Raw genomic sequence first — 55,222 nt, 5'->3', positions numbered from 1 at the left:
CAGTCGTTCGGGTTTCTATCCCGAGCCTGCGTTCGCCATTGCCTTCAAGGATGCCGCCTACGGCTTCGCCACGATGCAGGCGAAGAACAAGCAGTTGGCGTTCATGACCGGTATTCAGGACAAGTCGATCCAGATCAAGGGCAATCCGGCGCTGGTGATCTGGTTCCAGGGGCTGACCAAATATCTGAAACCGAAGAAGGCCAAGCCCAAGGCTTGATGGTGGGGCTTCGCCGGCGAGCCGGCTCCTACACGCGCCCGGTAGGAGCCGGCTCGCCGGCGAGAGGGGTCAGGCCTGGCTGAACTGCGAAGCCAGTTCCCGCAGCAGCACTTCCGCTTCCAGCACCTTGCTCACCACGTCTTCAGCCTTGTCGCGGCTCAGGCCCAGGCGCTCGAACAGTGCGTCGGGAATTTCCTCGTGGGGACCGGAACCGATGCCACGGCTGCGCAGCAGGCGCACGGCCAGGCACACCAGATTCGGGTACTCGGCGTAGGCGCCGTCGTAGCTCGGGTCGTGCTGGAAGCGCAGGGCGGTGGACAGCTCGTCCGGCATGTCCCAGTAACGCATCAGCCAGGAGCCGATCTGTTCGCGGCTGATCCCCAGCAGATGCTGCTCGACATAGCTGTGGCACAGGTGCGGGTTGACCTCCAGGTGCCGGCAGATCAGCGAGAAGTGCGGCGGGAACACGTGGGCCAGCAACAGGTAGCCGAAGTTGTGCAACAGACCGGCGAGGTAGGTCAGGCCGGCTTCCGGGCGCTGGGCGCGGGGCATGGCGCGGGTCAGGCCTTCGATCACCGCCGCGGTGTAGATCGATTGTTGCCAGTAGGGCGTGGCGTGCTGCGGCTGGTCCTTGGGCAGGCTCAGGGTCTTGCCCAGGGCCAGGCCCAGGGCGAGGTTGATCACCAGGTCGAAGCCCAGCACGCGGACGATGGCGTCCTCCACCGAGCGGATCTTGCCCGGCGACGCGTAGTAAGGCGACGCGGCCCAGCTGACCACTTGCGCGGCCAGGGCCGGGTCGGTCTCCACCACGCCGGTGATGTCGTCGATGGTGGCGTTGGGGTCGACCCGCAGCTTGATGATTTTCTGCGCGGTTTCCGCCAGTGGCGGGATCTCAATGGTGGCTTCCAGGCGTTGCTGGATGCGCCGCGCGGTGAAGGCCTGCATGGCCTGGGAGATTTCCTCGCGGTCATCGTCCGGGCGATCGAGGTTGGGGCGGATGCTGCTCAGGGGCTCGCCGAAATGACCGGCGCTGGCCTTGCTGAGCATGCTCTTGAAGGCTTCGCTGGTGATTTCCAGAAGCACGCCCGGCTCGCCCGAATAGATCAGCAGGCTGGGTTCGCGCAGCAGGCTTTCTTCGTACAGGCAGGGGGAACTGGTAAGCGCCGGCAGGCCGGGCAGCAGGCTCAGGCTGTGTTTGCCGAGCATGCGCTCCAGGCGTTCGGTGGACACCGCGGTGAGCCGGCGGCCGGTGAGTTCGGCGAGGCGATTGAGGTCCAGTAGCTGGCTCTGCGGAAACAGCACCATCAGCGCGCCGACGGCGTCGTCCAGGAGCACGGCCTGGACCTTGCGCGCAGCCGGCAGGCCCGGCTGGTCGAGCACTTCGTTGTAGCTGATGGCCAGCTTGCCGAGCAGCAACCGGATAACAGACGGAGCGTGTGGGGTTGCAGTGGCGAGGGCAACTTCTGTCATGGTCTGGTATCCGTTTTTCTACAATTTGACGAGTATAACCAGCTTGGTTATGCCGATGGTCCATTAACTGAGCGTTGGTTCACACTTGGCCGTATTGCTGGCCGTGGCGCAGCCAGCGTTCCAGCAGCGGGCTCACATGGTCCGGCCAACGCTCCAGCAAGGCCTGCGCGGCGTCACGCACGGCCGGTAGCAGGTCAGCGTCACGCATCAGGTCGGCGACCTTGAATTGCAGCAGGCCGGTCTGGCGGGTGCCGAGCATTTCTCCGGGGCCGCGCAGTTCCAGGTCCTTTTCGGCGATGACGAAACCGTCGTTGGTCTCGCGCATGATGCCCAGACGCTGACGACCGATTTGTGAAAGCGGCGGATGGTAGAGCAGCACGCAGTGGCTGGCGGCGCTGCCACGCCCGACCCGGCCGCGCAGCTGGTGCAGTTGCGCCAGGCCCAGGCGTTCCGGGTTCTCGATGATCATCAGGCTGGCATTGGGTACATCGACCCCGACCTCGATCACCGTGGTGGCCACCAGCAGTTGCAGCTGGCCGGCCTTGAACTCGGCCATGACTGCGGCTTTCTCCGCCGGTTTCATGCGGCCGTGGATCAACCCCACGCGCAGTTCGCCCAGGGCGCTGGAGAGGTCTTCGAAGGTGGTTTCGGCAGCCTGGCAGGTGAGCTCTTCGGACTCTTCGATCAGAGTGCAGACCCAATAGGCCTGGCGCCCTTCGGCGCAGGCCGCACGCACCCGCTCGATCACTTCGACGCGGCGGCTGTCGGTCACCAGCACGGTGTTCACCGGGGTGCGGCCGGGCGGCAGTTCATCGAGGATCGAGGTGTCCAGATCGGCGTAGGCGCTCATGGCCAGGGTTCGCGGAATGGGCGTGGCGGTCATGATCAACTGGTGCGGACAGAGGCGGCCGCCCACGCCTTTCTGGCGCAGGGCCAGACGCTGCTGGACGCCGAAGCGGTGCTGTTCGTCGATGATCACTAGAGCCAGGTTCTTGAACTGCACTTCGTCCTGGAACAGGGCGTGGGTGCCCACCACCATCGGCGCGCCGCCGGCAATCTGTTCCAGGGCCGCCGCGCGGTTCTTGCCCTTGAGCTTGCCCGCCAGCCAGGCGACTTCCAGGCCCAGGGGCTCGAGCCAGCGCTTGAAGGTGATGAAGTGCTGCTCGGCGAGGATCTCCGTGGGCGCCATCAGCGCCACCTGATAACCGGCTTCCAGGGCCTGCAGGGCGGCGAGGGCGGCGACCACGGTCTTGCCCGCCCCTACGTCGCCTTGAATCAGGCGCAGCATGGGCTCCGGCTGGCTCAGGTCGTAGGCGATTTCGTTGCCCACACGCTGTTGCGCGCCGGTGGGGGCAAAGCCGAGGTTCTTCAGGTACTTGGCCGGCAGTTTCTTGGCTAATGGCAGCACCGGGGCGCGCTGGGAGCGCAGGCTGTCCCGCAGGCGTTGTTGGGACAGCTGGTGGGTCAGCAGTTCCTCGAACGCCAGGCGATGCTGGGCCCAGTGGTGACCCAGGGCCAGTTCGTCGACATCGGCGTCCGCGGGAGGGTGATGCAGGTAGCGGATCGCATCGTCCAGGGGCGCCAGTTGATAGTCGCGGGCCAGTTCATGGGGCAGCCAGTCGGGCAGGCTGCGGGGGCCAAGCAGGGCCAGGCTCTGCTGGCAGAGCAGGCGCAGGCGCTGTTGGGTCAGGCCTTCAGTCAGGGGGTAGATCGGCGTCAGGGTCTGATCCACCGGCGGCGGCTCGTCACCACTGATGGCGCGGTATTCGGGATGGTAGATCTCCAGGCCCGAGGCGCCGGGTCGGGCTTCGCCGTAGCAGCGCACGCGGGTGCCGCGCTTGAGGCCGTCTTTCTGTGCATTGCTGAAATGGTAGAAGCGCAGGCTCAGGCCGCCGGTGCCGTCTTGCAGGCGTACCAGCAGGCTGCGGCGCTTGCCCATGACCACATCGGCGCCGCTGACGGTACCTTCGATCACCGCATCCTGGCCGGGGCGCAGAGCGCCGATCGGCACCACGCGGGTGCGATCCTGATAGCGCAGGGGCAGGTGGAACAGCACGTCCTGAAGGTTCTCCAGGCCGACCTTGGCCAGCTTCTCGGCCATGGCTTCGCCGACACCCTTGAGTGCCGTGACCGGCACTTTCGACAGCTCAGTCATTGCGATTGCTTAGCTTGCGGCGGGCGGCTTGGCCACCGAGCACAGGCGGATCGAGTCGGCGAGGATCTCGATGGCCTTGGGCCGCGGGAAGCTGGCACGCCAGGCGATGGCCACGGTGCGGAACGGCACCGGTGGAGTCAGTGGGCGGACTTCGATCACCCCGGGTGCGTAGTGATGGCTGTCCACTGCCGACAGCGGCAGGATCGAGATGCCCAGGCCGGAGGCGACCATGTGGCGGATGGTTTCCAGGGAACTGGATTCCACGGTGGTGTGCTTGGCGCCGTCGTTGCCCTTGGTCAGGGTCGGACAGGCTTCCAGTACCTGATCGCGGAAGCAGTGGCCTTCGCCCAGCAGCAACAGGCTCTTGTCGTTGAGCAGGCTGGCGTCGATGGTTTCCTTCTTGGTCCAGGAATGGCCGCTGGGCATCAGTACATAGAAGGGTTCGTCGTACAGCGGCAGGGTCAGGACATCGGCCTCGTTGAACGGCAGGGCGATGATGATGGCGTCCAGCTCGCCGTTGCGCAGTTTGTCGCGCAGGACGTGGGTGAAGTTTTCTTCGATATACAGCGGCATCTGCGGAGCGACCCGGTGCAGCTGTGGAATCAGGTGGGGAAACAGGTAAGGACCGACGGTGTAGATGGCGCCCACCTTCAGCGGTGCGGTCAGCTGGTTCTTGCCGGCCTGGGCCAGTTCGCGGATGCCTTGGGCCTGTTCCAGAACCTTCTGTGCCTGGGCAACGATGGTTTCGCCTACTGGCGTCAGGCGCACCGCGCTCTTGCTGCGCTCGAAAATCAGCACACCGAGTTCGTCTTCAAGCTTCTTCACGCCTACCGAAAGGGTCGGCTGGCTGACATGGCAACGCTCGGCGGCGTGGCCGAAGTGCTGCTCTTGGGCGAGGGTAACGATGTAGCGTAATTCTGTGAGAGTCATAGCGGGCGTCCATGAGGTTGCGGCCAAGCATAACGGCTGCAATCGATAGACGCACGTTATCAGACAGAGGGTGGAGTGCGACACCCGCCAATGTCTGCTGCAGGCTGCACAAACGACAAGGGCACCCTGAGGTGCCCTTGCGTTGTATCAGCGGCGGCCGCGGCTTCTGTCGATCTCGTAGTTGTACGAGGCGGTGATTTCCACGCTGCCGTTGGTGAGCATGTCGGCCGGTGGCTTGGGCAGTGGCTGGGCGCGCCGGATCATGTCCAGGGTGGCCCGGTCCAGATCAGCGTTGCCCGAGCGTCCCACCAGTTCGTAGGACAGCACCTTGCCTTCGGCATCCACCACGAAGCGCAAGGAGTTGGTGCCTTCCTTGCCGCGACGCTGGGCTTCGCCCGGGTAGCGCTTGTATTTCGCCAGGTGGGCTTGCAGTTCACCCTGCCAGTTGGCTTTGGCGGCTGCCTGGGCCGGTGACGGGCCTGGAGTCGCTGGAGCCGGCTGCTTGGACGGCGACGGGGTTACCGGAGCGTCGCTGGGCTTTTCCTCGGAAGGTTTTTCCTTGGGGGGCTCAGGCTTGACCACCGGTTTTGGCGGCTGCGGCTTGGGCTTCTGCTTGACCGGCTTGGGCACCGAAATAGTCGGCTTCGGTGCTTCGGCGAGCTTGGGCAATGGCAGTTCTTCCACGGGCGCCGGTGGTTGCGGCGGGGTCACCACTTTCGGTGGTGCCGGTGGAGGCGGCACAGGGGCAGGCGCCAGTTCGACCACCATGGCTTGTGGTGGAATGGGCATCGGCTGTGGCTTGGACCAGTTGAGGGCGAGCAGGATCGCCACCGCATGGACACCCAGCACCACCGCCAGGCTACCGCTGTAACGCGTCAGTCTTTGGCGCGTCGTGATCATTTCTTGGCTGCCGTCTCAAGTCCGACCAGGCCGACTTTCAGGTAGCCGGCGGCCCGCAGTGTGTCCATCACGCTCATCAGGTCGCCGTAGTCCACGCCCTTGTCAGCCTGGAAGAAGATCGTGGTGTCCTTCTTGCCCTGGGTGCGGGCGTCGAGAATGGCTCCGAGGGTTTCGGCCTTGACCTCGTCTTCACCGAGGAACAGGCGTTGATCGGCCTTGACGCTGAGGAACACCGGTTTCTCGGGGCGCGGCGCCGGCTTGGCGCTGGAGGCAGGAAGATCGACCTTGATGTCCACAGTGGCCAGAGGGGCGGCCACCATGAAGATGATCAGCAGCACCAGCATCACGTCGATGAACGGCGTGACGTTGATTTCGTGGTTTTCGGCCAGGTCGTCGCCTGCGCCTTCTTTCAAATGCAAGCCCATGGCTGATTACCCCACTTTCACCATGTGCGGTTGTGCGGAGCGCTCGGTCGGCTGGTGATCCAGGTCACGGCTGACCAGCAGCAGGACTTCTGCCGAGGCGTCTGCCACCTGGGCCCGATAGCCGGTGATGGAGCGAGCGAAGACGTTGTAGATGACGACCGCCGGGATTGCTGCAACCAGGCCCAGGGCGGTGGCCAGCAGGGCTTCGGCGATACCCGGGGCAACCACGGCAAGGTTGGTGGTCTGGGTTTTGGCGATGCCGATGAAGCTGTTCATGATGCCCCAAACGGTACCGAACAGACCGACGAACGGTGCGGTTGAGCCGATGGTGGCCAGTACGCCGGTGCCACTGCTCATGTTGCGGCCGCAGGCGGCTACCAGGCGTTCCAGGCGGAACGCGACGCGCTCCTTGATGCCTTCTTTTTCACGGCTGTTGACCGAAAGGCGCATTTCTTCCAGGGCGTCGTGCACCAGCAGGTGGGCGAGGGTGCCTTCCTTGGATGCGCTGGTGCTGGCTTCTTTGAGGGTGGTGGCCTTTTTCAGGGCGGCGATTTCACTGCGCAGACGGCGTTTGGCGCCCATCAGCTCAAGGCCTTTGGCGATCCAGATGGTCCAGGTGATGATCGAAGCGATGGCCAGCCCGATCATCACCAGTTTCACGATGATGTCGGCGTTCTGGTACATGCCCCATGGCGACAGGTCGTGTGCCATGCCCAGGCTGTTGTCAGCTTCGAGGACTTCGGGAGCGTCTTCACCAAGCACTGGCTGGCCTTCGGCCTGAGCCGGTTCGCCAGCGACTGGGGCGGAGACGGGAGCGGTTGGATCGGCGGCCGGATGCTCGGTGGCCGGTGCGGTCGCGGCAGGGGCTGCGGCGGTGGCCGGTGCATGCTGGTCGGCGAAGGCTGCGGTCGGTGCCAGCAGCAGGCTGCACAGCAGCGCTGCAACCGCGCTCACGGAGCGCAGCGGGCTTGGGCGTTTGGTTGGCGAGGCGGAGAGTTGATTGCTTGTCATGCTGGCCGGACCTGAGAGGTAAAAAGGGTTAAATGTCCTTCTAGGCCTCGCAGGGCCGAGAACAAAATGGGCGAGCATTATTGCAAGTAATTCTTGTTAACAGAAGTAATAGAGTATCTTTTTTTCCTTGATTGCTAGCCGTTCGTCCAGTGTCGAGGCTAGTCTTGACCTTTCTGAAAGGAGTTTTCTGATGTCCTCCCCCTCTGTTTTGATCGCCGGCTGCGGTGATGTCGGGAGTCGCCTGGCGACTCAATTGCTGGCCGAGCAATGGCAGGTTTATGGCCTGCGTCGCAACGTTTCGCGCTTGCCGCAGGGGGTGGTGGGCGTCGCCGGAGACCTGTTCAGCGAGCAATGTCCGGCGCACTGGCCGCAAGCGTCCCTGGATTACCTGGTGTACTGCGCGGCGGCCACGGAACATGACGAGGCCGGGTATCGCGCGGCCTATGTCGAGGGCTTGCAGCATGTCCTGAGCTGGCTCAAACAGCATGGTCAGCAGCCCAAGCGTTTGTTGTTCGTGTCCAGCAGCAGTGTCTACGAGCAAAAGGACGGCGAGTGGGTCGACGAGAGCTCCCCGGCCCTGGCGACTGGCTACTCGGGCCGTTTGATGCTGGAGGCAGAGCAGGTGGCCTTGGACAGCGGGATTCCTGCCAGTCGGGTGCGCCTGACCGGTATCTATGGGCCGGGCCGTGAATGGTTGCTGACCCAAGTGCGTCGTGGCTATCGCGTTGCCATCGATCCGCCGTTATATGGCAATCGCATTCATGCCGACGATGCGGCGGGGTTGCTGGCGTTTTTGCTCAAGGCTGACCAGGGCGGTGCTGTCCTGGACGACTGCTATATAGGCGTGGATGACGCGCCTGCGCCTCTGGCGGAGGTGGTTGGCTGGCTGCGTGATTACCTGGGCGTGACCGAATGGGCTGATGATGCCAGCGTCCGGCGCACAGGCAGCAAGCGCTGCAGCAATGCCCGGGTCCGGGCATTGGGTTGGGTGCCACGTTATTCGAGCTATCGCGAGGGGTATGCGGAGATTCTTCAGGGACAAGACTGAACCGGGCTGTAGCCGCTGCGGTTGGCAGCGGCTACAGGGGTGTCATTGTTTTTCCAGCAGCCATTGCTGACTGCCCGGCGTCAGCGAGGGCACTTCATCCGCCAGTGCGGTATTCACCGCCTGGAAGATTTCCATCTGCTGATCCTTGCGGACAAAGATCCAGGAGTTGCCCTGGCCATTGAGCTGCAGCCAGATGCTGTCATTGCCGCCGCTCATGGAGGCGCAGTCACCGGCCAGGCACAGGGCGTAGCGATCGGCGCCTGGCAGGCCTTGCACGGCGCCGTTGGCCTGGAACTGTACTTCGCTGCCCAGTCCGGGGCCGCTGACGATTTTCCATTTGCCACCCAGATAGGCCGAGTACAAAGCGCGCTCGAAGTTGGCGCCCAGTGGCGCGCCTTCAGGTGCCGGGTCTTTGGGCGCTGCGAACACTTGTTCGGGTTCGTTGTCGTTGGCCACTTGCAGCAATTGCTTGCCGTTGCGCTTGAGTTCGGTGGCGGCGCTGCCATAGAACTCGACCTTTGTGGTGTTTGAGCCGTCGCCGATGATCTTGCCTTCGATGGTCTCGAAGCCATTGGTGTAGCGGGCCTGGCCAGCTTTGGTGTTGAGTTCCCATTCCAGGTTCGGGCCGTAAGCCTGGAGGGCTTCACGCAAAGGGCCGCCCTTGGAGGCTGCGTCGATCGCTACCTGATTGATCCAGATGCCGCCAACATCGTTTTTGGCGGGGTCGCTGGCACAACCGCCGAGCAATACGGCGAGCAGCGAAACAGCTAGCGCTTGGCGCATGACGAAATCCTTTCAGAACGAAAACGGCGCAGCCTGAACAGCTGCGCCGCGGGTGTTACTCGATGACCAGAATGGCATCCATTTCAACCTGTGCGCCCTTTGGCAGGGCCGCCACGCCAATGGCGGCGCGGGCTGGGTAAGGCTGTTGGAAGTACTTGCCCATGATCTCGTTGACCTTGGCGAAGTGGCTCAGGTCGGTGAGGAAGATGTTCAGTTTGACGATGTCCTTGAACGAACCACCAGCAGCTTCGGCCACCGACTTGAGGTTCTCGAACACCTGGACGGTCTGGGCTTCGAAGCCCTCAACCAGTTCCATGGTTTTTGGATCGAGAGGGATCTGGCCCGACATGTAGACGGTGTTGCCCGCCTTGATGGCCTGGGAATAGGTGCCGATGGCGGCGGGGGCCTTGTCGCTGGTGATAACTGTCTTGGTCATGAATGACTCCTTGTAATGGAAGGGCTACGCACGCATGCGGGTGATGCGGATGACCCCGGTCAGGGCGCGCAGTTTCTTGATTACGCGGGCCAGGTGCACGCGGTCGTGCACGCTGACCACCAGTTGGACCACGCTGATGCGACCATCGCGTTCGTCCATGCTGATTTTCTCGATGTTGCCGTCGGCGGCGTTGACGCTGCTGGCCAGCAGCGCGATCAGGCCGCGCTGGTGCTCCAGCTCGACCCGCAGTTCGACGTTGAATTCGCCGGTGACATCCTTGGCCCAGGACAGCTGGATGCATTTTTCCGGGTTGTGGCGGATTTCACTGATATTGCGGCAGTTGTCCAGGTGCACCACCATCCCCTTGCCGGCGGACAGATGGCCGACGATCGGGTCGCCGGGGATCGGTGTGCAGCACTTGGCGTAGCTCAGGACCAGGCCTTCGGTGCCGCGGATCGCCAGCGGGCCTTCCGGGCTTGGCAATTGTTCGCCTTCGCCCAGCAGGCGGCGTGCGACTACATAGGCCATGCGGTTGCCCAGGCCGATGTCTTCCAGCAGGTCCTCGATCAGCTCCAGGCGGTATTCCTGAAGAATCGCCTGGATACGTTCCGCCGGGATTTTTTCCAGGGAGCTGTCGAAGCCGTTGAGCACCTTGTTCAGCAGGCGTTCGCCGAGGCTGATGGACTCGGAGCGACGTTGCAGCTTGAGGGCGTGACGAATGTGGGTGCGGGCCTTGCCGGTGACCACGAAGTTGAGCCAGGCCGGGTTCGGCCGCGCTCCCGGGGCGCTGACGATCTCCACGGTGGAACCGCTTTGCAGGGGTTCCGACAGCGGGGCCAGGCGGCGGTTGATCCGGCAGGCGATGCAGCTGTTGCCCACGTCGGTGTGCACCGCATAGGCAAAGTCCACCGCGGTGGAGCCTTTGGGCAGCTCCATGATCCGGCCTTTGGGCGTGAACACGTAGACCTCGTCCGGGAACAGGTCGATCTTCACGCTTTCGATGAATTCCAGGGAGTTGCCGGCCCGCTGCTGCATTTCCAGCACGCCTTTGACCCATTGGCGAGCCCGGGCGTGGGTGCCTTTGGGTTGCTCATCGCCGCTGGATTTGTACAGCCAATGGGCAGCGATGCCGTTGTTGGCCATCTCTTCCATTTCCCGGGTGCGGATCTGAATCTCGATCGGCACGCCGTGCATGCCAAACAGCGTGGTATGCAGGGATTGGTAGCCGTTGGCCTTGGGAATGGCGATGTAGTCCTTGAAGCGTCCGGGCAGCGGTTTGTACAAATTATGTACAGCGCCGAGCACGCGGTAGCAGGTGTCTACTTTGTCGACGATGATGCGGAATGCGTAGACATCCATGATCTCGTTGAAGGCGCGACGCTTGCCGCGCATCTTCTTGTAGATGCCGTACAGGTGTTTCTGGCGCCCACTGACCTCGCCCTGGATTTCATCAATCGCCAGGCAGTGGCTCAGGGACTCTTCGATTTTGTTGACGATTTCCTTGCGGTTGCCCCGGGCGCGTTTGACCGCCTGGTAGATCCGCGCGGAACGCATCGGGTGCATGGCCTTGAAGCCCAGGTCCTCGAACTCGATGCGAATGGCGTGCATGCCCAGGCGATTGGCGATGGGCGCGTAGATTTCCAGGGTTTCCTTGGCAATCCGCCGACGTTTTTCGCCGGACAGCACTTCCAGGGTGCGCATGTTGTGCAGGCGGTCGGCGAGTTTGACCAGGATCACGCGAATGTCGCGAGCCATGGCCATGGCCATCTTCTGGAAGTTTTCAGCTTGGGCTTCGGCCTTGGTTTCGAAGTTCATCTGGGTCAGTTTGCTGACCCCATCCACCAATTCGGCCACGGTTTCACCAAACTGCGCGCTGAGCGCTTCTTTGGCGATTCCGGTGTCTTCGATCACGTCATGCAGCATCGCAGCCATCAGGCTCTGATGGTCCATGTGCATGTCGGCAAGAATGTTCGCTACCGCGAGTGGGTGCGTGACGTACGCCTCGCCGCTGCGACGGCGTTGACCGTCATGGGCTTGTTCGGCGTAGAAATACGCTCGGCGGACCAGATTGACCTGGTCCGTGCCGAGATAGGTCGATAAGCGATCGGCGAGGGCGTCTATGCTCGGCATGATGTCTCCTGCCGTAAGCTGTGATCCCGCGCCGTGCTACGTCGACCAGGCATAGGCTTAGACGGCCTCGTTGGACTCGTCCTCGAAAGCAGCAAAAAGCGGTTCATCTTCAACGATTTCGGCTTCGGCGATAGCTGCGTAGTCGATCAGGCCTTCAGCGATTTCGCGCAGGGCGACAACGGTAGGCTTGTCGTTTTCCCATGCTACTTTCGGCTCTTTGCCGCCGGTTGCCAGTTGACGGGCACGCTTGGTAGAGAGCATGACCAGCTCAAAGCGGTTATCCACGTGTTCTAGACAGTCTTCAACGGTTACGCGGGCCATGGTCTTCCTCGTAGCAAATGCAATATGCGCGCTGCCCGGATGGGCGAGCGGACTCAACAGTTTAAAAAATCACCAGCGTTTAGGGAAGCGCTGATTTTTTGACCAAGCTCTTCAACGCGCTGCAAGTGCCAATGTAAAGCGCTTGCAGCGGTTTTGGGAAGTGCTGTTTAACCAAGCAATTCGGCAAGCAATTTGCCAAAGCGCTGCTGCTGACGTTTCTGTTGCAGCTGATTGGAGCGGAAAATCGCTTTCAGATCATCCAGCGCGTGGGCGAAATCGTCGTTGATGATCAGGTAGTCATAGTCGACGTAGTGGCTCATTTCGCTGACGGCTTCACGCATCCGCCCTTCGATGATTTCGTCGCTGTCCTGCCCGCGGTTGGTAAGGCGCTGGTGCAGGGCCTGCAGTGACGGCGGCAGAATGAAGATCGAGCGTGCCTGAGGCATCAGCTTGCGCACCTGCTCGGCACCCTGCCAGTCGATTTCCAGAATCAGGTCATGGCCTTCATCCAGGGTCTGCTGCAGGTGGCTTTGGGAGGTGCCATAAAGGTTGCCAAAGACTTCGGCACGCTCGAGAAAATCGCCGTGCTCGATCATCTTCACGAACTCGCTGCGTTCGACGAAGTGATAGTTCACGCCATTCACTTCACCTGGGCGCATGGCGCGGGTGGTGTGGGAGACCGAGACGCGGATCTCCTGATTGGCGTCGGTCAGGGCCTTGACCAGGCTGCTTTTGCCCGCGCCCGACGGGGCGGAAATGATGTACAGGGTGCCGGTGCTGTGGGTCATGTCAGTTGCCTTACTCAATGTTCTGCACTTGTTCGCGCATCTGCTCGATCAACACCTTGAGGTTGACCGCAGCCTGGGTGCTGCGCGGGTCGAAGGCCTTGGAGCCCAGTGTGTTGGCTTCGCGATTGAGCTCCTGCATCAGGAAGTCCAGGCGCCGACCGGCAGCGCCGCCGGACTTGAGTACGCGGCGTACTTCGATGATGTGGGTGCTCAGGCGGTCCAGTTCTTCGGCGACGTCGCTCTTTTGCGCCAGCAAGACCATCTCTTGCTCGAGGCGGGCGGGGTCCAGCTCGGCTTGCATGTCGGCGAAGCGGTCGAGGACTTTCTGGCGCTGGGTCGCGAGCATCTGCGGAACCAGTTCACGCAAGGTCGCCACGTCTTCTTCAATGGAGGACAGGCGTTCGTTGATCAGTCGGGCCAATTCGGCGCCTTCGCGCTCGCGGCCATTCTTCAGGTCTTTCAGGCCCTGGTTGAACAGGGCCAAGGCGTCGCTGTTCAAGGCTTGCGGGTCAGTGGCGTCGGCCACCAGCACGCCGGGCCAGGCCAGGACTTCCAGGGGATTCAGGGCTGCCGGCTGCTTGATCAGGCTGGCGACGGATTCGGCAGCGGCGACCAGTTGTGCCGCACGCTCACGGTCGACCTGCAGTGGCTTGCCGGTGGTTTCTTCAGTGAAGCGCAGGGTACATTCGACCTTGCCCCGGGACAGGCCCTGGCGCAAGGCTTCGCGGACTGCGCTTTCGAGGTCGCGAAAGGCTTCCGGCAAACGCAGGTGCGGCTCCAGGTAGCGGCTGTTGACCGAGCGCAATTCCCAGCTCAGGGTGCCCTGAGTGCCGGCCCGTTCGACTCGGGCGAAGGCGGTCATGCTGTGCACCATGGAGGTACCTCCGATTCAGCGCCGGCGCCAACCCCAAGAGGATTGAGCGGGCCTGATAGTGATGAATTGAAGCCGACAGGCTGCGAAGGCGCAGGATTGTAGCGCAGTGCGGCCGGAGGCCCCAATCCCTGGCGCTGACAATGGGCTGCAGGTCGTCGCTACAGGACCGATCTGACGCGTAAATGTGCCTTTGGCCGTTTTAGGCGTGCCCTGGTGCGGTTGCGGGCTTTATAATGCTCGGCAGTTTTCCGTCCTCGTACAGGTGTTCCCCTATGAAACGTCCAAGTGGTCGCGCTGCCGATCAGCTCCGCTCGATCCGCATCACCCGCAACTACACCAAACACGCCGAGGGATCTGTACTGGTCGAGTTCGGTGATACCAAGGTGATTTGCACTGTCAGTGTCGAGAATGGCGTACCGCGCTTCCTTAAGGGCCAGGGTCAGGGTTGGCTGACCGCCGAATACGGCATGCTGCCGCGCGCCACCGGCGAGCGTAACCAGCGTGAAGCCAGCCGTGGCAAGCAAGGCGGCCGGACTCTGGAAATCCAGCGTCTGATCGGTCGTTCCCTGCGTGCCGCACTGGACATGTCCAAGTTGGGCGACGTGACCCTGTATGTCGATTGCGATGTGATCCAGGCGGATGGTGGCACTCGTACCGCTTCGATCACAGGTGCCATGGTGGCCCTGGTAGACGCTTTGAAAGTGATCAAGAAGCGTGGCGGCCTCAAGGGTGGCGATCCACTCAAGCAGATGATTGCTGCCGTGTCTGTGGGCATGTATCAGGGCGAACCGGTTCTGGACCTGGACTATCTGGAAGATTCGGCAGCCGAGACCGACCTCAACGTAGTGATGACCAGCACTGGAGGCTTCATCGAGGTGCAGGGCACCGCCGAGGGTGCGCCATTCCAGCCTGCTGAACTGAATGCAATGCTGGCCCTGGCTCAGCAAGGTATGAACGAAATCTTCCAACTGCAGCAGGCGGCACTCGCCGATTGATGGGCGCCGGTCTTCAGCAAGGAGAGCACCATGAGTGATGAGCAGCTACCCCAGCCCACCCCGAGCCATGAAGTTCGGCAATGGGCAATGTTTTGTCACTTGTCCGCCTTGCTGGGGATCTGGGTTCCATTCGGCACACTGATTGGGCCGCTGATTCTTTGGCAGATGAAGCGCGAGACCGATCCCTTCATTGATGCACAAGGTAAGGAAGCGCTGAACTTTCAGCTGACGGTCGCTATCGCTTCGGCAGTCTGTTTCCTGCTGATGATCGTGATAATCGGGTTCTTTATGTTCGGCCTGTTGGCGATTGGTGGTCTGGTGCTGACCATCATCGGTGGGGTCAAGGCTGGAGAGGGAGTGCCATATCGCTACCCTTTCACGTTGCGCCTGATCAAATAGAGCAAGCGCGCACAAAAAAGCCGACAGTGATGTCGGCTTTTTTGTGGCTGTGAACGGACGCTTAGATGGTCAGTGTCCAGTCATAGTCCACGATCAGCGGTGCATGCTGCGAAAAACGCGGCTGGCGCGGCAGGCGTGCGCTGCGGACAAAGCGGCGCAGGCCGGGAGTCAGCAACTGATAGTCGAAACGCCAGCCCAGGTTGAGCATCTCGGCCTGTTCATTGTCCGGCCACCAGCTGTACTGGTCGCCTTCGCGACTGACTTCGCGCAGTGCGTCGACATAACCCATGTTGCCGATAATCTCGTCCATCCAGGCGCGTTCAGGTGCCAGGAAGCCCGGAGATTGCTGGCCGTCACGCCAGTTCTTGATATCCAGCTTCTGTTGCGCCACGTACAGCGAGCCACAATAAATGTACTCGCGACGTTTGCGCCGCTGCTTGTCCAGATAACGGGCGAAATCGTCCATTAACTTGAACTTCTGGTTCAAGTCTTCATCGCCGTTCTGCCCTGATGGAAGCAGCAAGGTCGCGATGCTGACCTTGTCGAAATCGGCTTGCAGGTAGCGCCCGTAACGATCGGCTGTCTCGAAGCCGAGGCCGCTGATGACCGCCTTCGGCTGCAACCGCGAATACAAAGCCACACCGCCTTGGGCAGGGACTTCAGCATCGCAGGCATAAAGGAAGTAGCCATCCAGTTGGAAGGCTGGGTCGTCCAGTTCAAAGGCAGAGGCGCGGGTGTCCTGCAGGCAGATGACGTCGGCATTCTGTGCCTGCAGCCAACTGAGCAAACCACGCTCCACTGCAGCCTGAATACCATTGACGTTCACACTGATGATCCGCATAAATGGCCCCAAAAATCACGTGCGTGTATGATACCCGAGCTCTACCTAATTAGCTAAATCCGTGGTATCTGGGGTTTTTTCATGCAGGCGTATCAGCGCGATTTCATTCGTTTTGCCATCGATCGCGGGGTTTTGCGCTTCGGTGAGTTCACCCTGAAGTCCGGGCGCACCAGCCCTTACTTCTTCAATGCCGGCCTGTTCAACAGCGGTTCGGCCCTTGCCCAGCTGGGGCGTTTCTATGCGGCGGCGATCGTCGAGAGCGGCATTCCCTTCGATGTGCTGTTTGGCCCGGCTTATAAAGGCATTCCCTTGGCAGCAGCCACTGCAGTGGCTCTGGCTGAACATCATCAGCGCGATCTGCCTTGGTGCTTCAACCGCAAGGAAGCCAAGGCGCACGGTGAAGGCGGGAGCCTGGTAGGCGCGCCATTGACCGGCGATGTGCTGATCATCGATGACGTGATCACTGCCGGCACTGCGATTCGTGAAGTGATGCAGATCATCGAGTCCCAGGACGGTGCCAAGGCTGCCGGTGTGTTGATCGCCCTGAACCGCGAGGAGCGTGGCAACGGTGAGTTGTCGGCGATCCAGGAAGTCGAGCGTGACTTCGGCATTCCAGTGGTGAGTATCGTTTCCCTGACCCAGGTCCTGCAGTTTCTGGCGGATGATCCGGCGCTCAAGCAGCACTTGCCGGCGGTAGAGGCCTACCGCGCGCAGTACGGAATCTGACACTGTAGGAGCCGGCTTGCCGGTGAAGAGACCTTGAGTCTTGAGTTGCCCGTGTGAGCCCTTCGCTGGCAAGCCAGCTCCTACACAAGCCAGCTCCTACACAAGCCAGCTCCTACAAAGATTGCGTCGATAAAAAAGCCCCCGCCCGGGATGCCGGGCGGGGGCTTTTTTGTGGCTGTCGCTTAAGGGCGCTTGCGGTTGCTGATCAGGGTGCCAACACCGGTATCGGTGAAGATCTCCAGCAAAATCGCATTGGGTACGCGACCGTCGATGATCAGGGAACTGCCGACGCCGCCTTGTACTGCTTCCAGGGCACAGCGGATTTTCGGCAGCATGCCGCCGTAGATAGTGCCATCGGCGATCAGCTCGTCTACCTGCTGGGTGCTCAGGCCGGTCAGGACCTTGCCGGACTTGTCCATCAGACCGGCGATGTTGGTCAGCAGCATCAGCTTTTCGGCTTTCAGTGCTTCAGCCACCTTTCCGGCGACCAGGTCGGCGTTGATGTTGTAGGACTCGCCGTTGGCGCCAACGCCGATCGGCGCGATCACCGGGATGAAGTCACCCTTGACCAGCAGGTTCAGCAGGTCGGTGTTGATCCCGACCACTTCGCCCACATGGCCGATATCGATGATTTCAGGCGTGGTCATTTCCGGTGTCTGGCGGGTCACTGTAAGTTTCTTCGCCCGGATCAGCTCGGCATCTTTACCGGTCAGGCCGATAGCGCTGCCGCCGTGACGGTTGATCAGGTTGACGATGTCCTTGTTGACCTGGCCGCCGAGGACCATCTCCACCACGTCCATGGTCTGTGCGTCAGTCACGCGCATGCCATCGACGAAGTGGCTTTCGATCGACAAGCGCTTGAGCAGGTCACCGATTTGCGGGCCGCCGCCGTGCACCACCACCGGGTTGATCCCGACAGCCTTCATGAGCACGATGTCGCGGGCGAAGCCGGTTTTCAGCTCCTCGCTCTCCATAGCGTTGCCGCCGTACTTGATCACCAGGGTCTTGCCGACATAGCGGCGAATGTAGGGCAGCGCTTCGGATAGGACCTTGGCGGTATTGGCGGCGGCATCGCGTTCGATGGTCATTCAGGGCTCCGGTGCTTCAAACAGTCAAAACGGTAGTTGGAGATCAGGTGCAACACGTTTCAGCTGGACGTGGAACACGTCCTTGATCCGCTGCAGCTCGGCTTCGTCATCAGCCTCGAAGCGCAGCACCAGCACAGGGGTGGTGTTGGAGGCGCGAACCAGGCCCCAGCCCTTGGCATAGTCGACTCGCACCCCGTCAATGGTGGTCAGGTCGGCGCCTGCGCCCCACTGCGCGTCGTGCAGGGCATCAATGATGCTGAATTTGCTCTCTTCGGTCACATGGATATTGATTTCCGGCGTAGAAATATCGTTCGGGAAGGTCGCGAACAACTCTTCTGCAGTGGATTTTTCCTTGCTGAGAATCTCCAGCAACCGTGCGGCGCTATAAATGCCGTCGTCGAAACCGAACCAGCGCTCCTTGAAGAACACGTGGCCGCTCATCTCGCCGGCCAGCAGGGCACCGGTCTGTTTCATTTTCTTTTTGATCAACGAGTGACCGGTTTTCCACATTAGTGGGCGACCGCCATATTCCTTGATCAGTGGAATCAGGCGCCGGGTGCATTTGACGTCGAAGATGATCTCCGCGTCCGGGTTGCGCGCCACCACATCCTTGGCGAACAGCATCAGCAGGCGATCGGGGTAAACGATACTGCCGGTGTTGGTCACCACGCCGACGCGATCGCCGTCACCGTCGAAGGCCAGGCCCAGGTCGGCGCCGGTTTCCTTGACCTTGGCGATCAGGTCTTCAAGGTTCTCGGGTTTGCCCGGGTCCGGGTGATGATTGGGGAAGTTGCCGTCCACCTCGCAGAACAGCGGAATGACTTCGCAGTTCAAGGCCTCGATCAGTTGCGGGGCAATGACCCCGGCGGCGCCGTTGCCGCAATCCACCACGACTTTCAGGCGGCGGGCCAGCTTCACGTCCCGGGTGATCTCGTCGGCGTAGCGCGGCAGGATGTCGACCTTGGTGATGCTGCCCTTGGCGCTGCTCAGGTTGTTGGTCTTGAGGCGCTGGTGCAGGGCCTGGATCTGTTCGTTGGCCAGGGTGTCGCCGGCAATGACGATCTTGAAACCGTTGTAGTTCGACGGGTTGTGGCTGCCGGTGAGCATCACGCCGGACTTGCCGGCCAGGACGTTGGCGGCGTAGTACAGGGCAGGGGTCGGTACCAGGCCGACATCGCTGACGTGGCAGCCGCTGTCGTGCAGGCCCTGGATCAGTTGCGCTACCAGCTCTGGCCCGGACAGGCGACCGTCGCGCCCCACGCAAACATCGGGTTCGCCTTGTTCAAGGCTCTGGGAGCCAATGGCGCGACCGATCCAGTAGGCGGTTTCGGCGGTCAGGGTTTGCGGTACAACGCCGCGGATGTCATAGGCGCGGAAGATGCTCTCGGGAAATGTCGGGGCGACTTTGGCTGCGTTGCTCATCACTGAGGGTGCTCCATTTGAAGAGGGGGCAGTACGGCCGGGGAAATGACAGGCCGGCGGGCTCAAACTGAAGGGTATGACGGCGTTTTCAGCATAGAGTTCGTACTGTGAAAGTGCCATCCGGAGGGCACTTGCCGGTCTGCTGATGCTCAAGAGCCCGATTTGACAGGCCCATGGGGCCATGCAGAAACCGGCGGTCATTTATCCTTGAATCCCCTGCAGCCACCCTCGGGCCGGGCCAGGTGCCCGGTCCGAGGGCGCGCAATCAGTGACTACCGGAGTGGCCGAAACCGCCTGCGCCACGCTGACTTTCATCAAAAGCCTCAACCACTTCGAAGTGCGCCTGCACCACCGGCACCAGCACCAGTTGGGCGATACGCTCGCCAACAGCGATATTGAAGGCGGTCTGGCCGCGGTTCCAGCAGGAAACCATCAGTTCGCCCTGGTAGTCCGAGTCGATCAGGCCTACCAGGTTACCCAGCACGATGCCGTGTTTATGGCCCAGGCCGGAGCGCGGCAGGATCAGCGCCGCGAGGCCCGGATCGCCAATGTAGACCGACAGCCCGGTAGGGATCAGCAGCGTCTGGCCTGGCTCCAGGATGGTGTCTTCCTTGAGCATGGCCCGCAGGTCGAGGCCGGCGGAGCCCGGCGTGGCGTACTGCGGCAGAGGGAATTCGTTGCCGATGCGTGGGTCGAGGATCTTGGCTTGTAAAGCGTGCATTGAAGTTAAACCTGGTTCAGCCGTTCGGCGATAAAAGAGATCAGTTGGCGGGCAATCTTGCCCTTGCTGGTCTGGGCGAAGAGAGTTGCGTGCAACTCCCGGTCAATCACGCTGCAGGCGTTTTCCTCGCTGTTGAAGCCAATGCTCGGGTTGGCTACGTCGTTGGCGACGATCAGGTCGAGGTTCTTGTCCTTCAATTTGCGTGCAGCGTAGTCGAGCAGATTTTCGGTTTCGGCGGCGAAACCGACACTGAATGGCCGGTCCGGCCGCGTAGCGATGGTGGCCAGGATATCTGGGTTGCGCACCATCTGTAGTAGCAGGCCGTCACCTTTCGTAGGGTCTTTCTTTAATTTCTGTGGGGCGACGACTTCCGGGCGGTAGTCCGCGACCGCCGCGGAGGCGATGAAAACGTCGCACGGGATGGCCGCCTCGCAGGCCGCGAGCATGTCGCGAGCGCTGACTACGTCGATCCGAGTGACTCTGTCGGGGGTCGGCAGGTACACCGGTCCGGTGATCAGAGTGACCCGGGCGCCGGCTTCGACGGCAGCCTCGGCCAGGGCGAAGCCCATTTTTCCTGAGCTATGGTTGGTGATGTAGCGCACCGGATCGATGTTTTCCTGCGTGGGCCCGGCCGTGATCAGCAGGTGTTTACCGGTCAGTGCCAGGTGCTGGAAGCAGTCGGCGGCGCACAGCGCCAGATCGTTGGCTTCCAGCATGCGGCCCAGACCGACGTCGCCACAGGCCTGGCTGCCGGAGGCCGGGCCGAAGACCCGCAGGCCACGGCTTTGCAGCAATTGGGTGTTGGCCTGGGTGGCAGGGTCGCGCCACATGGCCTGATTCATGGCCGGGGCGATGGCGACGGTGGCGTCTGTGGCCAGGACCAGAGTGGTCAGCAGGTCATCGGCGATGCCCTGGGCCAGGCGGGCGATCAGGTCGGCCGTGGCGGGGGCGATCAGGACCAGGTCGGCCCATTTGGCCAGCTCGATGTGGCCCATGGCAGCTTCTGCGGCCGGATCCAGCAGGTCGAGATGGACCGGGTGCCCGGAGAGAGCCTGCATGGTCAGCGGGGTGATGAATTCACTGCCGCCCCGAGTCATGACCACACGCACTTCGGCGCCCTGGTCGAGGAGTCGGCGAACCAGCTCCGCGCTCTTATAGGCGGCAATGCCGCCGCCGACGCCGAGCACGATGCGTTTCCGATACAGCCGCTGCATAGGCCTGTTTTTCCGTTCAGTGATTGCTGCGTGGCATGCCCCCTCCCCAGGTGAAATACCACGCAAAAAAGAGGGGGCTAAGATAGCACAGCGCCCGCTGCCGAACAGCGGCGCCATGCACAGGGAGGTGTGATGAGTATTCGTGATTGGCCTGCGGCGGAGCGCCCGCGGGAACGGCTTCTGGAGCAGGGCGCCATCAGTCTTTCCGACGCCGAATTACTGGCTATTTTCCTGCGCACCGGGGTAGCCGGAAAAAGTGCGGTCGACCTGGCGCGGCACCTGTTGCATCGCTTCGGCAGCTTGCGCAGTCTGCTGGAAGCCGATCAGCTGACCTTCACCCGTCAGTTGGGATTGGGGCCGGCCAAGTACGCCCTGTTGCAAGCGGTGTTGGAGATGGCGCGTCGGCATCTGGCAGAAAAACTCCACCGGCAGTCGGCCCTGGAAAGTCCGCTGGTGGTGCGTGATTACCTGAAGTCGATGCTGCGACACGAGCCCCACGAGGTGTTTGGCTGTCTGTTTCTCGACACCAAGCATCGGGTCCTGGCCTTTGAGGTGCTGTTTCAAGGTTCGATCGACAGCACCACGGTGTACCCGCGGCAAGTGCTCAAGCGCACCCTGGCGCATAACGCCGCAGCGGTGATTCTCTGTCACAACCATCCATCGGGTATCTCTGAGCCCAGCCCGGCCGATCGAGTGGTGACCCGGCGTTTGCAGGAAGCACTGGAGTTGATCGATGTAAGGGTGCTGGATCACTTCATCGTGGGAGAGGGCGATCCGTTGTCCATGGCCGAGTATGGCTGGATCTGAAGGCGGCCAGCTTCAAGGTCGGCACTGACCTTGAAGCTGGCCTGTGTGTCATTTGACGCTGACCTTTGAGTAGTCCTGGCGGCCGAAGGGGCTCACTTGATAACCCTCGACCTGTTTGCGGGTCAGGGCGAAAGCGGTCGGGTGAGCCAGGGGGAGCCACAGCGCCTGTTGCTGGATCTGGGTCTGGGCCTGTTGGTAGAGCTTGCTGCGCACCCCCTGTTCGCTGGTGGTCTTGCCGGCGGTAATCAGCTTGTCCAGGTTCTGGTCGCAGTAGCGGGCGAAGTTGGTGCCGGATTTGACCGCTGCACAGGTGAACTGTGGTGTGAGGAAGTTATCCGGGTCGCCGTTGTCGCCGGCCCAGCCCATGAACAGCAGGTCATGTTCGCCGGCCTTGGCCCGGCGGATCAGCTCGCCCCATTCGATCACGCGGATTTCCGCCTGGATTCCCACTTGGGCCAGGTCCGCCTGCAGCAGTTGGGCGCCCAGGCTCGGGTTGGGGTTGAGCAGGCTGCCGGAGGGGCGGGTCCAGATCGTGGTCTCGAAGCCGTTTTTCAAGCCTGCCTTGGCCAGCAACTGACGAGCTTTTTCCGGGTCATGGGCGTAACCCGGCAGCTCCTTGGCGTAGCTCCAGGTATTGGCCGGATAGGGGCCGTTGGCGGCCTCGGCGGTGCCTTCGAACACCGTCTTGAGGTAGTGGGCCTTGTCGAAGGCCAGGTTGATCGCCTGGCGTACTTCGGGTTTGTCCAGAGGCGGATGCTGGCTGTTGATCGCGACAAAGGCCGTCATGAAGGCAGCAGTTTTCTCGATCTTCAGGGTTGGATCGTCACTGGCGGCCTGGACATCCAGGGGCTTGGGCGACAGGGCGATCTGGCACTCATTGCGCCGCAGTTTCTGCAGGCGCACGTTGGCGTCTGGGGTGATGGCGAATATCAGCGAGTCTACCGCCGGTTTGCCGGCAAAGTAGTCGCGGTTGGCCTTGTAGCGGATCGAGGCGTCTTTCTGGAAGCGCCCGAAAATGAACGGGCCGCTGCCGATTGGCTGGCTGTTGAGCTTCTCCGGGGTACCGGCCTTGAGCAACTGGTCGGCGTACTCCGCGGAGTAGATCGAGGCGAAGCCCATGCTCAGCGTGGGAAGGAAGGTCGAGTCGGCGTGATCCAGGGTAAAGCGCACGGTCAGCGGGTCCAGGGCGTCGATCTTCTTGATCAGGCTGGGCAACTGCAGGGATTGGGCGTGTGGGAAACCGCTCTGGGCGACCTTGTGCCACGGTTGGGCTGGGTCGAGCATGCGCTCGAAGCTGAATTTGACGTCTTCGGCGGTCAGCTCACGGCTGGGGTTGAAGTAGTCGGTACGGTGAAACTTGACCTTGGGATGCAGCTTGAAGACATAGCTCAGGCCATCCGCGGAGACTTCCCAGCTATCGGCCAGGCTGGGGACCACCTTGCCGCTGACAGCGTCGAATTCCACCAGGCGGTTCATCAGTACGTCGGCGGACGCGTTGGTGGTGGTCAGCGAGTTGTACTGCACAACGTCGAAGCCTTCCGGGCTGGCTTCGGTGCAGACGCTCAACGCGGCGGCCTGGGCCAACGGGCTCAGAAGAGGGGCGAGCAGGAGCGGGAGGGCGGCGAGACGCATGGTCGGGTTCCTTGTGCAGATCGAAAGCCCATCTGCGAGTGCAGTCTGGAAATGCCTTACCCTAGTGGCCTCTTTGTAAAATGACTATCCCTTTTGTATCCGCCGCTGAAACCTGGGGCGCGGTCAGGGCCCGAGCCGTGATTTTGCACAGATAGGCCCGCGTTCAGCGGCAGATTTGTTCCCGGGGTTTCGAGAGAAATATATTCTGCGACGAGCGGTAGATTTCTGCGGTAGCCTTTGCCGCAGGCGTCCGGCGCAAGAAAATCAGGACTTTTCATCATCCTGCACACAGCGGCTGTTGTTGCTATGGGGTCTTTCTGGTATAAAGCAGCGCTCTTTTCTAGGGGCCCGGTTCCTTCGCTTGTAGGTGTAGCCGGTAAGACCCTAAAGAAACGCGGCGCCTGGCGCCAAATGACTGAGAGATTAAGCGGCCAACCCATGCCGGGTTGGGCATGTGGTTTTAGAGGGCTGAGGCATGTCTAGAGTCTGTCAAGTTACCGGTAAGGGTCCGGTGACTGGGAATAACATTTCCCACGCAAACAACAAAACCCGTCGTCGTTTCCTGCCGAACCTGCAGCATCACCGCTTCTGGGTTGAGTCCGAGAAACGTTTTGTGCGTCTGCGCGTATCTGCCAAAGGCATGCGTATCATCGACAAGCGCGGCATTGATGTCGTGCTGGCCGAAATCCGTCGCGATGGCGGCAAGGTTTAAGGGAGCTAATCATGCGTGAATTGATTCGTTTGATCTCGAGCGCCGGTACTGGTCACTTCTACACTACCGACAAGAACAAGCGTACTACTCCGGACAAAATCGAGATCAAGAAATATGATCCGGTTGTTCGTAAGCACGTGATCTACAAGGAAGGCAAAATCAAGTAATTGATTTTTCTTCTGACAAAAAAACCCGCCTTCAAGCGGGTTTTTTTGTGCCTGGGATTCAGGCTTTCTGTTCGAAGGCCACGTAGACCTTGCGGCAGGGCTCCAGCACTTCCCAGGTGCCCTTGAAGCCGGCCGGGATCACAAAGCGGTCGCCAGAGCGCAGGGTCTTGGCGTTGCCGTCGTTGTCTCGCAGCACCGACACGCCCTGGAGAATCTCGCAGTATTCGTGTTCGGTGAAGTTCACCGTCCATTGGCCCACCGCGCCTTCCCAGATCCCGGCATTGAGCTGCCCGCAGGGGCTGCCGTAGTGGTTGAACACCGCTTGCTCGGGATCGCCCTTGAGGATTTTTTCCGGAGCAGGGCGGTAGCGTTCACCCTCGGTGTTGGCCTGGCTGAAGTCGACGACGTTGTGGATGCTCATTCTTGTATTCCCCCGTGATTGCGGCGCGAGTGGCTATGAAGGCCAAAGTCTATGTTTATTAAAATGCACATAGCAATGGCGTTTGCCCGGACTTTGTCAAATATATTGAAAGTACAGGGGTCGCTGGTTTAGGGTGGCGGGTGCCTTTGGCCGAAAACAGGCTGGCCGGGCAGAATTCTTCATGAGTGCCGGCGTAGTTCGCATGGCGCTTGTATTCAAATAAGAGGAGGACACTCGTATGACCACCCTGACTCGTGCCGATTGGGAACAACGTGCCCGCGACCTGAAAATCGAAGGCCGCGCCTACATCAACGGTGAATACACCGCATCTGTTTCCAATGACACCTTCGAGTGCATCAGCCCGGTAGACGGCCGTGTGCTGGCAACCATTGCCAGCTGTGACGCCGCCGATGCCCAGCGCGCCGTGGACAATGCCCGCGCCACCTTCAACTCTGGCGTCTGGTCGCGCCTGGCGCCGGCCAAGCGCAAGTCCGTCATGATTCGTTTTGCCGGCCTGCTCAAGCAACACGCCCAAGAGCTCGCGCTCCTGGAAACCCTGGACATGGGCAAGCCCATCACCGACTCCCTGGAAATCGACGTTCCCGGCGCGGCGCAGGCCCTGAGCTGGAGCGGCGAGGCCATCGACAAGATCTACGACGAAGTCGCTGCCACCCCCCACGACCAACTGGGTCTGGTGACCCGTGAGCCCGTGGGCGTAGTCGCGGCCATCGTGCCGTGGAACTTCCCGCTGATGATGGCCTGCTGGAAACTGGGGCCGGCGCTGTCCACCGGTAACTCGGTGATCCTCAAGCCTTCGGAAAAATCCCCGCTGACCGCGATCCGCATCGCGGCCCTGGCGGTGGAAGCCGGGATTCCGGCTGGCGTGTTCAACGTACTGCCAGGTTACGGCCATACCGTGGGCAAGGCCCTGGCCCTGCACATGGACGTGGACACCCTGGTGTTCACCGGCTCCACCAAGATCGCCAAGCAACTGCTGGTGTACTCCGGTGAATCCAACATGAAGCGCGTCTGGCTGGAAGCCGGTGGCAAAAGCCCGAACATTGTGTTCGCCGATGCCCCGGACCTGCAGGCCGCCGCCGAATCCGCTGCCAGCGCCATCGCCTTCAACCAGGGCGAAGTCTGCACCGCCGGTTCCCGCCTGCTGGTGGAGCGTTCCATCAAGGACAAATTCCTGCCGCTGGTGATCGAGGCCCTGAAAGCCTGGAAACCGGGCAACCCACTGGATCCGGCTACCAACGTCGGCGCCCTGGTGGACACCCAGCAGATGAACACCGTGTTGTCCTACATCGAGGCCGGTCATGCCGATGGCGCCAAACTGGTGGCCGGTGGCAAGCGCACCCTGCAGGAAACGGGCGGTACCTACGTCGAGCCGACGATTTTCGACGGCGTCAGCAACGCGATGAAGATTGCTCAGGAAGAGATCTTCGGCCCCGTGCTGTCGGTGATTGCGTTCGACAGCGTGGAAGAGGCGATCCAGATTGCCAACGACACCCCGTACGGGTTGGCGGCAGCGGTCTGGACTGCGAACATCTCCAAGGCTCACCTGACGGCCAAGGCACTGCGTGCCGGCAGCGTGTGGGTCAACCAGTACGACGGTGGCGACATGACCGCGCCGTTCGGCGGCTTCAAGCAGTCGGGCAATGGTCGGGACAAGTCGCTGCACGCGTTCGACAAGTACACCGAGCTGAAAGCGACCTGGATCAAGCTCTGAGTCTTCGGGGTTGAGGCGATGGCGTCCGCCAGGGCGCTTTCGCCGGCAAGCGCCACGCCGTACAGGCGCTCCTGCCCGAAGCTGTTGATCCACAGCGCAGCCGGACTTCCCGCGAGGGGAGTCCGGCTGTGTTGTCTGTGGCTTGCAGAATAATGATCCACAGGAGTGTGGAAATGCCTTGGGCGACCTATTTCGCCGTTTTATCCGCTGTCTTGAGTGTCGGCCTGGCCCTGGGCATGACCATGCCGCTGGTGTCCTTTCGCCTGGAAAGCTGGGGCTACGGACCCTTTGCGATAGGTGTGGTAGCGGCGATGCCGGCCATTGGCGTGCTGCTGGGCGCGAAGATTTCCAGCCGCCTGGCGGCCCGCTTCGGTACCGCCAACCTGATGCGCCTGTGCCTGTGGGCGGGTGCGCTCTCTATTGGGCTGCTGGCGCTGTTGCCCAGCTATCCGGTGTGGCTGGCGTTGCGCCTGATCCTGGGTGTGGTACTGACCATCATCTTCATCCTGGGGGAAAGCTGGATCAACCAGCTGGTGGTGGAGCAGTGGCGGGGGCGGCTGGTGGCGTTGTATGGCAGCGGCTATGCCTTGAGCCAGCTGGCGGGTCCCCTGCTGCTGGGCGTCCTGAGTACCACGCAGGACTACGGTTTCTGGGTCTCGGTGGGGTTGTTGGTGGCGGCGCCCTTGCTGCTCTTGGGGCGTAGCGGAGCGCCGAGCACCGAGTCCTGCAATGTCACCCTGATCGACCTCTGGCGCTTCTGTCAGACGCTGCCGGCGATTGGTTGGGCGGTGGCCTTGTTCGCTACTTTCGAGGCTCTGATCCTGACCCTGCTTCCGGTTTATTGCTTGAGCCAGGGCTTCACCGAGGACGTGGCCCTGGCCATGGTCAGCACCGTGGTGGTGGGCGATGCATTGTTGCAGCTGCCGATCGGCGCCTTGGCCGATCGCGTCTCCCGGCGCGGCCTGTTCACCGGTTGCGCGGTAATCCTGCTGTGTTCCAGCCTGGCCATTCCCCTGCTGCTGGACAGCGTATTGATCTGGCCTTTGTGGGTGCTGTTCGGGGCCAGCGCTGGCGGGTTGTTCACTCTGTCGCTGATCCTGATCGGCGAGCGTTATCGCGACGATGCGCTGGTGCGAGCCAATGCCCATGTGGCGCAGTTGTGGGGTATCGGTTGTCTGATCGGTCCCTTGGTGGCAGGGGCGGGCAGTCAGTGGGTCACCGGCCACGCGATGTTGCTGCTGGTAGCGGCGGGGGCCTTTGGCCTGTTGCTTCTGCTGCTGCGTCAGGGCGCTTTTGGAAGCGTCCAGGCACAACCCCTGTAGCGCTTCAAAGCATGCGCTCCAGACCGATGCGGGTGCTCAGCCAGGCATTGATGCGTCGCCACCAACTGCCGGGCTCGTGGCTCAGGCTGTGCAACTGCCCTTGGTCCTCGGTGATCCAGACCAGCTTGCCGCCCTCCAGTTTGACCTGGTAGCTGAGGGGCGGCGCCATCCCTTGCAGGGCCAGGGCGCGTACATGCTCGGCCAGTTCGGGGCTGTCCACCAGCACCCCAACCTCGGTGTTCCACAGCACTGAGCGTGAATCGAAATTGAACGAGCCGATAAAGCTCTTCTGTCGGTCGAAGACCATCGCCTTGCTGTGCAGGCTGGAATCCGATCCCTTCAGGGAACCGCTGTGGAACAGCCGCGGACCGCTGCCGCCGCCCCGCTCTCCGGGTTGTCTGCGCAACTCGTAGAGCTTCACGCCGTGTTCCAGCAAGGCCTTGCGATAGGGCGCGTAGCCGCCATGCACCACCGGCACGTCGGTGGCTTCCAGGGAGTTGGTCAAGAGGCTGACCGCGACCCCGGCGTCAGCCCGGCCGGTCAGGTACACCAGCCCCGGCTGGCCCGGGACGAAGTAGGCCGAGACCATGATCAGTTCCTTGCTGACGCCCTTGAGTTCCGGTGCCAACTGGGTGGTCAGCAGCAAGTGCGGGTCGGGGTCGCCCTTGGCCAGGACCTTGGTCGGCGCATCCCACAGGGCTTGGTTCCAGGCCCAGATCAGTTCCTTGCGCCAGATATCCATGCGCGGCTGGGTTTGATAGGTCATCAGTTGGCGATACAGGACCTGGTTCTGCCGGCGGCTGTCCTGTAGCGACTCTTCCAGGCGCTGGCGGGTGTTGTTCAGGGCCTTGGCTGAAGGTGCGTAAGACAGGAATTCGCCTATGGGCCGGCTCAGGGCGCTGTTCCAGTATTGGTCGAAGCTATGGCCCAGCTGCTCGGCCACGGGGCCGGCGCTGAACATGTCGATGTCGGTGAAGTTGAGATTGGGTTCGGCATCGAAGTATTCGTCGCCGAGGTTGCGCCCGCCGACGATGGCCACGCTGTTGTCTGCCAGCCACAGCTTGTTGTGCATCCGTCGATGCTGCTGCGACAGGTTGAACAGCCGGCCCACGGCTCGGGTAACACCGGTGCTGCGGCCCAGGTGCAGCGGGTTGAACAGGCGGATCTGGATCTGCGGGTGGGCGGCCAGGGTGGCGATGATCTGGTCCAGCCCGTCACTGGTGGTGTCGTCCAGCAGGATGCGTACCCGCACGCCTCGATCGGCAGCCTTGAGCAGCTCGTGTACCAGCATCCGGGTGCTGATGCCGTCATGGACGATGTAGTACTGCAGGTCGAGGCTGCTCTGGGCGTTGCGGATCAGCTCGGCGCGGGCCATGAAGGCTTCAGTGCTGTTGGGCAGCAAGCGAAAGCCGGAGCGTCCCTGATAAGGGGCGGCCTGGGCCCTGATGGACTGGGCGAAGCTGGAGTCCTTGGCGGCCAACGCTTGGCTGGGCTGGTAAGGCACTTCCTGGGTGGCGCAGCCGCCCAGCCCGAGGGTCAGGATCAGCGCTAGGATAAAACCCTGTTTACGGATCAAGTCAGGTCATCTCGCATCACGGCGCGGGTTGGCATGGGACGGCTGGCTTCCTGCAACGTGACCCGGGTTCAGTCCTGGGTTTCGCTGAGCAGCTTGATGGCTGCGGAGCCGACTTTGCGTACCGCGTCCTCGATCTGCGCGGTTGGCTTGGCAGCGTAGTTCATCCGCAGGCAATTGCGGTACTTGCCCGAGGCGGAAAAGATACTGCCCACGGCGATCTGCACGCCTTGGTCGAGCAATGCCCGGTTGAGTTTCAGAGCGTCGAAGCCTTCGGGCAGTTCGATCCACAGCATGAAACTGCCCTGGGGACGACTGGCGCGGGTGCCTGTGGGGAAATAGCGGCTGACCCAGTCGAGCATCAGGTCGCGGTTGCGCTGGTATTGAGTGCGCATCTTGCGCAAATGGGGTTCGAAGTGGCCGCTTTTCAGGAACTCGGCGATGGCCACCTGGGGCTGCGTGGCGGTGGAACCGGTGCTGATGTACTTCATGTGCAGCACCCGCTCCAAGTAGCGGCCGGGCGCGACCCAGCCGATGCGCAGGCCGGGGGCCAAGGTCTTGGAGAAGGAGCTGCACAGCAGGACCCTGCCGTCGTCGTCGAAGGACTTGATGGTTCGCGGGCGTGGGTAGGTGTAGGCCAGTTCGCCATACACATCGTCCTCGATGATCGCCACGTCGAAGCGCTGGGCCAGGGTCAACAGGGCCCGCTTGCGCGACTCCGGCATGATGTAGCCCAAGGGATTGTTGCAGTTGGGGGTCAACTGTATGGCCTTGATCGGCCACTGCTCCAGAGCCAGTTCCAGGGCTTCCAGGCTGATCCCGGTAATCGGGTCGGTGGGGATTTCCAGGGCCTTCATGCCCAGCCCCTTGAGGGTCTGCATGGCGCCGTGAAAGCTCGGCGAGTCTACGGCAACAATGTCCCCAGGCTCGCAGGTGGCGCGAATGCTGGAGGACAAGGCCTCGTGGCAGCCGGTGGTGATCACCAGGTCATTGGCCCCCAGCTGGCAGCCGGAATCCAGCATCAGCCGCGCCACTTGCTCGCGCAATTCCAGCACGCCGTAGATGTTGTCGTAGTGCAGGCCGGGCATGTCCTGGCGCCGGCTGAGCCGGGCCATGGCCCGCAGCAAGGGCTTCATGGTTGGTGTGGTGATGTCCGGCATGCCGCGGCCCAGCTGCACCACGTCCTTGCGCGGCACCGCGCGGATCAGCTCCAGCACCTGGTCCCACTGGGAGATTTCCACCGGCCGCTGGGCCGGGCGACCGACCGCCGGCAGGGCGGGCAACTCACGGCTGGGGGGGACGAAGTAGCCGGATTTTGGCTTGGGCATGGCCAGGCCGTTGTCTTCCAGCAGGCGATAGGCCTGCTGCACTGTGCTCAGGCTGACCCCGTGTTCTACGCTCAGGGCGCGCACCGAGGGCAGTCGATCACCGGGGCGATAGAAGCCCTGTTCGATGCGGGTGCCCAGGAGTTCGGCGAGGTTCACATAGAGGGTCATGGCGTTGGCTCGAAGTGGCAGTCACGGAGGACCAGTACAGATGGGGCAAAAATACAGGATTCAGCGATATTTTTGGCAAAACTGTATGGAAATAATACCGCTGTATTGGGTCTGTATTGGTTTTGATGCGGCGCCCATCATGTTCGCTCATGGCAACTTGAGCAAACAGGAGCAATGGAAATGAACGGCTTGAGCGATGTGCGGCTGTCGTTACGCAGTCAGGAACTGGAGGCCGAGCAGGAGCGGGGAGCGGCGGCGACCCTGCCACGCACTGCGCCGTCCGGGCTGGGTCCCTGGGGCTTGTACTGGCATCGGCTGCGTACCCGCAAGGCGTTGCTGGAGTTGACCGCCGAGGAGTTGCGGGACGTGGGGCTGAGCCGCGAGGAGGCCCGGGCCGAAGGCCTCAAGCCTTTCTGGCGGCTGTAATCCCGCAGCGGCGGCAAGGAGCCGCGCAAGGTCAGGCCAGCTCTTTCAGGCGATGCCAGAGCATGCCCAGGGCCAGCAGTGGTGAGCGCAGGTGCTTGCCGCCGGGAAAGGTGATGTGCGGCACCTTGGCGAACAGGTCGAAACCGCCACCCTGTTGGCCGCTGATGGCTTCCCCCAGCAACTTGCCCGCCAGGTGCGTGGCGTTCAGCCCATGGCCTGAATAGGCCTGGGCGTAATACACATTGGGTTGGTCCTTGAGTCGGCCGATCTGTGGCAGGCGGTTGGCGCCGATGCCGATCATGCCGCCCCACTGGTAGTCAATCTTCACCTCGGCCAGTTGCGGGAACACTTCCAGCATCTTCGGCCGCATGTAGGCAGCGATGTCCTTGGGGTCGCGCCCGGAGTAGTGGCAGGCACCGCCGAACAACAGGCGCCGATCGGCCGAGAGTCGGTAGTAGTCCAGGGCTACGCGCTGGTCGCAGACGGCCATGTTCTGAGGCAGTAGCTCCTGTGCCTGGGCCTCACTCAAGGGTTCGGTGGCAATGATGTAGCTGCCGGCCGGCAGCACCTTGCCCCCCAGCTCCGGGTTGAGGTCGTTGAGGTAGGCGTTGCAGCCCAGGACCAGGGTCTTGGCCCGTACCGTGCCGCGATGGCTGTGGACCTTGACCTCGGGACCGTAGTCGATGCGAGTCACTGCCGAATGCTCGAACAGACGCACGCCCATCTGCTGCGCCGCCTGAGCTTCACCCAGGGCCAGGTTCAGCGGGTGCAGATGGCCCGAGCCCATGTCGATCAGCCCGCCAACGTAGCGTTTGGAGCCCACCACGCTGTGCATTTCAGCGGCCTGCAACAGGCGGGTTTCGTGGCGATAGCCCAGGCTGCGCAGTTCTTCGGCGTCCTCGGCAAAGCCTTCAAGGTCCGCCGGCTTGTTGGCCAGGTCGCAGTAACCCCAGGTCAGATCGCAGGGGATCTGCAGGCGTTCGATGCGCTGGCGGACGATTTCCACGGCCTCCAGCCCCATGAGTTTCATCTGCCGCACACCGTCGTTGCCGAGCACCTTGGTGAACTGATCCAGGCCGTGGCCGACCCCACGAATCAACTGTCCGCCGTTGCGGCCGCTGGCGCCCCAGCCGATCTTGCGGGCTTCCAGCAGGATCACACTGAACCCGCGCTCGGCCAGTTCCAGGGCGGTATTGAGCCCCGAGAACCCGCCGCCTACCACGCACACGTCCGCTGTCAGCTCGCCTGCCAGTGTCGGGTAGTCAGGCTGCGGCAGGCTGCTGGCGGCATAGTAAGAGGCGGCGTGCCGATCACTGGCGGCGGATTGCTGAGCACTGGCGGGCATGGAAAGCGTCCTGATCAGGGGGGCTGTAAAAATTGCCGGAGCATAAGCCGGGGCTTTCGTTTGCGGCAACCGCAGGACGCCCGGTCCTGTCTGCGCCGATGCATTTGAGGCAGAATTCACGGCTATTCATGTCCCGGTAGCCTTTTCATGAGCTGTAACCGTCAAATAGTCCGCAGCCTGCGTCAGCAGATTCCCTCCTTCGAGTGCGTTCCTGGCTGCCACGATTGCTGCGGGCCAGTGACTACTTCGCCTGAGGAAATGTCTCGCCTGCCGCGCAAGACCGCTGCCGAACAGGACGCTGCCATGGACGAGCTCAACTGTGTGCACCTGGGCCCCAATGGCTGCACGGTGTATGACGAGCGCCCGCTGATCTGTCGCCTGTTCGGCACCACGCCGAGCCTGCCGTGCCCCAACGGCCGGCGTCCGGTAGAGATGATCCACCCCCGGGTCGAGAAGCAGATCCACGACTACATGGCCAGTAATCGTCAGGTCCTGGTCTAGCCCGCCACTCCTTGTAGGAGCCGGCTTGCCGGCGAAAGCGTCCCGGACCGGCGCTCCTCATCTCAATCCGGAATGGGCAGGCTCAGGCTCTCCTTCACTTCCTCCATCACGATGTAGCTCTTGGATTCCCGTACATGGGGCAGCTTGAGCAGGATGTCCCCCAGCAGCTTGCGATAGGACGCCATCTCCGAGATCCGCGCCTTGACCAGGTAGTCGAAGTCGCCGGACACCAGATGGCACTCCAACACGTGCGGCAGCTTCAGCACCGCGCGACGGAACTCCTCGAAGGTATCCCCTGACTTGTAGTCCAGGCTGATCTCGACGAACACCAGCAGGCTCCCCTTCAAGTGCTGCGGATTGAGCCGGGCGTTGTAGCCCATGATGATTCCTTCGCGTTCCAGGCGGCGCACTCGCTCGGTGCAAGGGGTGGTGGAGAGTCCGACTCGTTCCCCCAGCTCGGTGAAGGAAATACGCCCATCGGCCTGCAGTATCCGCAGGATATTGCGATCTATCTTGTCCAGGGCACGACGGGTCTGATGATTGGTGCGCATAGGGGATGCCCCTCCGTGAAAAGCGATATCGCCGAGAATTCTCGCCAAATATAGGCGGTTATATAGTGAAAATCACTGCTCAATGTTTCTTACACTGCGCCCATCTTTGCTCTGAATAACAAACGTCAGCGGTCAAGCCGCGATGAGGGATATGAAAATGCGCGTTCTGGTCTTGGGCAGTGGCGTTATCGGAACCACCAGTGCCTATTACCTGGCTCGAGCCGGGTTTGATGTGACCGTGGTGGACCGCCAGCCGGCTGCAGCCATGGAAACCAGTTTCGCCAACGCCGGTCAGGTATCCCCTGGCTATGCCTCGCCCTGGGCTGCTCCGGGCGTGCCGCTCAAGGCCATCAAATGGCTGCTGCAGCGCCACGCACCGCTGGCAATCAAGGCCACCGCCGATATCGATCAATACCTGTGGATGGCGCAGATGCTGCGCAACTGCACCGCCAGCCGTTATGCGGTGAACAAAGAGCGCATGGTGCGTCTGTCCGAATACAGCCGTGACTGCCTCGACGAACTGCGGGCGGAAACCGGTATCGCCTATGAAGGCCGCAGCCTGGGCACCACCCAGCTGTTCCGCACCCAGGCGCAACTGGACGGCGCGGCGAAAGACATCGCCGTGCTCAAGGAATCCGGCGTGCCGTTCGAGCTGCTGGATCGCGAGGGCATTGCCCGGGTCGAACCGGCTCTGGCCAACGTCACCGACATCCTTGCCGGTGCCCTGCGTCTGCCAAATGACCAGACCGGCGACTGCCAGATCTTCACCACTCGCCTGGCCGAAATGGCCATCAAGCTGGGTGTGGAGTTCCGTTTTGGCCAAGACATCCAGCGCCTCGACTTCGCCGGCGACCGGATCAATGGCGTATGGATCGACGGCAAGCTGGAAACCGCCGACCGCTACGTGCTGGCGCTGGGCAGCTATTCGCCGCAACTGCTCAAGCCGCTGGGCATCAAGGCCCCGGTCTACCCGCTCAAGGGCTATTCCCTGACCGTGCCGATCACCAACCCGGCGATGGCTCCGACTTCGACCATCCTCGACGAGACCTACAAGGTTGCGATCACCCGTTTCGATAACCGTATCCGGGTCGGCGGCATGGCTGAAATAGCCGGTTTTGACCTCTCGCTGAACCCACGCCGGCGCGAAACGCTGGAGATGATCGTCAACGATCTCTATCCTCAGGGCGGTGATCTGTCCCAGGCCAGTTTCTGGACCGGGCTGCGTCCTACCACCCCGGATGGCACGCCAATCGTCGGTGCCACGCCGTTGCGCAATCTGTTCTTGAACACCGGCCATGGGACCCTCGGTTGGACCATGGCCTGTGGTTCCGGTCGTTTGCTTGCGGACCTGATGGCCAAGAAAAAGCCGCAGATCAGCGCCGAAGGCCTCGATATTTCCCGTTACGGCAACCCTCAGGAGTCAGCTAAACATGTCAATCCAGCGCCAGCTCACCAATGAGCGTATGAGTCAGATCGTCGTTCACAGCGGTACGGTGTATCTGTCCGGGCAAGTCGGTGACGATCTGCAGGCCGGAATTGAACAGCAGACTCGGGAGACCCTGGCCAACATCGAGCGTCTGCTGGACCTGGCCGGCACCGACAAAAGCAAGCTGCTGTCGGTGACCATCTACCTGAAGGACATCGATGCCCATTTCGAAGGCATGAACAGTGTCTGGGACCAGTGGTTGCCAAAAGGCGTGGCACCGGCCCGGGCTACTGTGGAAGCCAAGCTCTGTGAGCCGGAAATCCTCATCGAGCTGTCGGTAGTGGCCGCTCTGCCTTAAGCGACAAGATCCCTCTCCCGGTGCCGGTGGTGGTCCGCCGTCATCCAGCACCGGTTTTTTATTCCCCATGACCGCCTAGAAGTCTGCCGCCATGCGTCCTGCCCGTGCCCTGATCGATCTCCAAGCCCTGCGTCATAACTACCAACTGGCCCGTGAAGTTTCGGGTGTTCGCGCTCTCGCGGTGATCAAGGCCGATGCCTACGGTCATGGCGCGGTGCGATGCGCCCAGGCGCTGGAGAGCGAGGCCGATGGCTTTGCCGTGGCCTGTATCGAGGAAGCCCTGGAACTGCGCGCCGCCGGCATCCGTGCGCCGGTGCTGTTGTTGGAGGGGTTCTTCGAAGCCTCTGAGCTGGCGCTGATCGTCGAGCATGATTTCTGGTGTGTGGTGCATTCGCTGTGGCAGCTCGAGGCCATCGAGCAGACGCCGGTGGCCAAGCCGCTGACGGTCTGGCTCAAGCTGGATTCGGGCATGCACCGGGTTGGCCTGCATCCCAAGGATTACCAGGCGGCCTATCAACGGCTGCAGGCCAGCGGCAAGGTCGAGAAGATCGTGCTGATGAGCCACTTCGCTCGCGCTGATGAGCTGGACTGCCCACGCAGCAGTGAGCAGGTCGCGGTATTCGAGGCGGCTCGCCAGGGGCTGGGGGCCGAGATCAGCCTGCGCAATTCGCCCGCAGTATTGGGCTGGCCCAGCGTGCCAAGTGACTGGGTTCGCCCGGGCATCATGCTCTACGGTGCCACGCCGTTCGAAGAAAACAACTCCGTGGCAGAGCGTCTGCAGCCGGTCATGACCCTGGAATCCAAGGTGATCTGTGTGCGTGAGCTGCCCGCCGGCGAGCCGGTTGGCTATGGCGCCAAGTTCATCACCGACAAGCCGATGCGCATCGGCGTGGTCGCCATGGGTTATGCCGATGGGTATCCACGCCACGCGCCAACCGGCACTCCAGTGTTGGTGGACGGTCAGCGCAGCCGCCTGCTGGGCCGGGTGTCCATGGACATGCTGTGTGTCGACCTGACGGATGTGCCTCAGGCCGGGCTAGGTTCCACCGTTGAGCTATGGGGCAAGAACATCCTCGCCAGCGAGGTCGCCCTGGCCGCCGATACCATCCCTTATCAGCTGTTCTGCAACCTGCGTCGGGTGCCGCTGGTGTACTGCGAAGACTGAGATTGCGCGGGTTGTACCGAAAGTCGCCTGCCCTCGGGGGAATCGGGGCCAAGTGTTGTAAATACTGAACGCTGTCGCCATGATAACGCTCAATTACAACAACGCCTGATTCCCGCCTAGGAGGCTGCCGCATTGGACGTCGGTGAACGACTACAATCCATCCGTAAACTGAAAGGTCTTTCCCAGCGTGAACTCGCCAAGCGCGCGGGCGTCACCAATAGCACCATTTCAATGATCGAAAAGAACAGTGTCAGCCCCTCGATCAGCTCACTGCGAAAGGTGCTGGGCGGCATTCCCATGTCCATGGTCGAGTTCTTTTCCGAGGAAGTTCTCCAGGAAACGCCTTCTCAGATCGTCTACAAGGCCCACGAACTGATCGATATCTCCGATGGTGCAGTCACCATGAAGCTGGTGGGCCGGGCCCATCCAAGTCGCGCCATTGCCTTTCTCAACGAGATCTATCCGCCGGGCGCCGACACTGGCGAAGAGATGCTCACCCATGACGGCGAAGAAACCGGGATTCTCCTCGAGGGTCGCCTGGAATTGGTGGTAGGGCTGGAAACATTTGTCCTCGAAGCCGGTGACAGCTACTACTTTGAGAGTACGAAGCCGCACCGTTTTCGTAATCCGTTCGATGCTCCGGCGCGACTAATCAGCGCAGCCACTCCGGCGAATTTCTAGACCAAGAGGCATCCTGCAAGGCTTGCAGAGAGGGCCCCAGCGACATTTCGCCGCGATTAAGACCCCTTCGACTTTGGGGTTGTTTCAGTGTGGCGGGCTAACCGTTATACTTTCGCCCGCCTGCGAAACCGTGGCCGCAGGCGTGACTAGCCACCATTGAGGGTGTACGCGTGAACCTAATTATGAAAATGCTGGCCGCACCAGCAACCGTATTGGCCCTTTGGGCAGTCAGCGCTCAAGCTGCGACTAATGATGACATTGCCAAGCGTCTTGAGCCTGTTGGCCAGGTCTGCGTCCAGGGGCAGGAATGCAAGGGTATGGAAGTCGCTGCTTCTGCTGGCGGCGGCGGTGGGGCGAAATCCCCGGATGACGTGATCGCCAAGCACTGCAATGCTTGCCACGGCACCGGCCTGTTGGGCGCACCGAAAATCGGTGACACCGCAGCCTGGAAAGAGCGCGCCGATCACCAGGGCGGCCTCGACGGCATCCTGGCCAAGGCCATCACCGGTATCAACGCCATGCCGCCTAAAGGCACTTGCATGGATTGCTCCGATGACGAGCTCAAAGGTGCTATCCAGAAGATGTCCGGCCTGAAATAAGCCGCCATCTTCAGCGAAAAAGCCGCTTACGAGCGGCTTTTTTGTGGGCGTAATTCAGCCTGTGCACTGTTCAACGCAGCAAACTCCCGGCAAGCTCGGTCCAACCTCAATTCATGGATGGTCCCCGGAGGGTCAGATGCTGCAATCCTGTTCTATCGAGCATGCGGTAGATGAAGTGCTCGCCCGTTTGCCGCAACACATTCACATGGGCATGCCCCTGGGCCTGGGCAAACCCAACCGTTTTGCCAACGCCCTGTATCGCCGCATTGCCCAATTGCCCGAACGCCAACTGACGATCTACACCGCCCTGAGCCTGGGCCGTCCGTCCCTGGGCGACGGCTTGCAGAAGCGCTTTCTCGAACCCTTTGTGGAGCGGGTGTTCGGCAACTACCCGGAACTGGATTATCTCGCCGACCTGCACCGCGACAGCCTGCCGGCGAACATCCGCGTCGAGCAGTTCTTCATGCAGCCCGGCAGCCTTTTACACAGCGCCGCAGCGCAGCAGGACTACGTCAGCAGCAACTACAGCCATGCAGCCCGGGACATCAACGCCGCCGGCCTGAACCTGGTGGCGCAACTGCTGGCCCGCGATCCGCAACACCCCGGCCGTCTGAGCCTGAGCTGCAACCCGGATATCACCCTCGACATGCTGCCGATGATCGCCAAGCGCCGTGCCGCAGGGGAGACCATCCTGATTCTCGGTCAGGTACACAGCGACCTGCCTTATATGCCCGGGGACTCCGAGATCGACGCGGCGGACCTCGACCTGCTGATCGACGAAGAAGAGCACAGCACTCTGTTTTCCACGCCGAACATGCCGGTGGGGATTCAGGATCATTGCATCGGCATGCATGCCAGCACCCTGGTGCGCGACGGCGGCACCCTGCAGATCGGCATCGGCTCCATGGGTGATGCACTGACCGCAGCCTTGCTGGCGCGGCAGGCTGACAACGACGGTTATCGAGCCCTATTGACGGACCTGCAGGTGAACCAATGGCAGTCGCTGATTGACCGTGAAGGTGGCGTCGAGCCCTTTGCCCAAGGCCTTTACGGTTGCAGTGAAATGTTCGTCAACGGTCTGCTGGCCCTGGCGGATGCCGGCATCGTGCGGCGCAAGGTCTACCCGACCCTGGAGCTGCAACAACAAGCCAACGCCGGCACCCTGGACCCGGCCACGGCTGGCGGGGTTTCGGTCCACGGTGGTTTCTTCCTTGGCCCGCGCAGTTTCTATCAGCGGCTGCGAGAGCTGCCCAAGGGCAAGCTGGCGGAGTTCAACATGACCGCCATCAGCTACATCAACGAACTCTATGGCGACGAGGCCCTCAAGCGCCTGCAGCGTCGGGACGCACGATTCATCAACAGTGCCTTCACCATGACCCTGATGGGGGCGGCGGTGTCCGATCAGTTGCAGGGCGGGAAGGTACTGAGTGGTGTTGGCGGGCAGTACAACTTCGTTGCCCAGGGCCATGCTCTGCACGATGCTCGCTCGGTGCTGATCCTGCGCAGCTGGCGTGAGTCCGCTGGCGAGGTCAGTTCCAACATTGTCTGGGAGTACGGCCATTGCACCATCCCGCGCCATCTGCGGGACATCGTGATCACCGAGTACGGTATTGCCGATCTGCGGGGTAAAACGGATGCGAAAGTGATCGAGGCGCTGCTCAATATCAGCGACTCACGCTTTCAGCCGGGGTTGATGGAGCAGGCACAGAAAGCCGGAAAACTGCCAAAGGATTTTCGTCTGGATCCGCGTTTTACCGACAACAGCCCACAGCGTTTGCAGAATATTCAGGCACGTCACAGCCACCTGTTTCCAGAGTATCCGCTGGGCAGTGATTTCAGCGATGAAGAGCGTGACCTACTGCGGGCGCTGAACTGGCTGAAGAGCAAGTTCAAGCTCAGCGAGATCCTCGAGCTGGGCAAGGCGGCACTCGATGCGCCGGAGCCTGAGGCATTCCCGGCGCACCTTGAGCGCATGGGGCTGGAGAAGCCCGAAGGCCTGCGTGAAGACCTGTACCAGCGTTTCCTGCTGGCTGGCCTGCAGGCCACGGCAACCACCTTGTCGTAGGAGCCGGTTTGCCGGCGAATGGGCCATCAAGTCTTGCATTGCTCTCAAGGGCGTCTTCGCTGGCAAGCCAGCTCCTACACAAGCCAGCTCCCACAAGGCGGGCGGGGTTAGTCGATGAAGGTGACCACGCCGCCAGCCAGGGATTTGACCCGGGCCAGGGATTCCACGCGGTAGCCCTGGGAGTCCAGTTCGGCACGGCCGCCCTGGAAGGACTTTTCGATCACGATGCCCAGGCCGGCCACGGTGGCACCGGCCTGCTTGATGATCGAGATCAGCGCCTGGGACGCCTTACCGTTGGCCAGGAAGTCATCGATGATCAGTACGCGGTCGCTGCTGGTCAGGTGCCGTGGGGAGATGGCGACGGTGCTTTCCACCTGTTTGGTGAAGGAGTACACGGTGGCCGACAGCAGGTTCTCGGTCAGGGTCAGGGACTGGTGCTTGCGGGCGAAGATCACCGGCACGCCCAGGTTCAGACCGGTCATGATCGCCGGGGCAATCCCCGAGGCTTCGATGGTGACGATCTTGGTGATGCCCGAGTCCTTGAACAGCGTGGCGAATTCGTCGCCGATCAGCTTCATCAACTGCGGATCGATCTGATGGTTCAGAAAGGCGTCGACTTTCAGTACTTGATCGGAAAGCACGATGCCTTCTTCGCGAATTTTCTTGTGCAGTGCTTCCACGGAGCTTCCTCAAATAGCGCCTGTTGCGCCAAAGGTCAGTTAAAAATAGTCGATTTTAGCGCTTTAACATCGCGCGTATATCCGCCAAAGCGCTATTGCCGCGAACGGCTTTGACTTCGGTCGGCGTGTCGTCGTTGCCTTCCCAGGCCAGATCGTCCGGGGGCAGTTCATCGAGGAATCGGCTCGGCGCGCAGTCGATGATTTCACCGTATTGCTTGCGCTTGGCTGCGAAGGTGAAGGCCAGGGTCTGGCGAGCACGGGTAATGCCCACGTAGGCCAGGCGTCGTTCTTCCTCGATGGTGTCGGCTTCGATACTGGAGCGGTGCGGGAGGATTTCCTCTTCCATGCCCATGATGAACACGTAGGGAAATTCCAGGCCCTTGGAGGCATGCAAGGTCATCATTTGTACACCTTCGGCGCCGTCTTCCTCTTCCTGCTGGCGTTCCAGCATGTCCCGCAGGACCAGCTTGCCGATGGCGTCTTCGACGGTCATTTCGCCGTCTTCGTCTTTTTCCAGGGTGTTCTTCAAGGCCTCGATCAGGAACCAGACGTTGCCCATCCGGTAGTCTGCGGCCTTGTCGCTGGAGCTGTTGGTGCGCAGCCAGTTCTCGTAGTCGATGTCCATGACCATGCTGCGCAGGGCGGAGATCGGGTCTTCGCCGGCGCATTGTTCGCGGACCCGGTCCATGAAGCGCTTGAAGCGCGCCAGGCGGTCGGTGAAACGGCTGTCCAGGTGCTCGCCCAAGCCGATTTCATCGGTGGCGGCGTACATCGAGATCTTGCGCTCGGTGGCGTAGTTGCCGAGTTTTTCCAGGGTCGTGGAACCGATTTCCCGGCGCGGCACGTTGATCACCCTGAGAAAGGCGTTGTCGTCGTCCGGGTTCACGATCAGGCGGAAGTAGGCCATCAGATCCTTTACTTCCTGGCGTCCGAAGAAGCTGTTACCGCCGGACAGACGATAGGGCACCTGATGGTGCTGCAGCTTCAGTTCGATCAGTTTGGCCTGGTAGTTGCCCCGGTAAAGAATGGCGAAGTCGCTGTAGGGCCGGTCGGTGCGCAGGTGCAGGCTAAGGATCTCCATCGCCACCCGTTCGGCCTCGGCATCTTCGTTGCGGCAGCGGATCACGCGGATTTCGTCACCGTGGCCCATCTCGCTCCACAGCTGCTTTTCGAACTCATGGGGGTTGTTGGAGATCAGCACGTTGGCACAGCGCAGGATACGGCTGGTGGAGCGATAGTTCTGCTCCAGCATCACCACTTTCAGGGACGGATAGTCGTCCTTGAGCAGCATCAGGTTTTCCGGGCGCGCGCCACGCCAGGCGTAGATCGACTGGTCGTCGTCGCCCACCACGGTGAACTGGTTGCGCTTGCCGATGAGCATCTTCACCAGCAGGTACTGGCTGGCGTTGGTGTCCTGGTATTCGTCCACCAGCAGGTAGCGGACCTTGTTCTGCCATTTTTCCAGGATGTCGGCGTGTTCTTCGAACAACTTCACCGGCAGCAGGATCAGGTCGTCGAAGTCCACCGCGTTGAACGCCTTGAGCGTGCGCTGGTAGTGGGTATAGACGATGGCCGCAGTCTGTTCCTTGGGGTTGCGGGCATTTTCCAGGGCTTCGGCGGGCAGGATCAGGTCGTTCTTCCACGAGCCGATCATGTTCTTGATCTCGTCGACGCCGTCGTCTCCGGAATACTCCTTCTGCATGATGTCGGTCATCAGGGCCTTGACATCAGTCTCGTCGAAGATCGAGAAGCCCGGCTTGTAGCCCAGCCGCGCATGCTCCTTGCGGATGATGTTCAGGCCCAGGTTGTGGAAGGTCGACACGGTCAGGCCGCGACCTTCGCCACTGCGCAGCAGGGTGCCGACCCGCTCCTTCATTTCCCGCGCGGCCTTGTTGGTAAAGGTCATGGCGACGATGTACTGGGCGCGGATGCCGCAGTTCTGGATCAGGTGCGCGATCTTGCGGGTGATCACGCTGGTCTTGCCGGAGCCTGCGCCGGCGAGCACCAAAAGAGGGCCGCCGACATAGTTCACGGCTTCTTGCTGCCGGGGATTGAGTCGGGACATGACAGTAAAAAGGGATCGGTTACGAAAAGGGCGGGCATTTTAACAGGCTGGACAGATTCTGCTGCTCTCTCCGACTTGTGACGCACAACGCTATCTAAATTTGCCGGTTTTGATACTTTCCCTCAGGATGCGCGCTGAATATGCGTCTAATGTTCGAGTTAGAGCGGTACAAGAAATTGCGTATGATAATCAATATCAATTGTTATTGCTTATTTGCGCGCCATAATGCCCGCCGCCAACTTATTTTGCAGAGTCTAGGGAGCTAGCTTGTCTAAGCCTGTCGAACCCTTGCGTTTGCTGCTACTGGCCGAAGAGCCTGTGTGGACAGCGTTGTTGCGCGAGTGTGTCGCTCCGTTGGGAGACTCGGTGGTATTGATCAGTGCTCCCACCTGGGAGTCGGTCAGTCGTTTGTTCGAAGACGATCGCAATGCGGTCCTGTTGACCATTCCACGCCTGCAGCCCGGTCCCGGGCGTTGCAGTTTGCCCACCATTCTATTGCTGGACCATGAGCCCTCGGTGGCCCCGGTGGGCGTCAGCGACTGGCTGGTGGGTTCCTGCCTGAGTACCGATGCCCTGCGCCGCTGCCTGCGTCATGTGCGTGAGCGCGGTGTGCTGGAAAACACCTTGCAACGCCTGGCCGAGCAGGACCCCCTGACCGGTATTGCCAACCGGCAGGGCTTTCAGACCCTGCTGGCCGCGCGGCTGGCGGAAAACGATGGTCGCGGCCTGGCCCTGGGGCACCTGGACCTGGATAACTTCCGTCACGCCAACGATGCCCTCGGCCACCAGGCCGGTGACCGGCTGATCCTGCAGGTGGTGTCGCGGCTCAAGAGCCAGCTGGAGGCCGGTGACCAACTGGCCCGCCTGGGCAGCGACGAGTTTGCCTTGCTGATCGACACCCGCCGCGCGCCGCAGCGTGCCGAATGGATGGCCGAACGCATCACCGAAGCCATGGCCGAACCCTATTGGGTCGACGGCGAAAGCCTGTTGATCGGCTGCAGCCTGGGGATTGCTCATGCCCGGGCCAATGCCGGCGCCGACCCGTTGATGTGGCATGCACATATCGCCATGCAGCAGGCCAAGAGCACCCAGGGTTGCACCTTTCATATCTTCAACGAGCGGATCAATCGCAACGCTCGCAGCCTTGCCGATCTGGAAAGCGAGCTGCGTCGGGCCTTGCGCCGTGACGAGCTGGAGCTGCATTACCAGCCGCGGCTGAACCTGCATGACGGCAAGATTGTCGGCCTCGAAGCCCTGGTGCGTTGGCGTCACGGCGAGCGCGGCCTGCTGCCTCCCAGCGAGTTTGTGCCCCTGGCGGAACAGAGCGGGCTGATCGTGCCCCTGGGCTACTGGGTGATTTCCCGTGCTCTACGAGACATGCAGGCCCTGCGCGAGCGCGGGCTGCCTTCGCTGCATATGGCGGTCAACCTGTCGTTCCGCCAGTTCCAGGACAGCCAGTTGCTCTCGACCCTGAGCCGGCTGATTGCCGAGCGCGGGGTTGAAGCCCAGTGGCTGGAGTTCGAGCTGACGGAAACCGCAGTGATGCGCCGCAGCGATCTGGTGAAGCAGACCATGGATGCCCTCGGGCGCCTGGGGGTGCGTTTTTCCCTGGACGACTTCGGTACCGGTTTCTCTTCCTTCGTCCACCTCAACAGCCTGCCGATCACCCTGCTCAAGGTCGACAAGAGCTTTGTCGGGGGCATGGAGCAGCGTGAAGAGAACCGCAAACTGGTGCACGCCATGATCAACCTGGCCCACAACCTCAATCTGGATGTGGTGGCCGAGGGGGTGGAAACCGCGGAGCAACTGGCGTTGCTGCGAGGCTTTGGCTGCGATCAGGTCCAGGGCTACCTGATCAGCAAGCCGCTGCCCCTGGCTGATCTGATGGAGTACCTGACGTTCGGCAGCAGCCAGCAGTCGCTGCAGGAAGGGACGCTTTAAGCGACTGATACCGGTGCTGATCCACCGCCTTGGGCGGCGGTGATCAGCTCCCTGTCAATCCGCGCTGCTGGTCTGAAGGTTCATCGCCGCTGCCACGGGCTCGCGCTTGATCATGCGGCGCATCCGCCACTCGAACGCTAGGGTCAGGCTGATGGCCGCGCAGGCCAGGCCCAGGGCCAGTCCCCACCAGACACCGGTCGGTCCCCAGTCCAGGGTAAAGGCCATCAGCCACGCCGAAGGGGCACCGATCAGCCAGTAGCAGCCCAGGCCCACCAGGAAGGTGGTCTTGGCATCCTTGAGGCCGCGGATCGCGCCCATGGCGATGGTCTGGGTGCCATCGAACAGCTCGAACCAGGCCGCCACCGCCAACAGGCTCACCGCCAGTTGAATCACCTCGGCGAAGGCCGGGTCATTGTGGTCCAGGAAGAGCCCGATCAACTGGTTGGGTAGCAGCCAGAAAATCATCGCGAACCCCAGCATCGCCACCGCGCCGAAGGCGATGCCGACCCGTCCGGCCAACCTTGCATCCAGCAGTTGTCCGGCACCGTAGTGCTGGCCGATGCGCATGGTGATGGCGTAGGAGATGCCAGCCGGCACCATGAACGCCACCGACACGATCTGCAGGGCGATCTGGTGCGCCGCCAACTGGGTGCTGCCCATGGTGCCCATGCACAGCGCGGCGAAGGCGAACAACCCGACTTCCACCGCATAGGTGCCGCCAATGGGCAGGCCCAGGCGCCACAGTTCCCGCAGGTAATGGGTGTTCAGCCGGGCCAGACCCTGGCGCAACGGGTACGCGGCGTAGGCCGGATGGCGCTTGATGTGCCAGGCCAGTGCCAGCGCCATGCAGTTGGCAACGATGGCGGTCACCAGGCCGATGCCCACCAGGCCGAGTTTCGGCAGGCCGAACATGCCGGTGATCAATGCATAGTTGAGCAGGAAGTTGGCCACAGTCCCTGCCAGGCTGATGACCATCACCGGCGTCGCCCGGCCGATGGCGCTGGTAAAACCGCGCAAGGCCATGAAACTCAAGTAGCCGGGCAGGGCGAACGGCAGGATCAGCAGGAACTGGCCGGCGGCCTGGACGTTGCTTGGGGTCTGGCCAAACAGCAGCAACAGCGGTTTGAGGTTCCACAGCAGCAGGCCGGCGACCAGGGCCATGATCCAGGCCAGCCACAGGCCGGCCTGGGTCAGGCGGGCGGCGCCCTCGATGTCTCCGGCGCCCTGACGAATCGCCACCAGGGTGCCTACCGCGGCAATCACGCCGATGCAGAAAATCGAGACAAAGGAATAGCTGGCGGCGCCCAGACCGCCGCCGGCCAGGGCTTCGGGGCTGAGGCGGGCCATCATCAGGGTGTCGGTGAGAACCATCAGCATGTGCGCCAGCTGGGAGGCGATCAGCGGCCCCGCCAGCCGCAGGATGGCCCAGAGTTCGGTACGTGCTGGATGCTGCATGGTCATCAGGCTCGATCAGGGTAAAGTCGGGGAGAGGGCTGATTCTCGGCGCTTCTGGGCCATAGCACAAAGGGATAAAAATACTTGCTGGCATGATTAAAACTCATGCGAACGACTTTCTGGTAGCGTTGCGTCATTCCGCTGCCGGAGCGCATCCATGTCCCGCCGTCTTCCTCCTCTTTATGCCCTGCGTGCCTTTGAAGCAGCGGCGCGGCACAGCTCGTTCACCCGGGCGGCCGAGGAGCTGTCCATTACCCAGAGTGCTGTCAGCCGGCATATCCGCACCCTGGAGGAGCACTTCGCTTGCCGGCTGTTCCAGCGCAGTGGGCGCAATCTGCAACTGACCGAAGCGGCGCGTTTGCTGCTGCCGGGCATCCGCGAGGGCTTCGGTGCCCTGGAGCGGGCCTGCAATACCTTGCGGGCCGAAGACGACATCCTGCGCATGAAGGCGCCGTCGACCCTGACCATGCGCTGGTTGCTGGCGCGCCTCAGCCGTTTCCGCCATCTGCAGCCGGGCAACGAAGTGCAGCTCACCAGTGCCTGGATGGATGTGGATTCCGTGGACTTCAACCAGGAACCCTTCGACTGTGCGGTACTGCTGAGCAACGGACACTTTCCACCGGATTGGGAAGCCAGCTACCTGTTCCCGGAGTTACTGGTCCCGGTGGGCGCTCCGAATCTGCTCGAAGACCTGCCCTGGGATGTGGCGCGGCTGGCGGCCACGGAGTTGTTGCATCCGACTCCTGACCGGCGGGACTGGCGCAGTTGGCTGGAGCAGATGGGGCTCACGGATCAGGTTTCCCTCAAGGGCGGGCAGGTGTTCGACACTCTGGAGCTGGGGATGATTGCGGCGGCTCGGGGCTACGGCGTGTCCATGGGGGACCTGCTGATGGTGGCCGAGGATGTCGCTCAAGGTCGCTTGAGCCTGCCCTGGCCGACTGCCGTCGCCAGCGGCTTGAACTATTACCTGGTGTGGCCCAAGACCCGGCCGGGAGGTGAACGTTTGCGTCGTCTCAGCGACTTTCTCCAGGGTGAGGTCGAGGCGATGCAATTGCCTGCGGTAGAGCGCCTGGGCTGAAACGTTGAAGCACCCGGCCGGCAAGGTTGTGCACATATCCTTGCAAGACGCTCAAGTATTGCCCGGCGCCGCCGAATCCTAGGACATGGAACCAGCGTTCAGGAAGGTCCTAATTACTAAAAACACTTAGAAATATTGTTGCCGAGCGTGCCACTCGATCAGGATGATCCGCCTTCTCGGCCAGGAGCCATCATGTCCCAACCCCGTGCCCGGATAGCCTCCCAGCTAGGGCTTGCCCTTGCCCTGATACTCGCCCTGGTGATCAGCGGCAGTACCCTGTTTGCCCTGCGTTCTCTGGATTCGGCGAATCTCGACACCCGAGAAGAGCACTTGGCCAGCGAAGCGCGCCTGCTGGCGGACCAGCTCAACACCTTTCACAGCAGCCTGCGCGAAAGCACCCAGCGCCTCAGTGGCTTGTTTGAAAACCGCTTCAGCAGCGGCATGAGCCTGCATCCCGAACAACCGGTGACAGTGGCTGGGGTCCAGACCCCCGGGCTGCACCTGGGGGACATGGTGCTGAACAACAACTTCGAGGAAGTGGACGAGTTCAAGCAGATGACCGCCGGGGTGGCGACCCTGTTCGTGCGCAGCGGCGACGACTTCATCCGGGTCAGTACCTCCCTGAGCAAACAGGACGGCAGCCGGGCCATTGGCACCTTGCTCGACCACGCCCACCCGGCCTATCAGAAACTCATGGCGGGGCAGGGTTATGTTGGCCGGGCGCTGTTGTTCGAGCGCTTCTACATGACCCAGTACACCCCGGTGCTGGATCGTGCCGGCAAGGTGATTGCCGTGCTGTTCGTTGGTTTTGACTACACCGATGCGCAGAATGCCCAGTTCGACAATCTCAAGCGCTTCCGCATCGGACAGAGCGGCTCTCTGGCCTTGCTGGACGAGCAGCACAAGTGGCTGGTGCCGCCGGCGGGCGTGCAAGGCCTGGATCAGGCCGCACAGGTCATGACCGATGCGGCGAAGGAGCCGGGCAAGGGGCGCTTCTGGAGCGACCAGGGCGAAGACTTCTACAGCCTGGCGGTGCCTTTTGCCGGTGGGCCCTGGGCGGTGGTGGCGAGCATGCCCAAGGCCGAGATCCGGGCGGTGACCTGGAGCGTCGGTATCCGTCTGGTGATCGGCAGCCTGTTGGCGATGTTGCTGGCGGTGGGCGCCACGGTCTGGCTGCTGCGCAGCAAGCTGGCACCCTTGAGTGATCTGGTGCGTCAGGCCCAGGCCCTAGGCGGTGGCGACCTGAGTGCGCGGTTGAATGTATCCAGCCACGATGAGATCGGCCAACTGGCTCGTAGCTTCAACCAGATGGGTGAAGCCTTGTCGACCATGGTCGAGCACATCCGCCGTTCTGCCGCTGAGGTCAACGGCCGGGCCCAGGCCTTGTCCGGCCTGTCCAGCGGTGCCTATGAGGGCATGGAGCAGCAGTCGGGCGAGATCACCAGCATGGCGGGGGCGGTGGAGGAGTTCAGCGCCACGTCGCTGAACATCGCTGACAATATGGGCAGCACTCAGCGCCTGGCCCAGGAAAACGCCCAGCAAACCCACATCGGCCGCGAGTCCATGGAACAGGCGTCATCGTCCCTTGAGCAGATTGCCGGGGCGCTCAACAGCACGGCTACGGTGATCAATACCCTGGGCCAACGCTCCCAGGAGATCGGCGGAATTGTCGGGGTGATCACTGCGATTGCCGACCAGACCAACCTGCTCGCTCTCAACGCCGCCATTGAGGCGGCCCGTGCCGGCGAGCAGGGTCGCGGCTTCGCCGTGGTGGCGGATGAGGTACGCAACCTGGCGTCGCGTACCCGCGAGGCCACGGACGAAATCTCGCAGATGATCAACAGCATCCAACAGGAAACCGGCCACGCCATCGAAACCATGGAGCAGGGCAACCGACTGATGCAGGAAGGCTTGTCGCGCAACGCCGACGTGGCTTCGGCCCTGGCCCTGATCGACGAGCAGAGCCGCAGCGCCGGCGAGCAGTTCGCCGCCATCACCACGGCCACCCAGGAGCAGAGCAGCACCGCCACGGTGCTCAGCAGCAACCTGCAGAGCATTGCCCAGGCCAACAGCGAGCAACGGGAAGTGGTGTCCAACCTGGCAGTCACTGCCCGTGAACTGGAAACACTGGCCGCCGACCTGCGCCAGGAAGTCGACCGCTTCCGCTGACCGCGGCCATTTCACCCTGCAACCCTGGGTTGCAGGGTGAATGTTGCAATGACGCTTGATTCGACTAAAACAGATGAGCAGCGATTGGCCCTTCAAGGACTTCTCTTTCAGCAGGAGCTGGCATGACTCATCTCACTCGTTTTGTCCCGCGCGTACTCGCCCTGTCGGCACTGGTGTTCAGCCAGATGGCTCTCAGCGAGGAAAGCCCGGCGTTCATTGCCCCGGCGACCTGGAGCACGCCGTTCAACGGCATTGCCCAGGTGGCCTGCCATAACTGCTACGAGAAGCAATATGCGCGCACCTTCACCAGTGTGCTCGACAGTGTGCGCACCCTGGAACTGGACTTCTGGGATCAGCGCGATGCGGTGAGCGGCGGTTCACCCCGTCACTGGTTCGTGCGGCATAACCCCGGCACCCTGTTCCAGTCCGGCAATGACAACAACTGCACCGGCGACGGCACGGGCAAGAACGATCTCGAAGCCTGCCTGAACGACGTGAAGAACTGGAGCGACAATCACCCCGGGCATTTCCCCATCACGCTGATCCTGGACAAGAAGCAGGGCTGGTCCAAGGAAAGTTCGGGGCGCACACCGAAGGACTTCGATGAGCTGATGGCGCGGATTTTCCAGGGCAAGCTCTATACCCCCCAGGACCTGGCAACGCACATAGGCAGCAGTGCCGGGGCCTTGCAAAAAAACCTCAAGGGCAAGTCCTGGCCCACCGCCAGCCAGCTGCAGGGCAAGGTCCTGCTGGTGCTCAATCACTCGGAGAACCAGAAGCTTTCCCAGTACGCCGAGGCCCGGACCTCCAGCGCCAAGGTGTTCATCTCACCGGTGACCAATGGCCAGAACGATGTCAGTGGCAAGGTCAGTGGCATGTCCGACCAGTCATCCGGCTATGTGGCCATGAACAATATGTCCAAGGGTGACAAGAAGTGGGCGACCCAGGCCTTTGCCTACAGCCACATCGGCCGGGTCTGGGGAGATGACGGGGTGTCTTTCACCCAGCACATCAGCGAGAAGATCAACCTCTCGGCGTACTACAAGTTCGCTGAGCAGAACGCCGGCGGCTATCGCATCCGGCCGTTCTGAGGTTTACCGGGGCTCGGTCGGCTCACCCAGCCCCGGGTCCACGCGCTTGCCGATGTCCCGCAGGCGCGCCAGTTGATCGACCATGGTCGGGGCCTCGTCGACGCTGCTGACGAAGGTCCACAGGTAAGTCATCACCGCATACACATGCCCGGCCTTGACCTCGGGTGACAGCGCCAGCTGACTGATGGCAATGACGAACAGAATCGCCGCTACGGCGCCCAGAAACAGATAGGCCGCCGCCTCCCGGTCCGAGAGCCAGATACGCAGCCGCGACAGCAGCCGATAGTGGCGCTGCAGCGAGGCGGCGCCGACCTTGGCCACCAGGCCGATTTCCTTTTCCAGTCGATCGTTCAGGCGTTCGTGCAACTGCTGATTGCGCCGTGCAAAGCGCGGCAGCAGGGTGACGCACAGCAGCAGGGCCCCCAGGCAGGCAAGGCCGATCCAGGGTTCGATCACCAGCAGCATGATTGCGGCTCCGACAATCGATACCAGGGCGGTGGCGATGGTCGGCACATGCTTTTCGAAGAAGTCGACGAACTCCCTGGCCAGCACCACCCGCGCCGCTGCCGTGGAAGTGTTTTGCTGCTGCAGGCGCTGATTGAGGATCACCGGCACCGCCAGGTCGGCGTAGATGCGGGTGAAGGTGCGGGTGTCCACCGCTCGCCGCGCGGCCCCCACGACCCAGAAGCCCAGCACCACCAGGGCGTAGATCAGCGCGTGGGTGGTGTCACCCCGCAGGATCGAGTCTACGGCGAACCCGGCAAACAGCGGGTAGGCCAGCAGCAGGGCGTTCTCTAGCGCCACCAGGGACAACGTGACAAACAGCTTGCCCGGGTACGCCCGGGCAATGGCCTTGAGTGTCTGGCCAGCGGATTGCTGACCGATCTTTTGAGTGGAGTCGACGACAGCGGATGGGGTGACGACAGACATGGGTGCACCACAGGTGTGATAACGGTTAATATTGAGCGACTGCTCAATTATCTTTGAGCGATCGCTCAAAATGCAAGCGCCGTCCATCTCGGCGTCAAGAGGTCCGATTGCCCATGTCCCGTAACGACCGTAAAGACCAGATCATCGATGCGGCCCTGGAGCTGTTCCGTAGCAAGGGCTTCGCCGATGTCTCGACCCGTGACCTGGCCGAACATGCCGGGTTGTCTCGCAGCCATGTCTATCACTACTTCAGTGATTGGAAGGAGCTGCGCCGCGAGGCCTTCATACGGTTTGCCAATCAACAGCTGGAGGCGTTGGGCGCACCGCTGCAAGGCGCTGCGCCCCTGGAGGCCCTGCAGGGTTTTCTCAGCCATTGCCTGCCCGATTCCACCTATGACGGCTGGGCGCTGTGGTTGGATGCCTGGGACGAGGCCATGCATGACGAGGAGCTGGCCGAGGCCTACCTGAAGATCAACGGCCAGTGGCAGCAGATGCTGGCAACGATCGTCGACAGTGGTGTGCAGTCCGGAGTGTTTCGCTGTGCCAGCCCCGAGCGGGTGGCGCGGCAGCTCTTCGCCCAGGCCATGGGCTACGCCGATGACCTGCTGCTGCGGGCCTCGCCCGAGGCCGCCGCGGCTGCCCTGGATGAAGTTCTGGAGGTGGCGGGATTGCTGCTGGGTTTCCAGGACTGAGGGGGTGAGCGGGAGTGATTGGATCTGGTAGTCGTACTGCGATTTTGCAGCTTGCTGAAACGATTCTTCAGCGCTATAAATCCATTACAACTCCAATAAGGGCACCTTTCCATGACCTCCCTCAAACTGCTTGTCACCCTCGCTGCGCTGACCGCCACTTCCCACGCCATGGCCTGGGACTATGTGTTGCTCGACAGCGACAAGGCGGCCCAGAACCTGCACCTCACCAGTCAGCAGTTGGGGGTGAAGACCCCGCAACCTTTTTCCGTGACCCTGCGCACCTTGCATGGCGGTCGCCAGGAAGGGGTGAGCATCATCGACATCGACAATGGCGTGATGAAGCTCTCGGTGGTGCCGACCCGGGGCATGAATGTGTTGCAGGCCTCGGTGGGCGATGTGCGCCTGGGCTGGGATTCACCGGTCAAGGAAGTGGTCAACCCGGCGTTCATCGAACTCAATGGCCGCGGTGGCCTGGGCTGGCTGGAGGGCTTCAATGAGCTGGTGACGCGCTGTGGCTACGAGTGGGTCGGGCACCCTGGGCTGGACAATGGCGAGCTGCTGACCCTGCACGGCCGCGCGGCGAACATTCCCGCCAGCAAGGTCACTCTGCACATCGACGAAAAACCGCCGTACGCCATTCACTTGCGTGGCGAGCTCAAGGAACAGGCGTTCAAGAAGGTCGATTTCAGCGTTGCCACCGAACTGGTCACCGAGCCCGGCAGCACCAGTTTCACGCTCAATGATCGCTTGACCAACAACGGTGATTATCCCAAGGAGTACCAGGCGCTGTACCACAGCAACTTCAGCACGCCGTTCCTTGAGCAGGGGGCGAAGTTTGCGGCGCCGGTGAAGCAGGTCTCGCCCTTCAACGACAAGGCCAAGGCCGATCTGGCGGACTGGCAGACCTATCGCGGCCCGACCCGTGACTATGACGAGACCGTCTACAACGTCGTGCCCTACGCCGACACTCAGGGCGAGACCCTGGCGGTGCTGCATAACAAGGCGGGCAGCCTCGGCGTATCGCTGGGCTTCAATACCCAGCAGTTGCCAGTGTTCTCGCTGTGGAAGAACACCGACACCCAGGGCCAGGGTTATGTGACGGGGCTGGAGCCGGGCACCAGTTTTTCCTACAACCGTCGCTATCAGCGTCCGCTGAACCTGGTGCCGACCATCGGCGCAAAGGAGCAACGGCAATTCCAGATCCGCTACAGCCTGCTGGCAGACAAGGCCGCTGTGGATAATGCCCTGAGTCTTGTCAGTAAGATTCAGGATGGGCGCCAGACCGAAGTGCTCCCCACGCCGTTGGTGGATCTGTCCAAGGAGTGACCCTTCAATTCGTGCTCGGCCGATAGTGCAGGGCTTCTGCCAGATGCTCGCGGTTGATTCGTGCCGCCTGCTCGAGGTCGGCCAGGGTCCGGGCCACCTTCAGCAGGCGGTGGGCGGCTCGTAGCGATAGGCCCAGGCGTTCGCAGGCCGCTTCCAGCCAGCGTTCGTCTGCCGTGGATAAACGGCAATGGCGCCGTAGGCCGGGGAGGTCGAGATGGGCATTGGCGCAGCCCTGGCGTTGTTGTTGCAGCTCGCGAGCTAGAGCCACCCGGGCGGCGGCGCTGGCGCTGTCGTCTCCCGGTTGCGGCTCGGGGTTCAGGGTGGTGGCTTCGCGGGCCACGGTCAGGTGCAGGTCGATGCGATCCAGCAACGGGCCGGACAGCTTGTTGCGATAGCGCTGGATCTGTTCCGGCGTGCAGCGGCATCGTCCGCTGGGATCGCCAAGGTAGCCACAGGGGCAGGGGTTCATGGCGGCTACCAGTTGGAAGCGCGCCGGGAACTGCACCCGGTCGCGAGCGCGGGCGATGACGATCTGGCCCGACTCCATGGGCTCGCGCAGAACCTCCAGGACCTTGCGGTCGAACTCCGGCAATTCATCGAGAAACAACACGCCGTGATGGGCCAGGGTGATTTCTCCCGGTTGTGGTTTCGAGCCGCCCCCCACCAGCGCAGGGCCTGATGCCGAATGATGGGGTTGGCGGAAGGGGCGCTGGGGCCAGTGGCGCAGCGGCTTGTGGCTGCTCACCGATTGAATGGCCGCGACTTCCAGGGCTTCTTCTTCCTGCAAGGGTGGTAGCAGGCCGGGCAAGCGACTGGCCAGCAAGGTCTTGCCGGTGCCGGGCGGGCCGCTGAACAGCAGATTGTGTGCGCCGGCGGCAGCGATCAGCAGGGCACGCTTGGCGGCCAGTTGACCCTGGACTTCCCGCAGGTCGGGGTAGGGCGAGTGATTTTCCTGCAAACCGTCGCTGACGTAAGGCGGGAGGGGGGCGTGACCATTGAAGTGGGCGACGGCCTCCAGCAGATGGTCTACGGCGATCACCTCAAGGCCCGAGGCCAGGCAGGCTTCCTCGGCATTGGCACGGGGCACCAGCAGGGTGTGTCCAGCCTTGCGTGCCGCCAGCGCGGCCGGGAGCACACCGCGCACCGCTCGCACCTCGCCGGACAAGGCCAGCTCACCCAGGCATTCGATGTTGTCCAGTGCCAGGGCCGGCACCTGCACGCTGGCGGCGAGGATGCCCAGGGCGATGGCCAGGTCGAATCGTCCACCATCCTTGGGCAAGTCCGCCGGAGCCAGGTTGAGGGTGATGCGTCGAGACGGGAAATTGAATCCGGCGTTGAGAATGGCGCTGCGCACCCGGTCCTTGCTTTCCTTGACTGCGGCTTCCGGCAGCCCGACCAGGGTCAGGCTCGGTAGGCCGTTGGCCAGGTGCACTTCAACGCTGACAGCTGGAGCCTGTACGCCCACTTGGGCACGGCTGTGGATGATTGCCAGGGACATGGGGAGATCTTCCTTGAGACGGCGGGAACCGCGTCCTGCGGTGCTGCAAGGATAGATGAGGGCTTTGGCGGGAGGAGGCTTTGAATGCGCACAGGATATGTCACCGGCGCTACGGCTTTCGTTGGCAAACCGGCTCCAGGTTTGTAGGAGCCGGCTTGCCGGCGAATCGCGGGTTCAGCTCATTGCGCTGTCGGATTGAGTCGGGCTTCCAGCTCCGCCACTTTGGCCTCGAGGCTTTCCAGGCGTGCCCGGGTGCGGGCCAGGACCACCATCTGGCTGTCGAATTCTTCCCGGCTGACCAGGTCCAGCTTGCTGAAGCCGCTTTGCAGCAGGGCCTTGAACTGGCTTTCGATTTCATTGCGAGGCAGAGGTGTTTCACCGCTGAGCAAACGCGAGGCGTGGCCGCTCAGGGCATCGAGAAGGT

Annotated in this window: 52 protein-coding genes and 1 pseudogene (2 of these 53 running past the window's edge); 24 read left to right on the top strand and 29 right to left on the bottom strand. The window is 62.0% G+C overall.

Going from position 1 to position 55,222, the window contains the following annotated elements; all coding sequences use genetic code 11:
* Window positions 1–217, top strand: partial view of a helicase gene (locus FW796_RS12350; protein WP_102862277.1) — the 3' portion only. It extends 167 nt beyond the left edge of the window; 217 of the gene's 384 nt are visible here — the last part of the coding sequence; its start codon lies beyond the left edge, outside the window; the stop codon is at window positions 215–217.
* A gap of 69 nt (window positions 218–286) precedes the next feature.
* On the opposite strand, the gene FW796_RS12345 is transcribed toward FW796_RS12350, so the two are convergent.
* From FW796_RS12345 to exbB, 6 genes are all read right to left on the bottom strand, one after another.
* Window positions 287–1,687: an aminoacyl-tRNA deacylase and HDOD domain-containing protein gene (locus tag FW796_RS12345; RefSeq protein WP_346633427.1), complete on the bottom strand. Its 1,401-nt coding sequence runs from the start codon at window positions 1,685–1,687 to the stop codon at window positions 287–289.
* Between the two features lie 79 nt (window positions 1,688–1,766).
* Entirely contained in the window at window positions 1,767–3,842 is a 2,076-nt protein-coding gene (gene recG, locus FW796_RS12340) for an ATP-dependent DNA helicase RecG (protein WP_346633426.1), read from the bottom strand.
* Between the two features lie 9 nt (window positions 3,843–3,851).
* On the bottom strand, window positions 3,852–4,772 hold the full coding sequence (locus FW796_RS12335) for a hydrogen peroxide-inducible genes activator (RefSeq protein WP_102881293.1): 921 nt from the start codon (window positions 4,770–4,772) through the stop codon (window positions 3,852–3,854).
* A 147-nt stretch (window positions 4,773–4,919) separates the two neighbouring features.
* Window positions 4,920–5,672 (bottom strand): energy transducer TonB family protein, encoded by a 753-nt coding sequence (locus FW796_RS12330; protein ID WP_317070627.1) that lies wholly within the window; start codon window positions 5,670–5,672, stop codon window positions 4,920–4,922.
* A complete protein-coding gene (gene exbD, locus FW796_RS12325) occupies window positions 5,669–6,097 on the bottom strand; it encodes a TonB system transport protein ExbD (protein ID WP_102862272.1) in 429 nt (142 codons plus the stop codon). Before exbD ends, FW796_RS12330 begins: the two co-directional genes overlap by 4 nt.
* Window positions 6,098–6,103: 6 nt before the next feature.
* Window positions 6,104–7,108 carry a tonB-system energizer ExbB gene (gene exbB / locus FW796_RS12320; RefSeq protein WP_346633425.1) on the bottom strand — a complete coding sequence of 335 codons (1,005 nt, stop codon included), beginning with the start codon at window positions 7,106–7,108 and terminating at the stop codon, window positions 6,104–6,106.
* 190 nt (window positions 7,109–7,298) lie between these two features.
* Here exbB and FW796_RS12315 point away from each other — a divergent pair, with 190 nt between their 5' ends.
* A complete protein-coding gene (locus FW796_RS12315) occupies window positions 7,299–8,156 on the top strand; it encodes an SDR family oxidoreductase (RefSeq protein WP_446439394.1) in 858 nt (285 codons plus the stop codon).
* 42 nt (window positions 8,157–8,198) lie between these two features.
* On the opposite strand, the gene FW796_RS12310 is transcribed toward FW796_RS12315, so the two are convergent.
* The 6 genes from FW796_RS12310 to FW796_RS12285 all read right to left on the bottom strand — a co-directional run bounded on the left by FW796_RS12310 (window position 8,199) and on the right by FW796_RS12285 (window position 13,488).
* Window positions 8,199–8,939 carry a hypothetical protein gene (locus FW796_RS12310; protein ID WP_346633423.1) on the bottom strand — a complete coding sequence of 247 codons (741 nt, stop codon included), beginning with the start codon at window positions 8,937–8,939 and terminating at the stop codon, window positions 8,199–8,201.
* A gap of 55 nt (window positions 8,940–8,994) precedes the next feature.
* Window positions 8,995–9,375: a RidA family protein gene (locus tag FW796_RS12305; protein WP_007921133.1), complete on the bottom strand. Its 381-nt coding sequence runs from the start codon at window positions 9,373–9,375 to the stop codon at window positions 8,995–8,997.
* Window positions 9,376–9,399: 24 nt separating this feature from the next.
* Window positions 9,400–11,505 carry a bifunctional GTP diphosphokinase/guanosine-3',5'-bis pyrophosphate 3'-pyrophosphohydrolase gene (gene spoT, locus FW796_RS12300; protein ID WP_346633422.1) on the bottom strand — a complete coding sequence of 702 codons (2,106 nt, stop codon included), beginning with the start codon at window positions 11,503–11,505 and terminating at the stop codon, window positions 9,400–9,402.
* 57 nt (window positions 11,506–11,562) lie between these two features.
* Window positions 11,563–11,826, bottom strand: coding sequence for a DNA-directed RNA polymerase subunit omega (gene rpoZ / locus FW796_RS12295; protein WP_007921129.1), 264 nt, complete (start codon window positions 11,824–11,826; stop codon window positions 11,563–11,565).
* 167 nt (window positions 11,827–11,993) lie between these two features.
* Window positions 11,994–12,614, bottom strand: a complete 621-nt coding sequence (gene gmk, locus FW796_RS12290) for a guanylate kinase (RefSeq protein WP_123726837.1) — start codon at window positions 12,612–12,614, stop codon at window positions 11,994–11,996.
* A gap of 10 nt (window positions 12,615–12,624) precedes the next feature.
* A complete protein-coding gene (locus tag FW796_RS12285; protein ID WP_346633421.1) occupies window positions 12,625–13,488 on the bottom strand; it encodes a YicC/YloC family endoribonuclease in 864 nt (287 codons plus the stop codon).
* A gap of 272 nt (window positions 13,489–13,760) precedes the next feature.
* Between FW796_RS12285 and rph the strand changes: the two genes are divergently transcribed.
* Both rph and FW796_RS12275 read left to right on the top strand, forming a co-directional pair.
* The gene (gene rph / locus FW796_RS12280) at window positions 13,761–14,483 is read left to right on the top strand and encodes a ribonuclease PH (RefSeq protein ID WP_011064229.1); all 723 of its coding nucleotides are present in this window, start codon (window positions 13,761–13,763) and stop codon (window positions 14,481–14,483) included.
* 30 nt (window positions 14,484–14,513) lie between these two features.
* On the top strand, window positions 14,514–14,882 hold the full coding sequence (locus tag FW796_RS12275; RefSeq protein WP_346633420.1) for a DUF4870 domain-containing protein: 369 nt from the start codon (window positions 14,514–14,516) through the stop codon (window positions 14,880–14,882).
* A 61-nt stretch (window positions 14,883–14,943) separates the two neighbouring features.
* On the opposite strand, the gene FW796_RS12270 is transcribed toward FW796_RS12275, so the two are convergent.
* The gene (locus FW796_RS12270; protein WP_123726834.1) at window positions 14,944–15,723 is read right to left on the bottom strand and encodes an exodeoxyribonuclease III; all 780 of its coding nucleotides are present in this window, start codon (window positions 15,721–15,723) and stop codon (window positions 14,944–14,946) included.
* An 81-nt stretch (window positions 15,724–15,804) separates the two neighbouring features.
* Here FW796_RS12270 and pyrE point away from each other — a divergent pair, with 81 nt between their 5' ends.
* Entirely contained in the window at window positions 15,805–16,449 is a 645-nt protein-coding gene (gene pyrE / locus FW796_RS12265; protein ID WP_346633419.1) for an orotate phosphoribosyltransferase, read from the top strand.
* 182 nt (window positions 16,450–16,631) lie between these two features.
* On the opposite strand, the gene argB is transcribed toward pyrE, so the two are convergent.
* The 4 genes and pseudogenes from argB to coaBC form a co-directional block, all read right to left on the bottom strand.
* Window positions 16,632–17,537, bottom strand: a complete 906-nt coding sequence (argB, locus tag FW796_RS12260; RefSeq protein ID WP_011064225.1) for an acetylglutamate kinase — start codon at window positions 17,535–17,537, stop codon at window positions 16,632–16,634.
* Between the two features lie 24 nt (window positions 17,538–17,561).
* Window positions 17,562–18,962, bottom strand: a pseudogene (locus FW796_RS12255) (phosphomannomutase/phosphoglucomutase); the annotation flags it as partial.
* A gap of 262 nt (window positions 18,963–19,224) precedes the next feature.
* Window positions 19,225–19,680, bottom strand: a complete 456-nt coding sequence (dut, locus tag FW796_RS12250) for a dUTP diphosphatase (RefSeq protein WP_102862261.1) — start codon at window positions 19,678–19,680, stop codon at window positions 19,225–19,227.
* A 5-nt stretch (window positions 19,681–19,685) separates the two neighbouring features.
* Window positions 19,686–20,894: a bifunctional phosphopantothenoylcysteine decarboxylase/phosphopantothenate--cysteine ligase CoaBC gene (gene coaBC / locus FW796_RS12245; protein ID WP_346633418.1), complete on the bottom strand. Its 1,209-nt coding sequence runs from the start codon at window positions 20,892–20,894 to the stop codon at window positions 19,686–19,688.
* Between the two features lie 132 nt (window positions 20,895–21,026).
* Between coaBC and radC the strand changes: the two genes are divergently transcribed.
* Window positions 21,027–21,701 (top strand): RadC family protein, encoded by a 675-nt coding sequence (radC, locus tag FW796_RS12240; protein ID WP_102881287.1) that lies wholly within the window; start codon window positions 21,027–21,029, stop codon window positions 21,699–21,701.
* A gap of 48 nt (window positions 21,702–21,749) precedes the next feature.
* Here radC and FW796_RS12235 read toward each other — a convergent pair whose 3' ends face one another.
* On the bottom strand, window positions 21,750–23,333 hold the full coding sequence (locus FW796_RS12235; protein WP_346633417.1) for an ABC transporter substrate-binding protein: 1,584 nt from the start codon (window positions 23,331–23,333) through the stop codon (window positions 21,750–21,752).
* A gap of 475 nt (window positions 23,334–23,808) precedes the next feature.
* Between FW796_RS12235 and rpmB the strand changes: the two genes are divergently transcribed.
* Both rpmB and rpmG read left to right on the top strand, forming a co-directional pair.
* The gene (gene rpmB / locus FW796_RS12230; RefSeq protein ID WP_011064219.1) at window positions 23,809–24,045 is read left to right on the top strand and encodes a 50S ribosomal protein L28; all 237 of its coding nucleotides are present in this window, start codon (window positions 23,809–23,811) and stop codon (window positions 24,043–24,045) included.
* Between the two features lie 11 nt (window positions 24,046–24,056).
* The gene (rpmG, locus tag FW796_RS12225; RefSeq protein WP_003177274.1) at window positions 24,057–24,212 is read left to right on the top strand and encodes a 50S ribosomal protein L33; all 156 of its coding nucleotides are present in this window, start codon (window positions 24,057–24,059) and stop codon (window positions 24,210–24,212) included.
* Between the two features lie 58 nt (window positions 24,213–24,270).
* Here rpmG and FW796_RS12220 read toward each other — a convergent pair whose 3' ends face one another.
* Window positions 24,271–24,633: a cupin domain-containing protein gene (locus FW796_RS12220; protein WP_346633416.1), complete on the bottom strand. Its 363-nt coding sequence runs from the start codon at window positions 24,631–24,633 to the stop codon at window positions 24,271–24,273.
* 238 nt (window positions 24,634–24,871) lie between these two features.
* On the opposite strand from FW796_RS12220, the gene FW796_RS12215 reads away from it, so the two are divergent.
* Window positions 24,872–26,365, top strand: coding sequence for an aldehyde dehydrogenase (locus tag FW796_RS12215; RefSeq protein ID WP_346633415.1), 1,494 nt, complete (start codon window positions 24,872–24,874; stop codon window positions 26,363–26,365).
* 173 nt (window positions 26,366–26,538) lie between these two features.
* On the top strand, window positions 26,539–27,687 hold the full coding sequence (locus FW796_RS12210; protein ID WP_446439393.1) for an MFS transporter: 1,149 nt from the start codon (window positions 26,539–26,541) through the stop codon (window positions 27,685–27,687).
* A 4-nt stretch (window positions 27,688–27,691) separates the two neighbouring features.
* Here the strand turns inward: FW796_RS12210 and FW796_RS12205 are convergent, their stop codons facing one another.
* Both FW796_RS12205 and FW796_RS12200 read right to left on the bottom strand, forming a co-directional pair.
* Window positions 27,692–29,260 (bottom strand): phospholipase D family protein, encoded by a 1,569-nt coding sequence (locus FW796_RS12205; RefSeq protein WP_430962720.1) that lies wholly within the window; start codon window positions 29,258–29,260, stop codon window positions 27,692–27,694.
* Between the two features lie 71 nt (window positions 29,261–29,331).
* Complete coding sequence (locus FW796_RS12200; protein WP_346633412.1) at window positions 29,332–30,756, bottom strand: aminotransferase-like domain-containing protein; 1,425 nt, start codon at window positions 30,754–30,756, stop codon at window positions 29,332–29,334.
* A gap of 180 nt (window positions 30,757–30,936) precedes the next feature.
* On the opposite strand from FW796_RS12200, the gene FW796_RS12195 reads away from it, so the two are divergent.
* Window positions 30,937–31,182 (top strand): DUF1127 domain-containing protein, encoded by a 246-nt coding sequence (locus FW796_RS12195; RefSeq protein ID WP_404937904.1) that lies wholly within the window; start codon window positions 30,937–30,939, stop codon window positions 31,180–31,182.
* Between the two features lie 31 nt (window positions 31,183–31,213).
* On the opposite strand, the gene FW796_RS12190 is transcribed toward FW796_RS12195, so the two are convergent.
* Window positions 31,214–32,527, bottom strand: a complete 1,314-nt coding sequence (locus FW796_RS12190; protein WP_346633410.1) for an NAD(P)/FAD-dependent oxidoreductase — start codon at window positions 32,525–32,527, stop codon at window positions 31,214–31,216.
* A 147-nt stretch (window positions 32,528–32,674) separates the two neighbouring features.
* Between FW796_RS12190 and FW796_RS12185 the strand changes: the two genes are divergently transcribed.
* On the top strand, window positions 32,675–33,028 hold the full coding sequence (locus FW796_RS12185; RefSeq protein ID WP_102862531.1) for a YkgJ family cysteine cluster protein: 354 nt from the start codon (window positions 32,675–32,677) through the stop codon (window positions 33,026–33,028).
* Window positions 33,029–33,090: 62 nt separating this feature from the next.
* Here the strand turns inward: FW796_RS12185 and FW796_RS12180 are convergent, their stop codons facing one another.
* Complete coding sequence (locus FW796_RS12180) at window positions 33,091–33,579, bottom strand: Lrp/AsnC ligand binding domain-containing protein (RefSeq protein ID WP_011064210.1); 489 nt, start codon at window positions 33,577–33,579, stop codon at window positions 33,091–33,093.
* 157 nt (window positions 33,580–33,736) lie between these two features.
* Here FW796_RS12180 and dadA point away from each other — a divergent pair, with 157 nt between their 5' ends.
* From dadA to FW796_RS12150, 6 genes are all read left to right on the top strand, one after another.
* Window positions 33,737–35,038: a D-amino acid dehydrogenase gene (gene dadA, locus FW796_RS12175; RefSeq protein WP_346633409.1), complete on the top strand. Its 1,302-nt coding sequence runs from the start codon at window positions 33,737–33,739 to the stop codon at window positions 35,036–35,038.
* A complete protein-coding gene (locus tag FW796_RS12170) occupies window positions 35,010–35,363 on the top strand; it encodes a RidA family protein (protein WP_346633408.1) in 354 nt (117 codons plus the stop codon). The genes dadA and FW796_RS12170 overlap by 29 nt, the downstream gene beginning before the upstream one ends.
* Before the next feature lie 91 nt (window positions 35,364–35,454).
* On the top strand, window positions 35,455–36,528 hold the full coding sequence (gene alr, locus FW796_RS12165; RefSeq protein WP_346633407.1) for an alanine racemase: 1,074 nt from the start codon (window positions 35,455–35,457) through the stop codon (window positions 36,526–36,528).
* 132 nt (window positions 36,529–36,660) lie between these two features.
* A complete protein-coding gene (locus FW796_RS12160) occupies window positions 36,661–37,209 on the top strand; it encodes a cupin domain-containing protein (protein ID WP_123726820.1) in 549 nt (182 codons plus the stop codon).
* Window positions 37,210–37,391: 182 nt separating this feature from the next.
* Window positions 37,392–37,808 carry a c-type cytochrome gene (locus FW796_RS12155; RefSeq protein ID WP_123726819.1) on the top strand — a complete coding sequence of 139 codons (417 nt, stop codon included), beginning with the start codon at window positions 37,392–37,394 and terminating at the stop codon, window positions 37,806–37,808.
* Between the two features lie 136 nt (window positions 37,809–37,944).
* Window positions 37,945–39,873, top strand: coding sequence for an acetyl-CoA hydrolase/transferase C-terminal domain-containing protein (locus FW796_RS12150; RefSeq protein ID WP_446439392.1), 1,929 nt, complete (start codon window positions 37,945–37,947; stop codon window positions 39,871–39,873).
* Between the two features lie 107 nt (window positions 39,874–39,980).
* Here the strand turns inward: FW796_RS12150 and FW796_RS12145 are convergent, their stop codons facing one another.
* Together FW796_RS12145 and rep are read right to left on the bottom strand one after the other, a co-directional pair.
* Window positions 39,981–40,553 (bottom strand): xanthine phosphoribosyltransferase, encoded by a 573-nt coding sequence (locus FW796_RS12145; protein WP_346633405.1) that lies wholly within the window; start codon window positions 40,551–40,553, stop codon window positions 39,981–39,983.
* 55 nt (window positions 40,554–40,608) lie between these two features.
* The gene (gene rep, locus FW796_RS12140) at window positions 40,609–42,618 is read right to left on the bottom strand and encodes a DNA helicase Rep (protein ID WP_346633404.1); all 2,010 of its coding nucleotides are present in this window, start codon (window positions 42,616–42,618) and stop codon (window positions 40,609–40,611) included.
* Between the two features lie 267 nt (window positions 42,619–42,885).
* Here rep and FW796_RS12135 point away from each other — a divergent pair, with 267 nt between their 5' ends.
* Window positions 42,886–44,559: a putative bifunctional diguanylate cyclase/phosphodiesterase gene (locus tag FW796_RS12135; RefSeq protein WP_346633403.1), complete on the top strand. Its 1,674-nt coding sequence runs from the start codon at window positions 42,886–42,888 to the stop codon at window positions 44,557–44,559.
* A gap of 54 nt (window positions 44,560–44,613) precedes the next feature.
* Here FW796_RS12135 and FW796_RS12130 read toward each other — a convergent pair whose 3' ends face one another.
* Complete coding sequence (locus FW796_RS12130) at window positions 44,614–46,014, bottom strand: NorM family multidrug efflux MATE transporter (protein ID WP_346633402.1); 1,401 nt, start codon at window positions 46,012–46,014, stop codon at window positions 44,614–44,616.
* 157 nt (window positions 46,015–46,171) lie between these two features.
* Between FW796_RS12130 and FW796_RS12125 the strand changes: the two genes are divergently transcribed.
* The 3 genes from FW796_RS12125 to FW796_RS12115 all read left to right on the top strand — a co-directional run bounded on the left by FW796_RS12125 (window position 46,172) and on the right by FW796_RS12115 (window position 50,352).
* Window positions 46,172–47,092, top strand: coding sequence for a LysR substrate-binding domain-containing protein (locus FW796_RS12125; protein WP_404937899.1), 921 nt, complete (start codon window positions 46,172–46,174; stop codon window positions 47,090–47,092).
* A 192-nt stretch (window positions 47,093–47,284) separates the two neighbouring features.
* Entirely contained in the window at window positions 47,285–49,261 is a 1,977-nt protein-coding gene (locus tag FW796_RS12120; protein WP_346633400.1) for a methyl-accepting chemotaxis protein, read from the top strand.
* A gap of 122 nt (window positions 49,262–49,383) precedes the next feature.
* The gene (locus FW796_RS12115) at window positions 49,384–50,352 is read left to right on the top strand and encodes a Ca2+-dependent phosphoinositide-specific phospholipase C (protein WP_346633399.1); all 969 of its coding nucleotides are present in this window, start codon (window positions 49,384–49,386) and stop codon (window positions 50,350–50,352) included.
* A gap of 3 nt (window positions 50,353–50,355) precedes the next feature.
* On the opposite strand, the gene FW796_RS12110 is transcribed toward FW796_RS12115, so the two are convergent.
* Window positions 50,356–51,282, bottom strand: a complete 927-nt coding sequence (locus FW796_RS12110; RefSeq protein ID WP_346633398.1) for an ABC transporter six-transmembrane domain-containing protein — start codon at window positions 51,280–51,282, stop codon at window positions 50,356–50,358.
* Between the two features lie 113 nt (window positions 51,283–51,395).
* On the opposite strand from FW796_RS12110, the gene FW796_RS12105 reads away from it, so the two are divergent.
* Window positions 51,396–51,974 carry a TetR/AcrR family transcriptional regulator gene (locus tag FW796_RS12105; protein WP_346633397.1) on the top strand — a complete coding sequence of 193 codons (579 nt, stop codon included), beginning with the start codon at window positions 51,396–51,398 and terminating at the stop codon, window positions 51,972–51,974.
* 111 nt (window positions 51,975–52,085) lie between these two features.
* On the top strand, window positions 52,086–53,300 hold the full coding sequence (locus FW796_RS12100; RefSeq protein ID WP_404937895.1) for an aldose 1-epimerase family protein: 1,215 nt from the start codon (window positions 52,086–52,088) through the stop codon (window positions 53,298–53,300).
* Between the two features lie 4 nt (window positions 53,301–53,304).
* Here the strand turns inward: FW796_RS12100 and FW796_RS12095 are convergent, their stop codons facing one another.
* A complete protein-coding gene (locus tag FW796_RS12095) occupies window positions 53,305–54,798 on the bottom strand; it encodes a YifB family Mg chelatase-like AAA ATPase (RefSeq protein ID WP_404937894.1) in 1,494 nt (497 codons plus the stop codon).
* 179 nt (window positions 54,799–54,977) lie between these two features.
* Window positions 54,978–55,222: the 3' portion of an accessory factor UbiK family protein gene (locus tag FW796_RS12090; RefSeq protein WP_346633374.1), read on the bottom strand. Its footprint extends 16 nt past the window's final position; the window shows 245 of its 261 coding nt (coding positions 17–261); the start codon falls outside the window, past its right edge — the gene reads right to left on this strand; the stop codon is at window positions 54,978–54,980.

The organism is Pseudomonas sp. 910_21 (assembly GCF_052850735.1).
This window is presented reverse-complemented; position numbering and strand designations above follow the sequence as displayed.

What these genes read in the sequence shown, in the direction of transcription:
- FW796_RS12345 (WP_346633427.1), bottom strand. Translation starts at nt 1,687, where the DNA reads ATGACAGAAGTTGCCCTCGCCACTGCAACCCCACACGCTCCGTCTGTT.
- recG (WP_346633426.1), bottom strand. Translation starts at nt 3,842, where the DNA reads ATGACTGAGCTGTCGAAAGTGCCGGTCACGGCACTCAAGGGTGTCGGC.
- FW796_RS12335 (WP_102881293.1), bottom strand. Translation starts at nt 4,772, where the DNA reads ATGACTCTCACAGAATTACGCTACATCGTTACCCTCGCCCAAGAGCAG.
- FW796_RS12330 (WP_317070627.1), bottom strand. Translation starts at nt 5,672, where the DNA reads ATGATCACGACGCGCCAAAGACTGACGCGTTACAGCGGTAGCCTGGCG.
- exbD (WP_102862272.1), bottom strand. Translation starts at nt 6,097, where the DNA reads ATGGGCTTGCATTTGAAAGAAGGCGCAGGCGACGACCTGGCCGAAAAC.
- exbB (WP_346633425.1), bottom strand. Translation starts at nt 7,108, where the DNA reads ATGACAAGCAATCAACTCTCCGCCTCGCCAACCAAACGCCCAAGCCCG.
- FW796_RS12315 (WP_446439394.1), top strand. Translation starts at nt 7,299, where the DNA reads ATGTCCTCCCCCTCTGTTTTGATCGCCGGCTGCGGTGATGTCGGGAGT.
- FW796_RS12310 (WP_346633423.1), bottom strand. Translation starts at nt 8,939, where the DNA reads ATGCGCCAAGCGCTAGCTGTTTCGCTGCTCGCCGTATTGCTCGGCGGT.
- FW796_RS12305 (WP_007921133.1), bottom strand. Translation starts at nt 9,375, where the DNA reads ATGACCAAGACAGTTATCACCAGCGACAAGGCCCCCGCCGCCATCGGC.
- spoT (WP_346633422.1), bottom strand. Translation starts at nt 11,505, where the DNA reads ATGCCGAGCATAGACGCCCTCGCCGATCGCTTATCGACCTATCTCGGC.
- rpoZ (WP_007921129.1), bottom strand. Translation starts at nt 11,826, where the DNA reads ATGGCCCGCGTAACCGTTGAAGACTGTCTAGAACACGTGGATAACCGC.
- gmk (WP_123726837.1), bottom strand. Translation starts at nt 12,614, where the DNA reads ATGACCCACAGCACCGGCACCCTGTACATCATTTCCGCCCCGTCGGGC.
- FW796_RS12285 (WP_346633421.1), bottom strand. Translation starts at nt 13,488, where the DNA reads ATGGTGCACAGCATGACCGCCTTCGCCCGAGTCGAACGGGCCGGCACT.
- rph (WP_011064229.1), top strand. Translation starts at nt 13,761, where the DNA reads ATGAAACGTCCAAGTGGTCGCGCTGCCGATCAGCTCCGCTCGATCCGC.
- FW796_RS12275 (WP_346633420.1), top strand. Translation starts at nt 14,514, where the DNA reads ATGAGTGATGAGCAGCTACCCCAGCCCACCCCGAGCCATGAAGTTCGG.
- FW796_RS12270 (WP_123726834.1), bottom strand. Translation starts at nt 15,723, where the DNA reads ATGCGGATCATCAGTGTGAACGTCAATGGTATTCAGGCTGCAGTGGAG.
- pyrE (WP_346633419.1), top strand. Translation starts at nt 15,805, where the DNA reads ATGCAGGCGTATCAGCGCGATTTCATTCGTTTTGCCATCGATCGCGGG.
- argB (WP_011064225.1), bottom strand. Translation starts at nt 17,537, where the DNA reads ATGACCATCGAACGCGATGCCGCCGCCAATACCGCCAAGGTCCTATCC.
- dut (WP_102862261.1), bottom strand. Translation starts at nt 19,680, where the DNA reads ATGCACGCTTTACAAGCCAAGATCCTCGACCCACGCATCGGCAACGAA.
- coaBC (WP_346633418.1), bottom strand. Translation starts at nt 20,894, where the DNA reads ATGCAGCGGCTGTATCGGAAACGCATCGTGCTCGGCGTCGGCGGCGGC.
- radC (WP_102881287.1), top strand. Translation starts at nt 21,027, where the DNA reads ATGAGTATTCGTGATTGGCCTGCGGCGGAGCGCCCGCGGGAACGGCTT.
- FW796_RS12235 (WP_346633417.1), bottom strand. Translation starts at nt 23,333, where the DNA reads ATGCGTCTCGCCGCCCTCCCGCTCCTGCTCGCCCCTCTTCTGAGCCCG.
- rpmB (WP_011064219.1), top strand. Translation starts at nt 23,809, where the DNA reads ATGTCTAGAGTCTGTCAAGTTACCGGTAAGGGTCCGGTGACTGGGAAT.
- rpmG (WP_003177274.1), top strand. Translation starts at nt 24,057, where the DNA reads ATGCGTGAATTGATTCGTTTGATCTCGAGCGCCGGTACTGGTCACTTC.
- FW796_RS12220 (WP_346633416.1), bottom strand. Translation starts at nt 24,633, where the DNA reads ATGAGCATCCACAACGTCGTCGACTTCAGCCAGGCCAACACCGAGGGT.
- FW796_RS12215 (WP_346633415.1), top strand. Translation starts at nt 24,872, where the DNA reads ATGACCACCCTGACTCGTGCCGATTGGGAACAACGTGCCCGCGACCTG.
- FW796_RS12210 (WP_446439393.1), top strand. Translation starts at nt 26,539, where the DNA reads ATGCCTTGGGCGACCTATTTCGCCGTTTTATCCGCTGTCTTGAGTGTC.
- FW796_RS12200 (WP_346633412.1), bottom strand. Translation starts at nt 30,756, where the DNA reads ATGACCCTCTATGTGAACCTCGCCGAACTCCTGGGCACCCGCATCGAA.
- FW796_RS12195 (WP_404937904.1), top strand. Translation starts at nt 30,937, where the DNA reads ATGAACGGCTTGAGCGATGTGCGGCTGTCGTTACGCAGTCAGGAACTG.
- FW796_RS12190 (WP_346633410.1), bottom strand. Translation starts at nt 32,527, where the DNA reads ATGCCCGCCAGTGCTCAGCAATCCGCCGCCAGTGATCGGCACGCCGCC.
- FW796_RS12185 (WP_102862531.1), top strand. Translation starts at nt 32,675, where the DNA reads ATGAGCTGTAACCGTCAAATAGTCCGCAGCCTGCGTCAGCAGATTCCC.
- FW796_RS12180 (WP_011064210.1), bottom strand. Translation starts at nt 33,579, where the DNA reads ATGCGCACCAATCATCAGACCCGTCGTGCCCTGGACAAGATAGATCGC.
- dadA (WP_346633409.1), top strand. Translation starts at nt 33,737, where the DNA reads ATGCGCGTTCTGGTCTTGGGCAGTGGCGTTATCGGAACCACCAGTGCC.
- FW796_RS12170 (WP_346633408.1), top strand. Translation starts at nt 35,010, where the DNA reads ATGTCAATCCAGCGCCAGCTCACCAATGAGCGTATGAGTCAGATCGTC.
- alr (WP_346633407.1), top strand. Translation starts at nt 35,455, where the DNA reads ATGCGTCCTGCCCGTGCCCTGATCGATCTCCAAGCCCTGCGTCATAAC.
- FW796_RS12155 (WP_123726819.1), top strand. Translation starts at nt 37,392, where the DNA reads ATGAAAATGCTGGCCGCACCAGCAACCGTATTGGCCCTTTGGGCAGTC.
- FW796_RS12150 (WP_446439392.1), top strand. Translation starts at nt 37,945, where the DNA reads ATGCTGCAATCCTGTTCTATCGAGCATGCGGTAGATGAAGTGCTCGCC.
- rep (WP_346633404.1), bottom strand. Translation starts at nt 42,618, where the DNA reads ATGTCCCGACTCAATCCCCGGCAGCAAGAAGCCGTGAACTATGTCGGC.
- FW796_RS12130 (WP_346633402.1), bottom strand. Translation starts at nt 46,014, where the DNA reads ATGCAGCATCCAGCACGTACCGAACTCTGGGCCATCCTGCGGCTGGCG.
- FW796_RS12125 (WP_404937899.1), top strand. Translation starts at nt 46,172, where the DNA reads ATGTCCCGCCGTCTTCCTCCTCTTTATGCCCTGCGTGCCTTTGAAGCA.
- FW796_RS12120 (WP_346633400.1), top strand. Translation starts at nt 47,285, where the DNA reads ATGTCCCAACCCCGTGCCCGGATAGCCTCCCAGCTAGGGCTTGCCCTT.
- FW796_RS12115 (WP_346633399.1), top strand. Translation starts at nt 49,384, where the DNA reads ATGACTCATCTCACTCGTTTTGTCCCGCGCGTACTCGCCCTGTCGGCA.
- FW796_RS12110 (WP_346633398.1), bottom strand. Translation starts at nt 51,282, where the DNA reads ATGTCTGTCGTCACCCCATCCGCTGTCGTCGACTCCACTCAAAAGATC.
- FW796_RS12105 (WP_346633397.1), top strand. Translation starts at nt 51,396, where the DNA reads ATGTCCCGTAACGACCGTAAAGACCAGATCATCGATGCGGCCCTGGAG.
- FW796_RS12100 (WP_404937895.1), top strand. Translation starts at nt 52,086, where the DNA reads ATGACCTCCCTCAAACTGCTTGTCACCCTCGCTGCGCTGACCGCCACT.
- FW796_RS12095 (WP_404937894.1), bottom strand. Translation starts at nt 54,798, where the DNA reads ATGTCCCTGGCAATCATCCACAGCCGTGCCCAAGTGGGCGTACAGGCT.